This window comes from Halorubrum tibetense (assembly GCF_055396225.1).
In genome coordinates this window covers 1,002,676-1,056,077 of record NZ_AP043742.1, presented here as the reverse complement: position 1 = coordinate 1,056,077, position 53,402 = coordinate 1,002,676, and the positions used below count along the sequence as shown (strand labels likewise).

Genomic DNA, 53,402 nt, shown 5'->3' with positions numbered 1-53,402 from the left:
GCGGTCGGTGCGCGTATTCTCTCGAAGACGGCGGCTGCCGGGTTGATGACGTTCTTCGTGTTTCTCGGCGGGATAACGGTCGGGCGAAACGTAATGGACACGCTCGCCGGAGATATCATTACGATTCCGATCACGCTCGAAGCCGGCGTTGGCGTGCTGTTTTTCATCGGCCTCGGCATCCTCATCGCGAACGTCTTCGGCGTGCCGGTCCCGACGTCGATGACGACGGTCGCGTCCATCGCCGGGCTCGGGCTCGCGACTGGAACGCTGAATTACGGAACGATAGGCTCCATCGTCTCGTGGTGGATCGTCACGCCGATAATCGGCTTCTGGGTCGGTGCAGTGATCGGACGGTACGTGTATCCGGAGCTCAACCGGCGATTCGCGATCGCGGTCTCCGACGGACCGCTTCTCACTCTCGATCGAAGCGGTCGGGTTCCCCGCCTCACATACGGACCGAACACGGACCGACGGGAGCTCGTGAGCACGGTGGTCGTGTTGATGATCGGCTGTTACATGGCATTTAGTGCGGGTGCGAGCAACGTCCCGAACGCAGTCGCACCGCTCGTAAGCAGCAACGCGATCGGCGAGGTGAACGCGGTCGCCCTCGCGACGGTCGCGATAGGGGTCGGTGGGTTCACGATAGCTCGTCGGACCATGGAATCGGTGGGGACCGAGCTGAGCGATATCCCGCTTTTGGCCGCGCTCATCGTGATGACGACTGCCGCCACGATCACGACCGCGCTCTCGTACGCGGGGATCCCGATCAGCCTCGTGATGGCGATGGTGATGACCATCGTCGGGCTCGGATGGGGTCGGGCCACCCGACCCGTTACAGCCCGGGACGTGGTGACGGGTCAGACGGAGACGCCGATCGCGACCGGTGCCATCACTGCGGATGACGGCGATACCGCGAGACCCATCGGCCAGCCGGAATCGAAAAAGGCGCTGAACACCGGAAACCTGTTCAATCCACGAGCGATCCTGAAGTACGTCTCGATGTGGATCATCGGTCCGTCGGTGGCGTTGCTCCTCTCGTACGTGTTCTTCATCGTCGTCCCGTTCGTCGGATGATCCTCGTCGCCGGCGGCACCGGGTCGATATCCTTAGAGACGATCGGGACGCCACGGACCACCGATCACCCGGTTTCATCATTGCCCGGTGCGTAGGTAACTCATGATATCTCGCGTACTCGTTCCGATGGACGACTCGGAGATGGCGGAGCGTGCGCTCCGATACGCGCTCGATGCACACCCAGACGCCGAGATCACTGTGCTCCACGTCGTCGGCGAGCCGTCGTTGATGATGGGTGATGCGACCGGGATCGCTCTCGCCGACGATCCCCAAGCAGCCGCACGAGAGAACGCGAGTGGCCTGTTAGAAAGGGCAGATGAGATAGCCGCCGAGTACGACGTCGAGATCGAGACGGTCGTCAGGATCGGTCACCCCGCTCGGGCAGTGATAAACATGACCGAGGGGTTCGACGCGGTCGTCATCGGAAGCCACGGCGGCAGCCTCGCCGACCGGCTGCTCGTCGGGAACATCGCGGAGAAGATCGTTCGGCGGTCGGCAGCGCCGGTAACCGTCGTCAGATGACATCCTCTCCGCCGTGAGCCTCGACGCGGTTTATGACGTGGAGTGTCGGATTCACGCCCGCCCTAAAGGGGCGAGACTCTCCCGTTAACTCAGGTAGCGTATTGCCGCGCCTTCATGGGTGATACCGGTTCCCGCCTGATAGCGGTCTCGTGTGATCTGATATGTGATACGTGACGGCTGTCGCCGGCGCTATGAGAGGATATCCACGTTGTACCCTTCGGCTTCGAGCTCTTCGACGATACCGGCGGCGTGTTCGGCGTCGTCGGTTTCGAGCTCGAGCTCGAGCTCGGCCGCGTTGACGGCGACATCTCGGGAAGTGCGGTCGTGGTGGACGGCGTACACGTTCGCGCCGGTGCGCGCGACGATACTGGAGACGCGCTCCAGTTCGCCCGGGCGGTCCTTCAAATTGATCGTGATCTTGAGGTAGCGGCCCATCTGGACGAGCCCGCGGCGGATCACGGTGCCGAGCCGGTTGAGGTCGATGTTCCCGCCACACAGCGCGGCGACGATCGTCTCGTCGTCGTCGTACTCGAACGCTTCCGAGAGGACGGCCGCGAGCGCGACCGCGCCCGCGCCCTCGACGAGCGTCTTCGAGCGTTCAAGCAGGAGCGTGAGTGCTAAGGCGATCTCGCGGTCGTCGACCACGACGACCTCGTCGACGTACTCACGCATGATCGCGAACGGCTTCTCGCCGACCGACCGGGTCGCGATCCCGTCGGCGATCGTGTCGACGCTGTCGATCTCCTGCCGTTCGCCCGTTCGCAACGACTCCGGCGCGCTTGCCGCCCCCTCCGCCTGCACGCCGACGACGCGGACGTCGTCGAGCTGCTCTTTGATCGCGACGGCGACGCCGGAGATCAGCCCGCCACCGCCGATCGGGACGACGACGGTGTCGAGGTCGGGGCAATCGTCGACTATCTCCAGTCCGAGCGTGCCCTGGCCGGCCATCACCGCCGTGTCGTCGAACGCGTGGACGTACGTCAGGCCCAGTTCGCGCTCGAGCTCGTGGGCGTACGCCTGCGCCTCGTCGTAGTCGGTCCCCTCTAACCGCACGTTCGCGCCGTACCCGCGGGTGGCTTTCACCTTCGAGACGGGCGCGAACTTCGGCATGACGACCGTCGCGTCGACCCCCGCGCGCTCGGCGGCCAGCGCGACCCCCTGTGCGTGGTTCCCTGCGCTCGCCGTAACGACCCCGGCCTCGCGGTCGGTCTCGGACAGCGTCGCGATCCGGTTGGTCGCGCCGCGGATCTTGAACGCCCCGGTGCGCTGAAAGTTCTCCAGTTTGAGATGAACGTCGGCGCCGGTCATTTCCGAGAACGTCCGCGACCGTTCCAAGGGCGTGTGGCGGGCGACCTTGTCGACCCGTTCGCGGGCATCACGGATCGCCGATAGCGTGAGCATACGGCGTTCTGTCGCCGCCGGCGGCTAATCGGTTCCGGTCGTCCGCGGGCGGCTCCCGGTCGTGCCCGGTCCGGCCGGTGATGGCTTGGATAGTGGCCAGTGGTGATGGCCCGGATAACGGTCAGTGGTGATACTCCGAGGGGTGACCGCTGGCGGCGGCCGCCGCTCGGTGGTCGGGGTCCGGTAAACGGAAATGGGGGAATGCACGCGTGTGACGTGCAACTGATCGAAGCGCGGGGTCATACAAAAAGGTGAGGCAGGCGGAGTGAAAGTGAAACCGCAAGACTGGAGCGGTATCACCTTCGCGTCATCGGCCCGTCTGACGACTCGCGCGGGCCTCGTCGCTCAGACCCCGCCCCGCTCGTCGATCCGGACGGCCACGTCCCGCTCCGACAGGTACGAGCTCACCCGGTCACGGAAGGGGCCCCGCCCGGGCCACGCGGCGTCGGCGGCGAGTCGGTCCGGATCGCCGACGTACACCGCCGCCGTGTCCGGGTATCCGTCGGGGGCTTCGAGGGGAACGGCGACCCGAACGTACAGTCCGTCGTCGACGCCTTCGTACGCGTCGAGCGCGCCGACCTCGTCGGTGCGGAGGAGGCGGCCGGCGGTCTCGCCGCCCGGTGCGAGCGTGGGGTACCGCCCCTCGACGAGCTGGAGGCCGGCGAGCGTCGCGGGGCCGACGAAGACGAACGAGTCGAGCAGCTCGCCGACCCGTTCCGGTGCGGTGAGTGTCCCGTACACGAAGACGTCCATACCCCGGCTGGGTCGCTCTCGCGTTTCAACCTTCGGTCGAGTTCGACGGGGGCGACACACCTGCCAGCGTCGGTGACTCGCTCCCGCCGACCGTCACCGGCGGGGCCGGCCGCCTCCGACATCTAAAAACCGGCGACGCCCCTCGGCGGGGACGCATGGACTTCCCGCGGCTCCGGCGCGTCTGGAAACGCGTGTTCTCGCTCGCGTGGCCGGTGATGGCGGAGCAGACGTTCCGCACCGCGATGCGGACGACGGACATCATCGTCACTGCGCTGTTCTCGCCGGCGGCCGTCGTCGCTATCGGGCTCGCGGACCTCTACGCCCGGTTCCCGCTTCGGATCGGATTGGGACTCGGCGGCGGCGCGATCGCGCTCTCCTCACAGGACACCGGCGCGGGCGCAACCGAAACGCGGGACGAGGCGGTCACGCAGGCGATCCTCATCGGCGCGCTCACGGGGATCCCGTTCGTCCTCTTCGGGCTCTTCCTGGGCGAGGCCGCGATCGACGTGTTCGGAACGCTGGTCGGGCAGGAAACCCCCGCCGAGGTGGTCGTGCTCGGCTCGACGTATCTCGCGATCGTCTTCGCCACGGCCCCCGCGCGACACGTCGCGCTCGTCGGCGCGCGAGCGCTTCAGGGCACCGGAGACACCCGGACCCCGATGTACGTCAACGTCGCCGCCAACTCCGTCAACATCGCCGGATCCGTCGTGTTGGGGCTGGGGCTGTTCGGCTTCCCGCGACTGGAGATCGTCGGCGTCGGGCTGGCGACCGCTGCCGCCAACGTGCTCACCGCGGGGCTGTTGTGCGCCGCCATCTGGGGGTCGTGGACCGACGCGAACTTCGCCCGCCCGCGCGACCTCACTATCGCCCGCCAGCTCCTGCGGGTGAGTGCTCCACGAGTGGTCGAGGGGTTCGGATCGGAGGCCGCGGAGTTCCCCTTCAACGCCCTCCTGTTGGGCTTCGGCGAGGCCGTCAACGCCGGGTTCCAGATCGGGCGCCGGGTGTACCAGCAGGTCACCGGCCCCCTCTCGCGCGGCTACAACGTCGCCGCCTCCGTACTCGTCGGGCAGGCGCTGGGTGCGGGAGACCCCGCGGAGGCGCGCTACAACGGCTGGGCGGTGGCGGGGCTCGGCGTCGTCACGGTCGGGACGATCGGTCTCGCGCTAGTCGTGCTCGCACCCGATGTCGTCGCGCTGTTCACCGACGACCCGGAGACCGCGAGCTACGCCGTCGACTTCGCGCGCGTCTACGGGTTCGCGGGTGCCGCGCTCGTCTGCTTCTCCGCGCTGTCAGGGTCGCTTCAGGGCGCGAGCGAGACGCGGATCCCACTCGTCGCGCGGGTGACGGGGATGTTCGGCTTCTTCCTCGGCGTCTCCTGGTTGGTGAGCCGCACGCTGGCGTTCGGTCCCGAGGGAGCGTACATCGGCGTGTTCCTCGCGTACTGCTGGATGGCACTCGTCGTCGCGGTCGGCTTCAACTACACCGGCTGGGCACCCCGCGCGGCGGAGATGATGGAGGCGCGCGGCAGCACCGACGACGCCGAGACGGTCACCGACGGGACGAACGACTAATAAGGCGTGGTAACACTGGGCGAGGAAGAGGGATATCCACGCGACAGACCACCAGCTCGGCGGACGAGAACGATCGAGTGGAGCGGACGCGTGCGGCCGATCAGGTCGCGCGGCGTTCCTTCGCTTTCGGGCGGAGCTTGGTGTAGCCGCACTTGCGGCAGCGGTCGGCGTCCGGGGAGTTGCGGGCGTTACAGCGCATACAGATCGCGCGGTCGAGGTTGCGGCGTTCCGCGGCGTCGAAACTGGCCATACTACCGTTCAGCGCGCGGGCGCTGTAAAAGGTTGCGAGACGTGACGGGGCGGCGGACCGCACCGCGGCACGACGGACGGACCGAGTCGCACCCCGGCCGGCGGAACGAGGACGGGTTACGCGCCGGCCTCGGAGAGCGCGGCCGTGATGTCTTCCTTCTGTGTGACGCCGACGAACCGGTCGACGACGCCGTCGTCGTTCTCGACGATCAGCGTCGGCAGCGATCGGACCTGGTACTGATTGGCGACGTCCTGCTCCTCGTCGACGTCGACCTTCTGCAGCTCGAAGGCGTCGCCGAGCTCCTCCTGGACTTCCTCCAGTATCGGGTCCTGCGTTTTACACGGGCCGCACCAGTCGGCGTAGAAATCCAGCAGTCGAACAGTCATGGTTCGGCGACGACTAGCAGGGGCTCGCCGATAAGGGTTTCTCACCCGGCGACGGGCGGGGAACACTCGCCGAAAACGGCTCCCGGAGCCGAAACGCTTACAGCCGATGGTGTGGTTCGCTACGGTATGAGCAGTGGCAGCAACTCCGGCGGACTGATGTCCAGTGCGGGGCTGGTTCGGTACTTCGACGCACAGGACCGGAACGCGATCACGATGGACCCCAAGACGGTCCTCGCGTTCTGTGTCCTCTTCGGCGTCTTCGTTCAGATCCTTTCGTTGACCGTCGCGTAGGGCTCCCCCTCTCCCACGCGGTCGGCGTACGTTTCCACGCCCCAACAGCGTCGCCGCCGGGAACGCGTCCTTTTTGCCCGTCCCCGCCGGATCGACGGTATGCACGCAGGCGTCATCGCCGTCCAGGGCGACGTGGCCGAACACGCCGCGGCCGTCGAGCGGGCGGCAGCCGCACACGACGAGCCCGCGGAGGTCGTCAGGGTCCGGGACTCCGGTATCGTTCCCGACTGTGACGTCCTCCTCATGCCGGGCGGCGAGTCCACGACCATCTCGCGGCTGATCCATCAGGAGGGGATCGCCGCGGAGATCCGCGAGCACGTCGCGGCCGGCAAACCCGTCCTGGCTACCTGTGCCGGACTCATCGTCTGTTCGCGGGACGCGAAGGACGACCGCGTCGACCCGCTCGGCGTCGTCGACGTCACCGTCGACCGTAACGCATTCGGCCGACAGAAGGACTCCTTCGAGGCGGACGTGCCGATCGCGGGGCTCGACGAGCCGTTCCACGCCGTCTTCATCCGCGCCCCCGCTATCGACGCCGTCGGTGACGGTGTCGAGACGCTGGCGACGGTCGACGGTCGCCCGGTCGCGGTGCGTGACGGTCCCGTCGTGGCGACCGCGTTCCACCCGGAGCTCACTCACGACTCGCGGATCCACGACCTCGCCTTCTTCCCGGATCGGGAGGTGGTCGCGTGAGCGATCCGACGGGGGGCGGTACGGACGCGGAGAACGCCGATACGGCCGAGAGCGATGTCGCCGATGCTGATGCCGATACGGCCGACACCGGTGCCGCCGCTCACGGCGGTCCGTCGGACCCCGTCCTCGACGAGCTGTTCGCGACCATCGAGTCGCGTAAAGCGGAGCTCCCGGAAGGGTCGTACACGGCCTCCTTGTTCACCCACGAGAAAGGTGAAAACGCGGTGTTAGAGAAGGTCGGCGAGGAGGCGACGGAGACGATACTCGCGGCGAAAGACGACGACCTCGACGAGCTCACGTCCGAGAGCGCGGACCTCGTCTACCACCTGTTGGTGTTGCTGGCGATGAAGGACCGCGACCTCGACGACCTCCGTGCGGAGCTCCGCGACCGGTTCTGAGGCGGTTCGCGGCGACGGTCGCTCCCCGAGTGGGGGCCGCGCGAGGGGCTCTACGGCCCCGCGGACGCTTACGCGAACAGGTCTCGCGCGTCGGCGACGGCGTCGACGAGCGCGTCGACCTCCTCGACGGTGTTGTAGACATAAAAGGAGGCGCGCGCCGAGGCGGCCACGCCCATCTTCTCGTGGAGCGGCTGCGTACAGTGGTCGCCGGCGCGGATCGCGACGCCGTAGTCGTTGAGGATGCTGGAGAGGTCGTGTGCGTGGACGCCGTCGACGTTGAACGCGACGAGGCCGCCGCGCTCGTCGGCCGGCGGGCCGTATATCTCCACGCCGCCGAGCGCCTCCAGCTCCTCGTAGGCGTACTCGGCGAGCAAGCGCTCGTGGGCCTCGATCCGGTCGCGCCCGACCTCCTCGACGTACTCGACGGCGGCCGCGAGCCCGATCCCCTCCGCGATCGAGGGCGTACCGGCCTCGAACTTCCACGGGAGGTCCTCCCACGTCGAGTCCTCGAAGGTGACTCGCCGGATCATGTCGCCGCCGTAGAGGTAGGGGCTCATGGCGTCGAGTACGGCCTCGCGGCCGTAGAGGACGCCGATGCCGGTCGGACCGGCCATCTTGTGCCCCGAGAACGCGAGGAAGTCGACGTCGAGATCCGCGACGTCGACCGGCCGATTCGGCACCGACTGGGCCGCGTCCGCGAAGATCAGCGAGTCATGGTCGTGGGCCAAGTCTGCCAGCTCGCGGATCGGGTTGATCGTCCCGAGCGTGTTCGAGACGTGGACGACGGACACCATCTCGGTGTCGTCGTCGATCTTCGTCGCGGCGTCCGCCATGTCGAGGCGTCCGTCTTCGGTCACCTCGATGAACCGGACCTCCGCGCCGGTTCGCTTGCCGATCTGCTGCCAGGTGACGAGCGACGCGTGGTGTTCCATCTCGGAGAGCACGACGTTGTCGCCCGGCCCGAGTTCTTCGAGCCCCCACGCGTACGCCACGAGGTTCATCGCTTCCGTCGTGTTCTTCGTGAAGACGATCTCCTCGCGGCCCGACGCGCCGATGAACTCGGCGACCGTGTCGTGGGCCTTCTCGTAGGCGACGCTCGCCTCCTGGCTCAGCTGGTGGATCCCGCGGTGGACGTTGGAGTTGTACGTCCGGTAGTAGTCGCTCATCGCCTCGACCACGGGCTCGGGCGTATGCGTGGTCGCCGCGTTGTCGAGGTAGACGAGCGGGGTGTCGTCGCCCGGTCCCTCACCCGGAGTCTCCGGGTCGCCGCCGACCGACCGCTGGAGGATCGGGAAGTCGTCGCGGATCGCCTCGACGTCGAACGGGTACTGTTCCTGGACTCCCATTACCTCGAATAGGGCCCCGAGTACTAACAGGGCTTCGGTCCGGTACGTGTTGCCCGTATCGCGGAGACGCTATCGGCGATCTTCGTGATCGGTGGGCTACTCGAAGCCGATCGATTCTGGAAAGTCACGAATCGCTCAGTACAGATCGCCCAGTGATCGATAGCGGGCGTGGGTATGGCAATACGGGTGATCGGTTGTTTATAAGGAAAGAAGTGGTGTTGCTGGCGGCTGTTTATAAGTAGTTGAGTATGGATCGGCGGTGATGAACACGTCCAAAGCCCCAGTCGCGAGGACGCCGCACGCTCGCTGTCGTTCGAAAATCGGAGATTTTCGTGATGACGAAAGAGCTTCGCTCTTTCGAACCACGCTCCTCAGTCACTCACTTCGTTCGTTCCTTGCGGTGTCGCCGGCGGCAGAGCCGCCGGCTGCCCGTGGCGCGTAGCGCCACGCTGCTTACGTCGCCTGCGGCGTCCTCGCGACTGCCCCTTTGAGTCCCGCCCTGCCCCGCAACCGCACCTCACGCCTCCCCAGCCTCGTCGGCCGCCCTCCGCGTTGCTCCGGGCGACCGACTCCCTCGCACCGTCGGTTCGCGCCTTTATAAGGCGCGAACTGGGGCGCGCCACCGCCTTACTTATTTATAAGCAATTGTCGCATCACTCTCGAGCAGTTATATACTATCTCGCACAGCCGTATTGCGATACCCTCCCGTTATCACTCACCAAGCACGCCCAGTCTGACAGCTAATTCATCGCAGCTCGGTTGGAACAAATAGGGCTAGTCTACTACATTCATCCTCTCTATTCAGCACGATTTTAAAACCTATGAGCACATGCGGATTTCACCAGAACTCAGTCAGTTAGATATCCTCGGTGGCGCGGTGATCACCGCGGAAGCCCCACGCCGTCTCTGATCACCCCGCTCTCACGCCTCCTCGGCCGGACGTGTATTTATAACCCGTCTGTCCGGTCTCCTTCGCGGGCACACCACCGTGACTCGGGGATGTCGATATCTCATGCTATTTATATATGCTGCCGACGGCCTCCCGCGTTCGATCGGGACCGTTGCCTTCGCTCCGGGCCGACGCCCGAACTAATGCCCTTTTGAACGCGGGGGACCTCCCCTCGGGTATGACCGAAACCCTCACCCTCGCGACCCGCGGCTCGGATCTGGCCCTTACACAGGCCGAGACCGTCCGCGAGGCGTTGTCGACTCGGAAACGCGAGGTCGAGATCCGCCGCGTCGAGACGCGCGGCGACCAGATCCCGGACGAGCTCATCCATCGACTCGGGCGCACGGGGGCGTTCGTCCGCGCGCTCGACGAGGAGGTGCTCGCCGGCGACGCCGACCTCGCGGTCCACTCGCTGAAGGACGTGCCCACGGAGGGGATGGACGACATGGTCGTCGCGGGCGTCCCCGAACGCGCGCCCTCGGGCGATGTCGTCGTCAACCCGGACGGCCTCGGGCTCGCCGACCTCCCGTCGGGGGCCGTCGTCGGCACGGGGTCGCTCCGCCGAACCGCCCAGATCGCGGCCGCCCGGCCGGATCTCACCGTGAAGCCGATCCGCGGTAACGTCGACACCCGGATCGAGAAGCTGCTCGCGCCCGGCCTCCAGGCGGAACACGAACGCCGGCTGATCGCCTCCGGGGAGGCGGCGGCGCTGACCGCCGAGGCAGGTGGCGAAGGGTCGGATACGAAGACGGCCGATACCGGTGACGACGCGGACGCCAATGCCGACGGCGACGACGACACCGAGGCCGACGAGGCGTCGTTCGAGCGGAGCGTCGAGGAGTGGTTCGACTCGCTCTCGGAGCTCGAACGCTCGGCGATGGAGCGTTCCGTCGATGTCGAGTACGACGCTCTCGTGATGGCGGAGGCCGGCCTCCGCCGGTCGGGGCTGTACGACGACGCGCGGACGACGCGGCTCCCGCGCGAGGAGTTCGTCCCCGCGGCCGGCCAGGGGGCCCTCGCCGTCACCGCGACCGACCCGGACGTGATCGAGGCGGTGCGATCGGCGGTCGACCACCCCCGAACCCGGGTCGCGGCGACCGTCGAGCGGACGGTGCTCGCCGAACTCAACGGCGGGTGTATCGCGCCCATCGGCGTCTCCGCGCTCGTCCGGGGCGAGCACGTCCACACCCGCGTTCGCGTGCTCTCCACTGACGGGGTTGAGGAGGTGAGCGGCACCCGTGACCTGCCGATCCGATCGCACGCCGGCGCGGCGGAATCGTTCGCGGCCGACCTCGCCGACCGCGGCGCGGCCGACCTCATCGAGCGGGCGCGGGCGTCGGTCGAGACCGCCACCACGGGCGCCGACACGGGGGGCGACGCCGATGAGTGAGGGGGCGGACGACGGGTTCGACGACCCGCCGACGCGAACGCGCGACGACGACGACGTCGGCAAGGTGTATCTCGTCGGGTCCGGGCCTGGCGACCCGGGCCTCATGACGGTGAAGGCGGCGCGGCTGGTCGAGTCGGCGGACGTCGTGTTACACGACAAGCTCCCCGGTCCGGAGATCCTCGGGGAGATCCCGGCGGAGAAACGCGAGGACGTCGGGAAGCGTGCGGGCGGCGAGTGGACGCCACAGGAGTACACGAACCGGCGGCTGGTCGAGCTGGCGAGCGAGGGGAAGACGGTCGTCCGACTCAAGGGCGGCGACCCGTTCGTCTTCGGCCGCGGCGGCGAGGAAGCGGAACACCTGGCCGACGCCGGGATCCCCTTCGAGGTCGTCCCGGGCGTCACCTCCGCGATCGCCGGCCCCGCGGTCGCCGGGATCCCCGTCACGCACCGGGATCACACTTCTTCCGTCTCGTTCGTCACCGGCCACGAGGACCCGACGAAAGACGAGTCTGCCGTCGACTGGGGCGCGCTCGCGGCGACCGGCGGGACCATCGTCGTCCTGATGGGCGTCGGGAAGCTGCCGGGGTACACCGCCGCGCTCCGCGAGGCGGGACTCGACGGCGACACTCCGGTCGCGCTGGTCGAACGCGCGACGTGGCCCGACATGGCGGTCGCGACGGGTACGCTCGATACGATCGTCGACGTCCGCGACCGGGCCGGGATCGAACCCCCCGCGATCACCGTTATCGGCGACGTGGCGGGGACCCGCGACCGGGTGGTGGCGTTTCTGGAGAACGCGGGTTCCGCGCCGGTCGAACGGGCCGGAACGACCGCCTCCCCCGAGGCGGAGACCGGGAGCGAAACCGACGAAGAACGGGGGGGTGAGGACGCGTGAGCGACGGACCCCGTGTCGCCGTCTTTCGCCCCGACGACGACCGAATCGACCGGGCCGTGACGCTGCTCGCGTCGCTCGGCGCGGACCCCGTCGCCGACCCAATGCTCGCCGTCGAGCCGACTGGCGCGACTCCCGTGGCGGGGGAGTCGCTCGACGCCGCATACGTCGTCTTCACGAGCAAGACCGGTGTCGAGCTCGCCGCGGATGTGGGATGGACGCCCGGCGAGGCCGCTCTCGTCGCCATCGGGCCGTCGACCGCCGCCGCGGCTCGGGAGGTCGGGTGGTCGGTCGACATCGTCCCCGAGGAGTACACCTCCGCGGGTCTCGTGGCGACCCTCCGCGACAGTGTCGACGGCGAGGTGATCGAGGTCGCACGTTCTGACCACGGCAGCGACGTGCTCCTCGACGGGCTCCGCGACGCGGGCGCTCGCGTGACGGAGACGGTGCTCTACCGGCTCTCGCGCCCCGACGACGCCGGCGAGTCGGCGTCGCTCGCGGCCGCGGGCGAGCTCGACGCGCTCGCGTTCACCTCGTCGCTAACCGTCGAGCACTTCCTCGAAGCGGCCGCCGACCGCGGAGTTCGCGAGGCGGCACTCGCCGGCACGAACGCCGCCGTTGTCGGTGCGATCGGCCCGCCGACGGCCGCGACTGCCGAGGAGCTCGGGATCGACGTCGACGTGATCCCGGACGACGCCGACTTCGAATCGCTCGCCGAGGCGGTCGTCGACGCCGCCGTTGGCGGGGTCGAGGTCGACGAGTCCACCTCCGGGACGTGACGGACGCGCACCCCTCCGATAACCTCGATCCGAACCGACAGCTCTCGATATCGATATTCGACAACGCGACGAACACGCTACCGTTCGGGTTAGCGGGGTGAAACCTCCTCTCTCCGCTTCCGTTGTTGCTACCGTCGATCCGTCCAAAATATCAAAAAGAATAATTTGATGTGTGGGTTTATTACTCGATACATGTGAGTAGGTGTCATGGAACCGAGCGAGCGCTGGTCGCTCCGAACCGACGGCGGCGTGTTGATCGTCGATTTCCCGCACGGGACGGGGATTAGCCCCGCCGCCGCCGACGCACTGCTCGATCGGTGGCGATCCGCCGTCGCCGACCACGCGGTCGACGCAGTCGTGATCGCCGTCCGGACGACCCGCCCCTGCTCCGACGCCGGGCGGCGGGCGCTCCGCGAGGCGGCACAGCTCGCTGTCGCCCGTGATGTCGGTCGGTTCGCCGTCGTCGGCGAACGCTCGAAGCGCCGCTATCTCAAGCGGACGATCGATGTCGACGGCGTCGAGACGGAAGCGTTCAACGACGAGACCGCCGCGATACAGTGGGCGACGTGCCGCGCGGAGGGCCGGCCCTCGGTCGGAGTAAACTGAGTGATTCCACGGGTGAACACCTGCCCGTGCCCGCGTTTTAGCCGATCGTCGCTTCGATCCCAGCCTCGTCTATGACCCGTTTCGCGTGGCGTGTCGCCCGCCCGCGGACGGCGTCGGCGTCGATCCCGACGTGCTCGCCGTCGTCGTACCGCACCTCGCCGCTGACCATCGTGAAGACGACGTCGTCGCCGTGAGCGGCGTACACGAGGTGCGAGAGCGGGTCGTGGATCGGGGTCGCGCGCGTCTTCTCGGTCGTGAGACCGATCAGGTCGGCTTCGTACCCGGGTTCGAGGCGACCGATCCGGTCGAACCCGGCCGCACGAGCGCCGTTGACCGTCGCCATTTCGAGGACCGTCGGCGCGGGGAGCCGGGTCGGGTCGAGCGCGTCTACTTTCCCGAGGAGGCTCGCCTGCCGCATCTCCGTGAACGGGTCGAGCGTGTTGTTACACGGCGGACCGTCGTTGCCGAGCGCGACGGTGATCCCGCGGTCGAGGTAGTCGTGGACGGGGGCGATCCCCGAGGCGAGCTTCATGTTCGATGAGGGACAGTGGGTAACGACGGTGTCCGTCTCCGCGAGCACTTCGCGCTCGCTCTCGTCCGTGTGGACGCAGTGAGCGAGCGTCACGTCCGGGCCGGTGAGTCCGACTTCGTCGAGCCAGTGGACGTTCCGCTTCCCGGTGTCGGCCTCGACGGTCGCGATCTCGCCCTTGTTCTCGCTGGCGTGGGTGTGGATCGTGACGCCGTCGTGGGCGTCCGCGATCTCCCGGCAGCCGCGGAGACACGCTTCCGTACAGGTGACGGCGAACCGCGGTGTGACTGCGTAGCGGATCCGCCCGTCGGCCGCGCCGTGGTACTCGCCGATCAGCGACTCCGTTTCGGCCAAGCCGGCGTCGGTGGGCTCTCGGAGGCCGTCGGGCGACTCCTTGTCCATCAGCACTTTCCCGAGGCGGCCGCGGATCCCCGTCTCGATCGCCGCCTCGAACGCCTCCGCCGCGTGGTTGACAGAGAGGTGATCGACCACCGTCGTCGTCCCCGATTCCAGACATTCGAGGTAGCCGAGCTCGGCGGCCGCCCGGGTGGCTTCCGCGTCCATCGCCGCCTCCATTGGCAACACGGCCTCGAACAGCCAGTCGAGCAGCTCGGCGTCGTCGGCGATCCCCCGACCGAGCGACTGGACCGAGTGGACGTGGCCGCCGACGAGCCCTGGCGCGACCAAGTCGAACGCGCGGCGCTCGTGGTCGGGGTAGGTCTCATGGAGGGCGTCCGCCTCGCCGACTGCGACGATCTCCCCGTCCGCGACGACGACTGCGCCGTCGTCGATCACGGTATCCGGGTCGGCGATGACGGTTCCGGTGATCAGCATATCCGTCCGTTTCTAACGGTCGACACTCAAGAGTCTTGCCGAACGGACGAGCGGACTGCGGGGACCGAGCGGACCACGGAGACCGAGCGGACCGCGGGGACCGAGCGGACCACGGAGACCGAGCGGACTGCGGGGACCGAGCGGACCGCGGGGACCGAGCGGACCGCGGGGACCGAGCGGACCACGGAGACCGAGCGGACCGCGACGGTGGAGGGTCGTTGAACGGGTAGCGCGTCGGGGGCGTTCACCGCCGACCCGACGGTAACCGCTTATAAGTCGAGTTCGGATTCGAGATCCGTCGGCTCCTCGTTCGTACGCGCTTCCCCACGGCGGTCGATCTCGTCGGCTACGCCTTCGGTCTCAAGTAGCCGGTCCAGCCGTCGCTCGAACTCCTCGTCGCCGATCTCGCCGGACGCGTACCGGTCGCGAAGGGTCGCGACCGGGTTCTCGTCGGTCGTCGCGTCGGCCGGCTCGGACGTCGATTCGATCAGCGGGAAGTCCTCGCCGAGAAGCGCCGCGACCGGGAGCACGATGAAGAAGCCGACGACGAAGGTCACGGGAACCGCTGTCCCCAAGCCCAACACCGCGAGCAGCGCCGTCACGCCGAATGTGAGGACGCCGAGGAGCCCGAGAAACCGCAGCTTCCCGAACGTCGGGAGGGCGTTCGACATGGCGTCGGATCTCCCGCGATCGGATAAAAACGTATCGCCGTCCGGGGCGCGGTCGGCTCGCTCCTATCGACGCCTATTCCCGTCGCCCACCCGCACCGATCGGTATGTTGCGGTACGTGACGACGAACCCGGGGAAGGTCCGCGAAGCCGAGCAGTACCTCGCCGACGGCTCCGTCGAGCAGCTCGACTTCGACTACACGGAGATCCAGTCGCCCGAGCTCGGCCCGATCGCGGCACGCGGCGCGCGCGAGGCGTATCGGGAGGCGGGCGGTCCCGTCCTCGTCGACGACGCGGGGCTGTTCATCGAAGGCCTCGACGGCTTCCCGGGCCCGTACTCCTCGTACGTCCAGGAAACGCTCGGAATCGAGCGGGTCCGCGAGCTCGCCCGTCCTCTCGAGAACGCCCGCGCTGCCTTCCGCTGTACCCTCGCGTACTGCGACGGCGAGGGATTCGCGGCGAGCCCCGACCCCGTCGACCGCGCGGACCGCGGGACGGCCGCGGCTGCGGGGCCTGACGACTCCGCATCGGACGCCGGGAGAACGGGGACTAACGCCGATGGAACGAACGCCGACGCCGCGGGAACGGAGCCCGCCGGTGAGACCGACCCCCTCCCGGTCAAGCTCTTCGAGGGGTACGTCCCCGGCCGGATCGTCGACCGCCGCGGCTCCGGCGGCTTCGGCTACGACCCGATCTTCGAGCACGCTGGCGAGACGTTCGCCGAGATGGACACCGAGCGGAAGAACGCCGTCTCGCACCGGGGTCGGGCGCTCGCGAAGTTCGCGGAGTGGTACGCCGAGCGCTGACCCGGGACGCCCGGATAGGGATCCTGACCGCTCGCCGGTCCTGTGCGCTTGCCGGCCCCGCGACTTACCAGTCCCGCGCCTCCCGGTCCGGCCCGGGATACTCGCCGCCGACGGCCTCCGGGTGGAGCCGTTCCGGGGAGAACACGGCAGCGAACGCCCGCGGTTCGCGAACGCTCACCGGCATCCGGTCGCGTAGTCCGGCGGCGGCCCCCGGGCCGGTCAAGGCGGGATCCATGCTTATCACCTGCATCGCGCCGCCGTGGTACGCCGACGCCAGCGCCGGATGGTCGCCGGCGGGGTGAGTCACCGGCTCACACCACGTCGCCAACTTCGCCCGCCAGTCGGCCGCGAGGGACGGATCCGCAACCGACGCGACAACCGCCTCGACGTCATCGAGTAGCGGATCGCTGGCGACGAGCGTCGTCCACGAGTGCTCCCGCAACACATCGAGTGCGTCGCGGGCCGCTCCGCCGACGAGCAGGTCGGCCGCCAGTACGTCGGCGTCGGCGACGACCCGCGCGGGGCTCGGCTCGACGTCTCTACTCATGGGTCCTCGCCTCCGTCCGTGTCATCCGCTTCCCGATCACGCCGCTCCGCGAGCGCGGTGACGACGGCACTCTCGTCGACGTCGTACCCGGCCGCCCGCTCGAACAGCTCCTCGAAGGTCATACCGGACCGATCGTCGCCGCCTATATCGGTGTGTCGGCCAGGTGGGGCGACCTGTCAACTGACTATCTACCGAAATACGGGCGTCTGACGCGAATATAAGTCGCTCCGGTCGGTCGATCCCGGTAGGCGCGCGGCCCGGACCGGCTCCGGTTCGGCGCGCCGTTCCCCCGGTTTTCGCGTGTCGATCGACCCGCCCGTGTGAGCCATGGCGTCCCCGAGCGGATCCGCGGAACCGCCCGTTTTTATCACTTCGACCGTAGTGTGAGGTATGAGATCGCGAGACGAGCCGTTCCTCGATCGGATCCGACAACCCGAGTACACCGGCGAGAACCGGTGTCTCCCGTGTACTGCCCTCAACGTCGCTATCGCGTTCCTCGCGACGGCTCTCGTCGCCCCGCTCGGCCCCGTGGCCGTCGCGGCCGTGTTCTTCGGGTCGATGGGCTCGATCTACTTCCGTGGCTACCTGATCCCCGGCACGCCACGGCTCACGAAACGCTACCTCCCGGACCCGGTCCTCGAACGGTTCGGCAAGGCGCCTGCCGGCCCCCGCGACGGCTGGGAGGTAGCCGACGATCCGGCCGTGGTCGAGACGGGCGATACGGGAAGCGGACGTGACGCTGACGCCGGCGATGGGACTATCGACGCCGATGAGACCGCTACCGACGAAACCGCCGACGGCAACGATGAGGTCATCGCTGGTGACGATGAGACGGCTGCCGACGAAACCGCCGACGGCAACGATGAAACCGACGACGAACCCGAGTTCGAGACGGTCGAACGCATCCAAAACCGTCGCGAGAACGCGGTCGACCCGCTCGAGTTCCTCCTCGACAGCGGGGCGGTCGTCCGGACCGACGGGATCGAGGAGCTCGCGTTCGACGAGGCGTTCGCCGACCGAGTGGCGGAACACGTCGAGCGGCTCGACCGCGAGTCGGTCACGCCCGAGATACTCGCCGAGCTGTTCGACGTCGACCCCGCCGCGATCGAGTTCAAGGACCGGTCGTATCCGGCGGTCACGGTCCGCCGTCGCGTCCGGAAGTGGCCCGGAGACGGCGCGTACCTCGCGGACGTCGCCTCCCACCTCGCGCTCTCGGAGCGCACGGACCGATGGAAGGATGTCCCCGTCGAGCAACGGCTCTCGATCCTCCAGTCGCTGCGATCGTTTCACACGGCGTGTCCGGTGTGTGACGGGTCGCTCGCGGCGACCGCGGACACGGTCGAGTCCTGCTGTCTCGCACACGAGGTCGTCGCCATCCGGTGTGACGACTGCGGCGAGCACGTCCTCGAACTGAATCCGGAGGAGGTCGAGACTGCCGGCCCCGACACGGGTATTACGCCCTGAGGCGAGCGACCCGTCCCCGCGTCCGGCTCCTCCTTCTCACTCCCCGTTTCGTGACCCGATCTCGACCCGCGGGTCGAGCGAGCCGTACGCGACGTCTTGGACGAGGTTGCCGAGGACACCGACGCCGATCACGACGACCGTTCCGCCGAGCAACACCGGAAGGTCGCGCTCGTTGACCGCCTCGAGCAACAGCAGTCCGAAGCCGTCGATGCCGAACAACACCTCGATGACGAACGCCGCGAGGACGAGGAGCCCGAGCGCCTCCGTGAACAGCATCGAGACGAACGGGATCGCGGCGTTTCGGACGACGTGAGTGGCCATCCGGAGGCTGGATCCGCCCTTCGCACGGACGAGGGTGACGAAGTCGGCCACCGCATACTCCCGCGAGTGTGCCCGCGCGTAGCTCACGTACCCGCCCAAAAGCGTCGTGAACGCTAATAGGACCGGCAGCGCGTGGTCGTACAGGAAGGCCGGGCGGTCGATGACCCCCCCGACGGACAGCGAGAGGACCATCCCGCCGATCCAGAAGTTCGGCAGCGCGAACAGCAGGTACGCTCCCGTCACGCTCCCGTTCGCGACCCGACTCTCCGGGCGAAGTGCCGCGTACAGTCCGATCGCGACGCCGGCGAGGATGGCCAGCAACACGGCTGGCACCACGTACCCGGCTGTTCGGAGCGCAGCGTCGGTCACGAGCGGGAAGACGGGCTCCCCGCTCGCCTGTGAGACGCCCCAGTCGAAGGTGGCCATGTTCGCCATCCAGCCGAGGTACACCTCGTGGAGCGGGCCGTCGAGCCCGCGTGCGGCGAAGTACTCGTTCCTGATCGCGTCCAACGCCTCCGGATCGTTTTCGCCGGCGAACCGGGCCGCGCCGATCTGGCCTTGAAGCACCCAGTCCTCGGTGAGCGTGAACAGCGCGAATACGGACGTGAGAACGACCCATGCGGTGGCGAGCCCGAGGAGGCCGCGCTTCGCGAGGAGACGCAGGAGGCTCATCCGTGGTCGACCGCGGGACGGCCGCGAGTGGAGGGCGTTCGGCTGGACCGTGATGTCATGTGATCGGGACGGTCGTCTCCCGACCGTATAAAACTGATCCAGCGATCCGGTTCATCGGTCCACGACTGTCCACCGATCGCGCTCAGTATCTCTATTCATTTCGCGGGATGGGCGATTGTATGAACGCTGTGGTAGTGTGGATGAGTATCTTTAACACGGTAAAGGAGGAACGACTATCAGTCCCCCTCCAATGTCATCGGCCGACGAGTCCCCGCGATTCGAAGATATCGACTGGGACAGACACGAAAATACTCGACGATACCTGACCGCAGAACGCGCGGCACTGCTCGCCGGTCTCGTCGCCGTCGTGACTCTCCGAGCGTCGGAAGCCGTCGCGAGTGTACCCACCCTCCTCGCCGTCTGGCGGCTCGAACGCATCGACTGGGTGTTCCTCCTCGCCGCGGTCGTCGTCATCTCCTATGGGGTGGTTCCGCTGCTTCGGGTCGCGCGGGACCGCCTCTCGGTCGCGGCGCTCACGCGGTATCCGGCGGCGACGGTCGCCGCGGTATTCGTGCTCGTGCTCGCCGTTGTCGGCCTCGTCGGACCGCTTTTGACCGGCTACGCCCCGCTCCGATTTCAACACGCGTTCCACGCCCCGGTCGGCTTCGCGAGCTCCGTGCCGCCCAGCGAGTGTCTCGGCGCCGAAACGGGCGAGCCCTTCGAACGGCTCTGTCACGGCTCCTGGGAGTATCCCCTCGGGACGAACGAGCGAGGCCACCCCTTGGGATTCCTCCTGATCGAGGGCGCGCGCGTCGCCGTGTACGTCAGCGTCATCTCGCTGGCGTTCATCGTCCCGATCGCCGCAGCCGTCGGCGTCGTCGCCGGGATCCGCGGCGGGCTCGTCGACGATATCCTGAGCTCGTACGTCGACGTCCAGCTGTGTCTCCCGGCTATCCTCGTCTACTTCATCGGATATGCGTACTGGGGGCCCTCACTGTTGTTGTTGCTCGCCACGTTCGGCGTGTTGAGCTGGGGCGGGATCGCCCGGCTGGTCCGCAGCGAGGTGATCCGCAGGCGGGAGGACGGATACGTCCTCGTCGCGCGGAGCCTCGGCGCGTCCGAGTCGTACATCGCCCGCAAACACGTCCTCCCGAACAGCACGAACACGCTCGTTCCCGCGGCGTTCCAGCTGTTGGCCCTGTTCGTCCTCATCGAGGCGGGGGTCGCGTTCCTCGGCTTCCACCAGCTGGAAACGTACTCGTGGGGGTCGACGATCAGCGAGTCGATCAACGCCGAGGTCGCGGGACAGCTCCAGAACCGGGCGGACGTGCCTGCGTATCAGATCTGGTGGGTGTCGGCGCTTCCGGCCGCCGCCCTGACGGCGACCCTGATCGCGTTCAAAACGCTCGGTGACTGCGTCCGCGATGCCCTCGACCCGCGGGGTGAACGATGACCGCCGGGAACGCCCATGACGACGCGCTGTTGTCGGTCCGCGACCTCCGGACCCACATCGACACGGGTGACGGTCGCCTCCACGCCGTCGACGGAGTCAGCTTCGACGTCGCCGCAGGGGAGACGGTGTGTCTCGTCGGCGAGTCGGGCAGCGGGAAGAGCGTCACCTGTGAGTCGATCACCGGTCTCGTCCCCTCCCCGCCGGTCAACGTCGTCGGCGGCTCGGCGACGTTCGACGGTGAGTCGCTCCTCGGCCGCTCGGACCGGGAGCTTCGCGCCGTCAGGGGAACCCGGATCGCTCACGTCTTCCAGAACCCCCAGCGGGCGCTTGACCCCGTGTACACCGTCGGCGAACAGGTCGCCGAACCCGTGGCGATACACGGCACCCAGAACGGCGAGACGCCCCGTGATCGAGCGGTCGACCTCCTCCGGCGTGTCGGTATCCCGCGCGCGAGCGAGCGAGCCGACGACTATCCACACGAGTTCTCCGGCGGGATGCAACAGCGGGTCGCGATCGCCATCGCGCTCGCGGCCGACCCCGACCTCGTCATCGCGGACGAGCCGACGACGGCGGTCGATGTCACCGTTCAGGCGCGGCTCATCGACCTGTTCCGGGAGCTGACCGACGACGAGACCGCGCTCCTTCTCGTCACGCACGACCTCCGCGTCACCGCGTCGCTCGCGGACCGCGTGCTCGTCATGTACGGCGGAACGATCCTCGAACGCGGCCCGGTCGGTGACGTGTTCTCGATGCCGGCACACCCGTACACGCAGGCGCTGTTTGGCAGCTACGGGGAGCGTCAGGAGTCGACCGACCCCCGACCGGCGCGGGGTGACGTTCCGACGGACGGCTGTCGGTTCCGCGGCGAGTGCCCGCACGCGGTCGACGCCTGTACCGGCGGCGATCAGCCGGCGTTTCACCCCGTCGAGGACGACCCGGCACACGCCGCATCGTGTGTCCACTACGCGCCCGACGGCGACTCGTCGTCGATCCGTGCTGCTGCGGCCGCGTCGTCGCCAACGGGATCGGAGTCGCCGTCGGACGCCTCGCTGTCACCGGATCCGACACGCTCTGACGACTCCCGCCCGGGGGTGGACACGGATGAGTGACGACCCGTTGTTGGCCGTCCGCGACCTGGAGACCCACTACCCGATCACGAAGGGGTGGCTCCGCCGCGAGGTCGGCCGGGTCCGTGCGGTTGACGGGATATCCTTCGATCTCGCCCGCGGCGAAACGCTCGGGTTGGTCGGCGAGTCCGGTAGCGGTAAGACGACGGCCGCCCACTCGATACTGGGTATCGAGACCCCGACGGGTGGGGAGATACGCTTCGACGGGACGCCGATCGAGGAGCGCTCCGGCGAGTCGCTACGCGCGTTCCGAAGACGGGTTCAGCTCGTCGTTCAGGACCCGAACGACGCGTTGAACCCGCGGATGCCGGTCGGGGAAGCGGTCGCCGAGCCGCTCACGGTTCACGGGTTCGACGACGCGGAGCGTCGACGCGCGATCGCCGAGGACCTGCTCGAACGGGTGGGGCTCTCGGCGGCGGACCACGGCCGCTATCCTCACGAGTTCTCCGGCGGAGAGAAACAGCGGATCTCGATCGCCCGGGCACTGATCGTGAACCCCGATCTCATCGTGGCGGACGAGCCGACCAGCGCGCTCGACGCTCGCGTCCGGGCCGACGTGCTCGACCTCCTCGCCGACATCCGCCGCGAGTTCGATGTCGCGGTGTTGTTCATCAGCCACGACCTCGACGTCGTCCGTCGGTTCTGCGACCGGGTCGCGGTGATGTACCTCGGGGAGATCGTCGAACGCGGTCCGACCGACGCGGTGTTCCGTGACCCCGATCATCCGTACACCCAGGTGCTCCGGTCGTCCGTCCCGTCGCTCGATCCGACGGATCGGCGGCTCGGCAGACCGCTCACGGAGACGGTCCCGGAGCCGAGCGACCCGCCATCAGGCTGCCGGTTCCACCCGCGGTGTCCGGCCGTGATATCGCCGGACTCCATCGACCTTCCGCGGGAGACGTGGCGGTCTGTCGCGGCGTTTCGGTTCACGGTCCAGACCGGCGAGCTCCCGCCTGCGGTCGCACCCGGCCGGGATGCCGATGGATCGATATCGGCTGACACCGTCCGGGAGACCTTCGACCTTCCCGACGCCGTTTCGGACGACACGCTCGACGAGACGATCGACCGAGCTGCCGCCGCGATCGCCGACGGGAACGTCGAACAAGCGGGTACTATCCTGGAGGCCGGCGTGCCGACGCCGTGTGAGTCGACGACGCCCGAGGCGGTCTCGCGTGGCGACGGTCGAAGCGTTCAGTGTCTCCGCTTCGACCCGTCCGTCGATGCCGACCAGATCGCTGACGATGGCTCTCGCCTCGGCGACGACTGACGGGGGTTCGACCCGGTCGGCGTCGATCGGCTGTGTTATCGAATGATACGCACGGTCGTCTCGTCGGCCAATCCCTTTGCCGCCGAGTCGGTCGTGTTCACCGACGCACCGATGGTGTACTCCCCGGGCTCCGCCGGCTCCCAGTCGGTATCGGTCACACGGAACATCTGGTCCCACCGCTTGTGGAACCGCTTGTGTTCCCCGCGGTCGAACTCGAACCGACCGGTCTCGTCCGGCGGGTCGCGCAGCGGCACGGCGGATGCCTCCACGTCGCCGTCGACGTTCCACGTCCAGAGCACCGGGGACGCCGTGGTGAGCGACACCGGAAACGGGACGTGGTTGCGTATCGTGACCGTGAACGGGATCGATTCGCCGACCCCGTACTCCGACTCGGGCGTCGTCACGTCGACGGACACGAACCGGTGTCTGACGCCGTGCGGGACGAGGAGATCACTGAGCGTCGAGGAGGGGACCGAGCGCAGCGCCTGGAGCTTCGTCTCCCGTTTGATCTCGTTCGGCGCGCCCGGATCGTCGTCGTCACGGTGGATCGCGCCCGAGTCGTATATCCGTCGCATCGGCCGTCGTACGTGGTCGAGAAAAATAAAACGACGGACACGGTCGTCCGAGCGGGTTCGGCCGGTACCAGCGGTCGTTAGTCGTCCGCGTTCCCGCGGTCCGCGCTGGCTCCCGTGGTCGGTGCCGCGCCGCGGAACGTGTCCGTCGTCTCGTCGAACCGGTCGTCGTACCGGATACACGCGATGTCGTGTTCCGGTCCGGTCGCGTAGAACTCGGGGTGATGCTCCGAACACGGCGACGTGAACGCCTCGTCGAGCCGTTCGGCGGCCGCCTCGATCCGATCGTTGTGGAGCGCGTCGATCGCCTCCGTGATCACCGTTTCGGCCTCGGGGTCCCCCAGCGTCTCCGGGAGGTCGAACTCCGTACGGACCATCTCGTCGAACACGCTCCGTGCGGCCTCGGTCGCCTCCGTCCGGCTCCCGTCTGTCTCCCCTTCCAGCTCCGCGGTCACGGACTCCACCGTGTCCGCCTGTTGTGTCCGCAGCTTGAAATCCATGACCGAGCGCCACACCTCTTGTGTGAGGTCGTAGTCGGCGTCGCGGATCACTTTCGGACACCGCGTGTGGAACCGGCAGCCGGACGGCGGATTGAGCGGTGACGGCACCGTCCCGGTGAGGAATATCTGGTCTCCCTCCCACAACGGGTCGGGCTCGGGTATTGCCGAAAGCAACGCCTCCGAGTACGGGTGATACGGCGGTTCGAACACGTCCCGCGTCGGTCCGATCTCGGCGATCTCGCCGAGGTACATGACCGCGATCCGGTCGGAGATGTGCTCGACGACGCTGAGGTCGTGGGCGATGAAGATATACGACAGCCCGAACTCCTCTTGGAGGTCCTCCAACAGGTTGAGGATCTGTGCCTGGACGCTCACGTCCAGCGCCGACACCGGCTCGTCACAGACGATCACTTCTGGGTCGACCGCGAGCGCCCGGGCGATACCGATCCGCTGCCGCTGGCCGCCGGAGAACTCGTGTGGGTACCGGTTCGCGTGGCTCGCGTTCAACCCCACCGTCTCCAACAGCTCGTAGATTCGTTCCTTTCGCTCCTCGCCGGTGGCGATCCCGTGGATGTCGAGCGGCTCGCCGATGATGTCGCCCACGGTGAGTCGCGGGTTCAGACTCGAGAACGGGTCCTGGAAGATGTACTGGATGTCCTTTCTGACGTCGCGCAGCTCCGAGCTCGAGAACTCGGTCAGGTCCTCGCCTTTGAAGTACACCGAGCCGCCGGTCGGCTCGATGAGTCGGAGCATGCTCCGACCGAGCGACGTCTTCCCGCAGCCGGACTCGCCGACCACGCCCAGCGTCTCGCCCTCGTGCAGCTCGAGGTCGACGCCGTCGACCGCCTTTACCCACTGTGATCGGCCGAAGAGTTTGTCGATGAACCCACCGGTCGAGTCGTAGTACTTCTCGAGCCCGTCGACTTCGAGGATCGGCTCCCCGCGATCACTCACGGGAACCACCCTCCACGTACTGCCGAACCGTCTCGTCCACCGGCCCGTCTACCTCGACCGTGTAATCGAGACCTCTGGAGAGTCCCTCGGTGTACTCGACACAGGCGGCCGCACGTTCCGTCTCGATCCCGGCCTCGCGGTCGGTTTCGAGGTCGACAAGCGGCGGCTCCGTCCGGGTACACTTCTCCTCGGCGAACGGACACCGGGGATGGAAGCTACATCCCGAGGGCAGCTCGACGAGGTCCGGCATCGTCCCCGGGATCGTTTGGAGGCGGTCGCGCGGGTCTCCCACCCGTGGGATCGAGCTCATCAGCCCGACCGTGTACGGGTGTTTCGGGTCGTAGTACAGGTCCTCGACCGGCGCCTTCTCGACCGGCTTCCCGGCGTACATGACCATCACGCGGTCACACACCTGCGCGATCACGCCGAGGTCGTGGGTGATGAGCTGGATCGCGACATCGAAGTCGTCCGCGAGCTCGCTGAGCTCGTCGAGGATCTGTGCCTCGATGGTGACGTCGAGCGCCGTCGTCGGCTCGTCGGCGACGATGAGATCGGGATCACACGACAGGGCCATCGCGATGATCGCCCGCTGTTGCATCCCGCCGGAGAACTCGTGGGGGTAGTCGGAGAACCGTTCTTCGGCCTCCGGGATCCCTACCCGGTCGAGCAGCTGTATCGTCCGGTCCCGTGCCTCCGCCGAGCCGTAATCCATGTGGTGTTCGATCGCCTCGGCGATCTGTTCACCGACGGTGTACACCGGATTCAACGCGGTCTGGGCGTCTTGGAAGATCATCGCGATCTCGTTGCCCCGGATCGACCGGACCTCCTCTTCGGACATCTCGAGGAGGTTCTCGCCCTTGAATCGGATCTCGCCGCTCTCGATCCGGCCGGGACTCTCGATGAGTCGGAGCACGGACAGCGCGGTCACGCTCTTTCCGGCCCCGCTTTCCCCGACTACGCCGAACTTCTCGCCGCTGTCGATCCGATACGAGAGCCCGTCGACGGCGGTGACCACGCCCTCCTGCGTGTAGAACCGGACTGTCAGGTCCTCCACTTCGAGGAGAGCCATCAGTCGTCACCCCCGCGGCCGACACCCGTCTCCTGTGCGTCCAACGCGTCGTTGATACCGTCACCGATCATGTTCATCGCCATCACGAACGTGAAGATCGCCGCACCGGGGTACACCGTCGCCCACCAGGGGATCTGTCCGCCCGGCCCCTGGATCAGCGTCTCGCGTGTCTCGTCGAGCATCGTCCCCCACTCGGCGGTGCTCGGGTCCATCCCGAGCCCTAGGAAGCCGAGTGCGGCGACGCCGATCACGACGCTGCCGATGTTGAGCGACGCCAACACGATGAGTGGCGGCATCGCGTTCGGCGCGATGTGTCTGAACACGACCGATCGGTCGCGCGCGCCGAGCGCTTTGGCCGCCATCACGTACTCGTTCTCCTTGATTTTCAGCACTTCACCGCGGACGAGCCGACCGTAGCCGGCCCAGCCGAAGAGGCTGAACGCCAGCACGAGCTGCCAGTAGCCGCCGCCGAGGATGGCGACGATGATGAGCGCCAGGATCAGGCCGGGGAACGCGAAGATGGTGTCGACGATCCGCATCATCACTTCGTCGACGTTCCCGCCGTAGTAGCCGGAGATGGCGCCGTAGATCAGCCCGAACGACGCCGTCAGTCCGACGACGATGAAGCCGATCGAGATGCTGTATCGGCCGCCGACGAGGATCCGGGAGAACAGGTCACGCCCGGAGCCATCGATACCCATCGGATACTGCCAAGACGGCGGGTCGTAGATTCCGACGTTCGGGTCGACCGTGAAGTAGATGATCGTAGTCGGGTCGTACGGCGCCAGTGAGAACGGCTGGACGACGTAGCCGCCGATCTCGATCGGCCGTGCGAAGATCGCGATCAGCGACATCAGGACCACGACAACGAGCGCGCCCATCGCCGAGCGGTTACGGACGAACCGCTGGAGGCCGCGTCGCCATCGGCTCATCGTCTCACCGCTCGTCTCACCTGTCCAATCGGAGAGGGGTTCCCGGTTTCGGACGCGATCCGCGTCGAACCCGGAGATCCGGATCCGACCTCGTTCGTCGGTAGGGTTGTCGGTGTCAGTCATATCTGATCCTCGGGTCGAGTGCGGCGTACAGGATGTCCGCGATGAGGTTCGCGACGATGACGAAGAAGCCGGTGAACAGCGTGATCGCCATCACGACGTTGATCTCACGTTGGTTGATCGCTTGGATGAACTCGAAGCCCAGCCCCGGCCAGTTGAACACGGTCTCGACGACGACGGAGCCCGCCACGATCCCTGCAGTCAGGGTCGCGGCGAGCGTCACGACGGAGATGAGCGAGTTCCGGAGCACGTGTTTGAACACGACCGTTCGCTCGGGAAGCCCCTTCGCGCGGGCGGCAGTGACGTACTCCTTGTTCAGCTCCTCCGCCATTGACGTCCGCATCACCCGCATGATACTCGCGGCCGACGCCGTCCCGATCGTGACCCCCGGTAAGATGAGATACCAGAGCATCTCGGGGTGATACAGCGGGAGCCGCGACGGTGGTAACACCGGGAACAGGCCGACGTATAGCGAGAATATCAGGATCAACATCAGCCCGAGCCAGAAGTTCGGGATCGAGATGCCGGACAGTGCGATGAAGCGGCTTACCGTGTCACCGAGGCGGTCCTTGTTGACCGCCGCGTAGATCCCTGTCGGGATCGCAACGACGAGCGCGAACACCCAGCCGAAGATACCGAGCGCGATCGTCTCAGGGAGACGCCGCCAGACGATACCCGAGACGTCACGTCCCGTGCGGAGTTCCTGTCCGAAGTCACCGACCATCACGTTCGTGATCCACGTGAAGTACTGCTCGTAGACGGGGCCCGAAAGCCCCCACCGCTCCCGGAGCTGTGCTTCTTCTGCCGCGGAGACGTCCGGGTTCAACGCGACCAGCTGCGAAATCGGATCGCCGGGGGTCAGATGGAACAGCCCGAACGTGATCACGGACACGCCGAACAGGATCGGGATCACCGATAGTACGCGTTTCAGTATGAAACGTTGGAGGCTCATCGTCGCTGGGTCACCGTGGTGGGGTCATTGGTAAATGGTGGGTGGGTTGGCTGTCTGTTCGGTCGGGAAGAGAGCGTTCCGCCGACCGCGGTTCGGCGGCTGGCTTACTCCGCGTGGTCGTCCGCGACTTCCTGGAGCAGCTCCTCCGCCCGTTCGGGGTCGTACTCGTTCGTCGGCCGGATCTCGTCTTCGAGCGCGTCGTGATCGACGGTCCCGGAGCCGTGTGCCAGCTCGGGAAGGTCCGTCCAGGCGGGGCGGCCCCAGCCGTTCAACACGTTGTCGACGATCTGCTGGCGCGGAACGAGGTGGTTGATCGCTTGCCGGACGCGGCGGTCGTCGAACGGTTCGACGTCAACCGGGTACTGGATGTACTCGTACCCGCCGGTTTCGACGCCGTGGACGAGGTACCCGTCGTCGGCGTCGAAGTCGTCGAGCGTCCCGCTGGCGAGGCCGTACGTGATGTCGATCTCGTCGTTCTGGAGTGCGCCCGAGCGCGTCGCGTCGTCGGGAACGATCTCCAGCTCGAAGCGGTCGACGACGGGGCCATCCGGGAAGTCGGCCGAGCCGTCGAACCAGGAGAACGCCTCCTCGACGCCCTTCTGTTCGACCCAGTAGTCGTCGAACTTCTCGACCTCGTAGAACTGCTCGTCCTCGAACTCGTCGAACTCGTACGGACCCGTCCCGATCGGGATGTTCCCTTCGCGCGGATCGAGGTTCCCCTTCTCGATCTCGTCGAGTTGGGTGGAGTTGAGAATGAGGAGCCCGGGCAGCTCGCGGTCGCCCTCGGCGTCCGGAACCTGTGCGTACATGTCGACCGTGTACTCGTCGACTTCGGTCACGGCCAGCACCGAGTCGTACGTCTGCGGCGCGAGCTGGGAGCCCTCGGCGTACTCGTACGTTGCCACGACGTCCTCGGCGGTGAGTTCGTCGCCGTTGTGGAACTCGACGCCCTCGTGCAGCTCGTAGCGGAAGTGCATCCCGTAGGTGCCGTCCTCGGCCGCCTCACGAGCGTCCTCGTGGGTGAGGATGTCGACTTCGCCGTCCTCGGCTTCGCCCGTGATGATAGCGTATTCGTCGCCGGCGGGCACACCGTCCTCGGTCGCCTCGACGGTCCGCATGTACTCGTCGTACACGGAGCGGTCGATGTCTTGGACGTCGAGCAGCTCGAAGTCGCGGGCGAGCCACGGGTAGATGTTCCCCTGGGAGTCGGTCGCGGTGAGCGCCTCGAAGAGGAACCCCTGTGCCATCGTCGAGGTCGTGTCGCTGCTGTGTGGCGGGTCGAACGAGTCGACGTTCGCGCCGAGGCCACCGCGGAGCGTGCCTCCCTCCTGGAGGTCGGAGATGTCAGCGTCGAAGTCCGCCGCGGAGTCGCGGTCGAGCCACATGACCTGCTCGTCCTGCGGGGCGTACATGTTGTAGCTGAAGAGCCCCTCGTTGAAGGGCCACATGTTGAACCCGTGAACGTCCGTGCTGGCGACGGCCGTCGCGAGGTCGAAGTGCGTGATGGAGCTGTACGCTTCCTCGGCGAGCGTTCGCCAGATCTCGTCGTAGCGCTCCGCGCGCAGCTGCGGATCCTCCGCGACGTCGGCACCGTATCGAGCCGTGTCGAGGAGCTCGTCGAGATCGGAGTCGGAGATGCCCGTGAGGTTACAACACGCGCCGATGTTCGCGGTGTTGTGGAGCGCGTCACAGAAGCTGTGCGGGTTGAACGTCCCCGACAGCCCGATACAGGGAACGATGTTCTCGCCGTCGGGATATCGGGATCGAGGACGCGGCCGACGTACGTGTTCCACTCGTACGTCTCGACCTCCGTCTCGAAGTAGCCGGTCTGCTCCATCGATTCGGCGATGAGCTCGACCAGCTGGACGCGGTCGTCGTTGTCCGCGTTGACTTCGAGCTGGACTTCGAGCGGGAACAGTCCGTCTTCGTCACCTGGACCTTGGGGGCCTTCACCCTCTTGATCACCACATCCGGCCAGCCCGGCAGCGCCGGCCGCGCCGATGGTGGTGAGGACCCTACGTCGATTTATCGTCCGGCTATCGCCGGAGCCTTCGTGCCGACTTGGCATACCATGTTACTTCTACCGATCACTATAATATGTTACGAATACTGTCTCGTACGGTTGTCACGCCCTGAAACTGACGATTTCTCCAAACACCTCTGAAAAACTGCTGAAATTATCTTATATATACCCTCTGTGGAGAGTAATAATTGCATCTATCGGATCCGGACTGCATATGATTTCTTCTATCGACTCGGACGGCGTCGGTAGAACGGTCGTACTGAGCTGCTGTTCTCCGGATCACTCAACGTGATCATTAGCGGGAAAGGGAGAGCCTAGGCCGGGATTTGAACCCGGGCTCTCGTCCTTACCAAGGACGCGCTTTACCGCTAAGCTACCCAGGCGCAGTCGTTCGTTGTCCGGAACCGACTTTAGGGGTTTCGATCCGGCTTCGGTCCCGGACCCGTCGGGCGGTGCCGTCGTGTTCAGCGGTCGGTCGCGCTGACGGCCCGATCGGAGATATCCGCGATCCGGTCGGCGGTCGTCTCGGGGAGTGCGCGTCCGGGTGGCGGGAACTCGCCGTCGTAGTCGGCGGCGAGCTCGCGGGCGTACTCGAGCAGCTCCGCGGGAGGGTCCCCGCCGACGGCCGTCGTCCCGGCGACGACGGCGAGCTCGAGAGCATCGACTTCGAGACTCCTATCGAGGGCGACCGCCGCTTCGGGAGCGATACCCTCCCGGTTACGCTGTGTCTGGTCCCGGCCGAACGCTCGGACGACCTCGACCGCCGCGCCGGCGGCACCGGTGTGTGACAAAAGCGAGAAGCCACGGGAGACGAGCACCTCGGCGGCGAGCACGTCCATATCCGCGTCGATGTCGGCTTCGGCGGTCGCCGCCGACTCCCAGGGCTCCTCGTGGGACAGGCGGCGCGTGAGCCGGAGCCCCTCGTAGATGAGCTGGACGCCGGCGGCCCGGTCGACGACGTCGTCGGGGTCTACGTCCGGGTCGAGCGCGCGCGCCGTCACGAGCGACAACACCCCGGGCGTCACCGCCGCGTCCGCGAGCAGGTCGTCGAGGGTCTCCCGGAGGTAGTCGGGCTCGATGTCCGCGAGCGCTTCGAGCGCGGCGTCACGCGCCCGCACGACGTCGTCCATTACTATCGCTTCGTTCGACAGGGAAGGGCAAAGACCTTTGGAAACCGCCCCCACCGGAGTCCATGGTTCGGAGTCACGGGGACGGCTCGGTCCGCGTCCTCACGCTGGATCGTCCCGAGAAACGGAACGCGCTCCGCCCGAACGACCTCTCCGAGCTGGCGGCGGCGGTCGAGGCGGCGACGGAGCCGGTCATCTACCTTCACGGTGCCGGATCGGCGTTCTGTGCCGGGGCCGACCTCGACGCCGTTTCCACGCTCGACGACCCCGCCGCGTTCGCCCGTTTGGGACAGCGGGTCGCGTCGACCCTTGCGAGCACGGACGCGGTCGTCGTCTGTGGCGTCGACGGCGCTGCTCGCGGTGGCGGCGTCGAGCTCGCGCTCGCGGCCGACGTCCGCGTCGCCACCCCCGACGCGACGTTCGCCGAACCGGGGGTCAGGTTCGGCCTGTTCGGTGCGTGGGGCGGAACCGTCCGGCTCCCGCGGGTGATGGGCGAGGGGAACGCCCTCGAGTTCGCCCTCTCGGGTCGCGTCCTCGACGCGGATGACGCGCTCCGAACCGGACTCGTCTCTCGCGTGAGTGCGGACCCCGAAGCCGTCGCCGCCGATATCGGGGCGGGAACGCCGGACGCGCTTCGCGTCGTAAAAACGCGGATCCGCGACCGCCGTGACGACGAGACCCAAGAGGCGGCCGAAGCGGCGGCGTTCGCGGACCTCGTCGAGGCACACGCGGATGCGATCCGACGATCGCGGTCGACGACCACGGAGGCGGCCGATGAGGTCGCCGACCGACGCGACGGCGGTGGCGACTCCGACACTCCTGAGTGAGCATACGCCGACGGCCCGCGGTTCGCTCGCGCCGATGTGACAGATTTAAATATCCGACGCGTTCACCTCGAATCGCGACGCACGCACCGGTAGTGTAGTGGTATCACGCAACCTTGCCATGGTTGCAACCCGAGTTCAAATCTCGGCCGGTGCACTCCTTTCAGTCGTTTCCCGGCCTGCCTCCCGCTCGCCGCGCTCGCGGGAGTCTCGGCCGTGCGCTATCGTTTCCGAAAGCGGACCGTTTAACCGTGGGAGGCGGGTTCCAACGAACGAATGGTGGAGATCCTTCTGGTCGTCGGGCTCGTCGTCGCGGCGTTCGTCGGATACAATATCGGCGGCGCGACGACCGGACCGGCGTTCGGTCCCGCCGTCGGCGCGGGCGTGATTTCGAAGGCAGGAGCGGCCGCGCTGATGTCCGTGTTCTTCTTCATCGGTGCCGGGACGCTCGGTCGGCGAGTCGTGGACACGCTCGGGGAAGACCTCATCACCCAGCCCGGGGTGTTCACGCTGGAATCGAGCATCGTCGTGCTGTTCTTCATCGGCGGCGCGCTGTTCGTCGGCAACTACTTCGGTGTCCCGGCGTCGACATCCATGACGGCGGTGGGCGCGATCGCCGGACTGGGAGTCGCGACGAGCAGCCTCGATCTGGCAGTGATGGGTTCGATCGCCATCTGGTGGCTCGTCGCGCCGATCATCGGCTTCTGGGTCTCCGGGGTCGTCGGCCGGTACTTCTACCCGCGGATCAATCGGTGGGTCGCGATCGACGGCACGGAGGGGCCGCTCTTGGAGTTCGATCGGTCCGGGCTCCTTCCCCGGCCCTCGCTCGGCCCGAACACGACCCGCCGCGAGGTCGTCGGCGCGGTGGTCGTCGTCGCGATCGGGTGTTTGATGGCGTTCTCCTCGGGCACCTCGAACATCGCGAACGCCATCGCCCCTCTCGTCGGGGCGGGTGTGGTCGAGATGAACCCCATGATCGTTCTCGGGAGCGCCGCCGTCGCGGTTGGCGCGTTCACCATCGCTCGCCGGACGCTCGACACTCTCGGGAACGATATCACGGACCTCCCGTTGACAGCCGCCATCGTCGTCGCCGTCGTCTCCTCCGGGATCGTCATCGGGCTCTCCGCGATCGGGATCCCCGCCTCGTTCGTCATCATCGCGACGATGTCTATCGTCGGGCTGGGGTGGGGGCGTGCCACCCGAACGGCGACGGTCTCCGAGGGGATCCGGGGCGAGGCGGAGACTAACGTCGCGGTCAGCGCGCTGGCTGCCGACGAGCCGGGCGACGAGGTCGTCGGGATCGGCGAGGAGGATCCCGACGATATCCCGGCAGCTACCGATCTGTTCGACCCTACGACCACCGCGCGAGTGGTCGTGTTACAGAACGTCGTCCCGCTGCTTTCGACTATCGGCGCGTTCGTGACCTTTTATCTCCTGTTTGGCTTTGTCTGGTGACGACGGGCCGACCGACGCCGAGTCCCCCTACCGCCCGAAGCGACGCTGTCGGTCCTGAAAGTCGAGGACTGCACGGAGGTAGTCGCGCCTCCGAAAATCCCGCCAGTTCACGTCCGTGAAGTAGAGTTCGGCGTACACCGACTGCCAGATCGCGAAGTCGGAGAGTCGCTCCGCACCGGTTTTGACGACGAGATCGGGCTCCGTCGGGAACACGAGCCGGTCGGCGATCTCGGCCTCGTCGATACCCTCCGGGTCGAGCTCGCCGTCGGCGACGTCCGTCGCGAGGTCACGGACTGCGGCGGCGAACTCGGCTTTCCCGCCGAGGCCGACGTTCACGCGGATCGGGGCCTCCGCGGGCTCCGTGTCGTCCGGGCCACGGACCGACATCGAGCGTGGGGCGTCGAGGCGGCGCAGCTCGCGGATCAGCGACGGGACGACCGCCTCGTCGAGCACAGACACCGAGACGGTCACGCGGTCCGCGCCGTACCCGAACGCCCACGTGAGCGCCGACCGCAACGTGTCGAACGCGCCGTCGGCCAGCAGGTCCCGCTCGGTGATGACGATCGCCACGTGCGCCGGGGGGTCGCCGTCGTGTAGCCGGTGGCGAACGGCGAGGTACGTGTCGTACAAACCCACGCCCGTCGCTCCACCGTCGAGATACATAAGTGACCGGTGGTCGTGTTCGCCCTCACGACGAGGGGTTTAATCCGCCATCGGTCGTATCGGGGGTGATGACCGACAGCTACCGTGGGGTGTTCGGCGCGATCCCCTACGCGATCCGGAACACCGACTCGTGGGCGATGCGGGTGTACGGCGTCGTCGGAGCGGTCGCGGCGGCGTTCATAACGCTCGTCGTCACCCTCGGGCTCGTGGTCTGGATGGGCGAAACCGCGGAGGTACAAAGCGGGACGTTCCTCTTTTCGCGCTCGTTGTACGTGATCGCCGGGTTCGCCGCCGTCGCGCCGCTTCTCGCCCCCTTGCTGTTCGTCGCGCGACGACATCGCCGTGACGATCGCGTCGCCGCCGGCTACGACCGGTGGCTCGCGGCCGCCGGGTTCGTTTTCCTCGTCTCGCTGTACCTCGGGATGGTGATCTCCGCACCTGCGGACCTGCGTGACCCGACGGACTCCGTCGTCGTTTCCGCGCTGTACGCGCTTCCACCGCGCGCTGGCTTCGCCCCCCCGATCGCCGGGGCCGGACTCGTGTTCCTGACGCACTTCCGGCTTCGGGACGCTGGGGACGCCGGAGAGGACGGGGAGGCTCCCGGAGCGTCGGACGACGAACGAGCCGGTGACCACCCCGGCAACAACGGAGAAGCCAACGAGAGCGACTGACCCGACAGCGACGATGTCGGGCCCTTGTTCCGCCTCGAAACCGGGAAATGACTCGACACCGTAGCGTCCATCGATGACCAACGAGAAGGAGAGCACGTTCCTCGTGACTCACGTCGAGTCCGACTCGGCCGTTCTCAAGGACGTTCATGACGGACAGGTACACACGCTGGGGTCGAACCCCGGACTCGCCGTCGACGACGCGGTCGAGGCGACGGTCGCGCCCGACCCGCCGCTGGAGGTGACGTATCAGGTGATCGAGGTCGACGAACGGCGCTCGCTGTCGATCGACCGGAGTGACGAGCCGCCGACCGTTCAGGAGCGCGAGCTCGCCGCGGACCTGCAACCCGGGGAGCTGGCGCGAGAGCCTCGGGCCGGGGTCGGCGAGATACACGTGCTGTGTCCGCCGGAGGGCGGGACGGAGGACGCGGTCGATGACGTGTTGGAGGACCGTGAGGGGACGTTGTCACGGGCGGCTCGGCTCGGCGTGAACCGGGTCGAGATCCGGTCGGAGCCCCGCGTACTCAGCGTCCGGTACCTTCCGTGACGAGGCGTGAGTCAGTGACGGATCGTCTGTCGGAGGCGTGTTTCATGCGTTCGGCCCCGCCGCGCTCTGGACACACCACCCGCCGTCGACCTCGCCGTCGTGGGTCTCGTACGCCACCTCCGTCCCTGCCGCTACGACCGCCGTCTCGGCTGGTTCGCCGTCGACGGTTATCGCTACGACCCGAAACGGGACGTCGGGGCTGTCGCCGCAGCACCCGACGTCGACGAACTCCTCGCGGACGTCCCCGACAGAGACGGTTCCGAGCACGCGACGGAAGTACCCCCGGTAGCGGTCGGTGTCTATTTGATCGCGGCCCCATCCGCTGAGCCCGTCCGGGTACGAGAGCACGACGCTGTCGGCCATCGGTTCACTCATACGGGCCCTTACGCGGCTGCCGGCAAAACCGATTTCGGCGCGACAGGCCGTCGGTCCTCCGAGATCGCATAACTCCCGGGAGGGGTCCGAGTGCATCGATTTCTTTCAGTCCCGGATATACAAAGGCTTATTCGGACCGAATAACGAACCCGTGTCATGGGAGCGATCGAGGTACCGGAGGTCGACTACACCGACTACTCCAACCGGCAGCTCGTGTTGGTTCCGTTGGCGGTGCTCGCCCTGGCGCTTCTGATCATCGGCGGGTGGTACTTCGTCACCGGCGCGCCGGCGAATCTCGGGCTGGAGTTCACCGGCGGCGTGGAGCTACGGATCGCCGACGACGGCGAGGGAGATCTCGGCGAACGGATCGACGCGGCGTTCGAACAGGAACCGGATTCCGTCCGGTCGATCCCGGCCGATGACGTGGTCGTGGTGACGTTCCAGGCGTCGGAGGACGACCCGGAGGGATTCGCGGGTGAGTTGGAGGATCAAGCGAACGACGCCGGACTGACGCTCGACGCCATCGACCAGGTGTCGGCGAGCTTCGCCGCCGACACCGCTCAGACCGCGATCTTCGGTGTCGGACTCGCGTTCCTCGGGATGAGCGTGCTCGTGTTCGCGCTGTTCCGGACGTTCATCCCGTCCGTCGCGGTCGTCGCCTCCGCGTTCTCGGACATCGTGATCCCCATCGCCGCGATGAACCTGCTGGGGATCGAGATGACGCTCGGGACGGTGGCGGCCCTCCTCATGATCATCGGATACAGCGTCGACTCGGACATCCTGTTGAACAACTCCGTGTTGCGTCGGACGGGCGACTTCTACGAGTCCGTCAGTCGGGCGATGCGGACCGGGGTGACGATGACCGTCACCTCGATGGCCGCCATGATCGTCATGGCGATCGTCGCGACGCTGTTCGGGATCGACCTCCTGCGTGACATCGGGATCATCCTCGCGATCGGGCTCGCGGCGGACATGATGAACACGTATCTGATGAACGTGACGTTACTTCGCTGGTACAAGTTCCAGGGGGTGAAACGCTGATGCTTCAACCGATCAAGGACAACTGGCGAATACTGCTGCTCGTGGTCGTCGTGATCGGCGCGTCCGTCGCGCTGTTCGTGCCGGCGTTCGGTCCGGACACCGCACCGGGCGAGGACGGCGCGGACGCCCGACAGGGGATCACGAACCTCCAGTACGGGCTGGATCTCGCCGGTGGAACCCGGATCCGCGCGCCGTTGATCGGCTACACCGCGACGAACGTCGAGTTCGCCGGCGAGAACACGGTCCAAGTCGCGAGCGATGTCGCCGCGGAGTTGGAGGGGGTATCCACACGCGACGTGACGGCCGAGCGACAGACCGAGGACGGCGGCGAGGTCGAGGTGACCGACAGCGACGTCTCCGAGGAACAGTTCCGCGCCGCGATGGACGCCTCCGGCTACGCGTACGGCGGGATCCGCAGCGGCGTCACGGAACAGACCCGCAACGCCGCCGAGGAGGTCATCCAGAACAAGGTCAACGAGTTCGGGCTTCAGGGGGGGAGCGTCCAACAGGTCCAGTCGATCACTGGCGAGTACTTCATCCTCATCGAGGTGCCCGGCGAGGACCGCCAGTACGTGATCGATCTGTTAGAGGAGCGCGGGACCGTCCAGATCGACATCGGCTATCCCGACGAGGAGGCGGAGGACGGCCTCGCGATAGAAGAGGAAGTGCTGATCCAGGACGACTTCATCAACATCGGGACCGCGAGTCGAAGCGAGGAGAGTGACGGCGCGTACGTCTCCGTCTCCGTGATCAACGAGGCCGCCGAGGGCGAGCGGTCGCCCGCGCACCGCTTCCAGGACGCCGTCGTCGACCGCGGGGTAGCGACCAACGCCGGTGGCGCGACGTGTACGTACATGCAGGAGCCGGTCGGCGAGTCGGTCGACTCCTGTCTGCTGCTCGTCGTCGACGGCGAGGTCGTCAACGCGTTCGGCATGCGGGATGACCTCGCGGAGAGCATGGTCTCCGGATCGTGGGCCGACACCGGCAACTTCCGGCTGACGACCACGTCCTACGCCGACGCCCAAGAGATCTCGATCAACCTACGCGCCGGTGCGCTCCCCGCCGAGCTCGACATCGCCGGGCAGGGGACCTCCTCGACCATCTCGGCCGCACAGGGTGAGAACTTCCGGCTCTACTCGATGATCACCGGCGTGTTCGCCATCTTCGCTGTGGCGGGAATGGTGTTCCTGCGGTACCGCGAGCCGAAGGTCGCCCTCCCGATGATCCTCACCGCGCTGGCGGAGGTGTACGCGCTGCTCGGCTTCGCGGCGCTCATCGGCTATCCGCTGGAGCTCGCGGTGATCGCCGGGTTCATCGCCGTGGTCGGGACCGGGGTCGACGACCTCGTGATCATCGCCGACGAGGTGATGAGCGAGGGCGACGTCAACTCCCGGAAGGTGTTCGACTCACGGTTCAGACGGGCGTTCTGGGTGATCGGCGCGGCCGCCGCGACGACGATCATCGCGATGTCACCGTTGATGGTGCTTTCCCTGGGTGATCTCTCCGGGTTCGCCATCTTCACCGTCCTCGGCGTGCTGGTCGGCGTGTTCATCACTCGCCCGGCGTACGGCGATATCCTCCGGCGGCTGCTGACGGTCCGGTAGCTCCGCCGGGTTCCAGGCGGCGATCGCCGACCCGCGTCTTTAACTCCCGACGGACGCGACCCGACGGTATGCTCGTCGTCGTCTCCGACACACACAGCACCGACGATCACCGGCTTCGTGGACGGACTCGCGAGGCGGTCCACGAGGCGGAGACGGTCGTCCATGCGGGGGATTTCTATCGGGAACCCGTCCTCAACGCGTTCGAGTCGGCCACGAACCGGCTCCGTGCGGTGTTCGGCAACAACGACGGGGCTGCGATCCGCGAGCGACTCCCCGAGATCCGCACCGTCGAGTACGCGGGCGTTCGGTTCGCGGTGACACACCGTCACCGCAGCGGCGACACCGGCCTCGTCATGCTCGGTCGAGGGCGGGATGCGGACGCCGTGATCTGCGGTCACAGCCACCGGCCACGCTTCGACGACTCGACCGGCCTGCCGATACTGAACCCCGGAAGCCACGCACAGCCGCGCGGAAACCGGCCCGCACACGCCGAACTCGATCCGAACGACGGGGGACTCGACGGGCGGTTAGTCTCCCCCGACGGCGACGTCTTCGAGACGTTCCGTATCGAGCCGTAGCGAGTGCACCCCCGATGCTCGAACCGGAGCGACGCGTGTCCGTCCTCGTCGGTTCGAGACGAGAACGCGAGGGCGACCCCCGATCCGGCCGAGTGAAGGGGTGAGGAAGGAGTGGAGGTCGGATGCGAAGCGACCGAAAGCGGGGGGTCGACGGGATGTCGATCCGCGAACGCGATCCGGTGAGACCGCCCGAACGGGTGTGGGTCCCGGCGTGCGGCGTCGGTGGCGGGCCGAAGCGGGGGTCGCAACGACCACTCGTGCCGGAGACGTATTATAGGTGTTCGAGGCACAAACGTCCGTTTTAGTCACGCACGAGTATGGCGGTCGGATCGGGATACTCCCGCGCGTGAACGCTGTCGAAACGCCTAACTCGATGCCGACGGATCTCGGAGTATGACCTCGGTCGATCTGCTCCCGATCCTCGTTTTAACGGTTCTACTCGGCCTGTTCTTCTTCGGATTCCTCCTCGTGCGCCGGACTCTGATGGGGCTCCGCGAGGGGTACGAGGACGGCCAGGAGTAACGATGGTCGTCGTTACGACCCTGACGTTCCTCGTTGCCGGCGTTGCCAGCCTGTTCATGGCGTGGTCGATCGGCGCGGGATCGTCCGGTTCGACCCCGTTCGCGCCGGCGGTCGGTGCCAACGCCATCTCGGTGATGCGAGCCGGGCTCGTCGTCGGCGTGCTCGGGTTCCTCGGTGCGGTGTTACAGGGCGCGAACGTCACGGAAGCGGTCGGGACGGAGCTGATCGGAGGTGTCACGCTCACGGCCGGGGCGGCGATCGTCGCGCTGCTCACAGCGGCGGTGCTCGTTGCCATCGGCGTGTTCGCGGGGTATCCGATCGCGACGGCGTTCACCGTCACCGGCGCGGTCGTCGGCGTCGGCCTCGCGCTCGGCGGCGACCCGGCATGGGGGAAGTACGCCGAGATCCTCACGCTGTGGGTGCTTACCCCGTTCGTCGGCGGCGGCGTCGCCTACGCGGTCGCCCGCGCCCTCATCGGCGACCGGTTCCCCGAGCGTGCGCTCACGGCGGGACTCGCCGGTCTCGTCGGCGTTATCCTCGCGAACGTCGGGTTCGCGCTCCTCGGGCCGGCCGGCGAACAGGCCTCCATCGCGGCCACGGTCGGTATCGGTCTCGGGCTCCCGGACGGAACCGGGACCCCGCTCGTCTCGGTCGCCATCGCCGTGCTCGTCGCCGGGACTGTGTACCTCGACATCGGGCGGGACCGGGCGGGCGCACAGCGTCGATTCCTGCTCGCGATGGGCGGGCTGGTCGCGTTCTCCGCGGGGGGATCGCAGGTCGGGCTCGCGATCGGACCCCTCGTCCCGATCTTCGGCGATGTCGACGTGCCGCTGTGGGCGCTGCTGGTCGGCGGCGGCCTCGGCTTGCTCGCCGGGTCGTGGACCGGCGCGCCGCGGATGATCAAGGCGATCGCACAGGACTACGCGTCCATGGGTCCGCGCCGGTCGATCGCCGCGCTCATCCCCTCGTTCGCGATCGCGCAGGCGGCCGTGGCGTTCGGGATCCCGGTGTCGTTCAACGAGATCATCGTCTCGGCGATCGTCGGTGCCGGCTACGCCGCCGGCGACGCCGGTGTGAGCCGGTCGAAGATGGGGTACACGGTGCTCGCGTGGGTCGCGTCGCTCGTCGGGTCGTTGGTGCTCGGCTTCGGCGTCTACTCGGCAGTTCGGTTGGTGTTCTGATCCGCGATCCAGTCGACGGTCCGGCAGGAGAGCCGCCCGCGACGACGGCCTTACTCGTCGGAATACGTCGGTAGCCGCCCCGACCGCGCGCTTCCGTCGATGAACGGCAGCTCCGCCCGGGTCGCTTCGATCTCGGTCCCGTCGACACGGACCCCGACCGTGTCCGTGGCGTCGTCGAAGCCGACGAGCGCGAGCGCGAGCGGGTCGCCGGAGTCCGGGCCGACCGCCGCGCGCGTCACCGACCCGATGGCCTCGTCGCCGTCGAAGACGGCCGCGCCGGTCGCCGGCAGTCGCTCCGCCACCGCGCCCGGCTCCGCGTCTCGGTCGAGCCGTGACAGCTCCTCGCGGAGGCCGTCGAGACGGAGCCCGACGAGCCGGCGGCTCGGTCGACCCTGGTTCTCGACGCGGGAGACGACCTCCTGGCCGACGTAACACCCTTTCTCGAAGTCGAGCGCGTTTCGGATCCCGAGGACGTTCGGGACGACCCCTTCGAGCTCGTACTCGAACAGGGGGGTCCCCGCCTCTAGGCTCAACGCGTCCCACGTCCGGTAGCCGAACGGGGCCGCGTTGAGCCCGCGGTTGATCAGGGTGTCGAACAGCTCGGGGGCGTCGGCGGCCGCACAGACGACCTCGTACCCCTCCTCGCCGAGCGGCGCGTCGGTCGCGATCACCGTGACGCCGGCATCGACCATCGACCCGCGGACGAACGTCAGCGGCTCCTCCGGCGCGCCGGCCCCGTTCAGCACCGAGGCTACTTTCTCCGTCGATTTCGGGCCATGAACGCCGAACACGCCGAGATCGGCCGAGATGTCCTCGATGGCAACGTCTTGGATGAACGTCTTGCTCGCCCAGTCCTCCCGGACCGGTTCCGCTCGTTCGGGGGGGAGGAAGACGAGCAGCCGTTCGTCTGCGTTGTACACGTACATGTCCGTCTCGATCCCGCCTTGCGGATCGAGCAACAGGGCGTACACGCCGCGGCCGTCCGTGTCGGGGACGCGATTGGTGACGGCGTTATCGACGAATTCGACGCGGTCCGCGCCGGTGACGGCGAGCACGCCGTACCCCATTTCGATGGTTCCGACGACGTTCCGGACCGCCTTCCCGACGCGCTCCGGCCTCCCGTAGTGGTCGACGACCCTCCGGTCGCTTCGGTCGCGGTAGCTCGCGCCGTGATCGACGTGGGCGTCGGAGACGAGCGTCATGTCCGGACCGAGGCGGGGGAACGGCAAAAGGTCGCGGGTGTCGGTCTCGGTCGGGACTGGCGGGTCGACGACCTTCCCGACGCTACAACCCGAGTCGGTCGCGGATCGCGTCGACGATGCCGCCGGTCGGCTCCTCGTCGTCCGCTTCGGGGTCGGGAACCACCCGGTCGTGCGGGTACACCCGAACCCTGTCGCCGCTCTCGACGGTGATCAGCGAGTCGGCCTTCAGCGCCGAGAGGGCGTCCTCTATCGCGTCGATGTCGGCGTCGACCGCGGCGCGGAGCTCCAACACGGTCATCCCCTCGTCACCGCGGTCGACGAGCGCGTCCAGCACCGCGACCTCGACGTCCGGACGGTCGCGATACTCCGGCTTTGCGGCCATATCCATGGCTTCGTCGGGGTGGGGTTTACGTCTACCGGCAGTCGCGGGCGTCCGGCGTTGCCCGGTGATCCGAGGTCACCGGATCAGTCGCGAACAGGTCCCACAGAGGTTCTCCTCTTTGACGTCGACTTCGCGGACGGTCGGCGAGAACGACATCACACACTTGCTGTTGTCGCAGTGTTCGAGCCCGAGCGTATGGCCGATCTCGTGAACGACCTCCTTGCGAACGCGGTCGGAGAACACGTCGATCGCCGGCTTCGTCGACACGCCGCCGTCCGAGGAGGTTCGAAGTCGGTGCGTAGAGATAACGGAGCCGCTTCCGTTGAGGTACGCCAGCCCGAACACGTAGTTTCGTCGGCGGTAATAGAGGTCGCGCGGCGTGATCCCGATGTTCTTCTCTCCGCTCCCGACGCGTCCGACGACCTCGATGAGGTCTTCCGCGCGGTACTGGTCTCGTCCCGCGTCGTACGCGCTCTCCGGCACTGCCTGGTCGTCGTGGACCGTGACGTCGCAGTCGTATACCAACCGGAGCGCGGCGGAAGCCTCCCGCTTCACGCGCGGAGTGACTTCCCCGACGGGGACGATGTCCACGAGCATGGAACCGCTTTTGACCGCGGCGGTCATAAACCCCGCGACGTGGTATCCCCTTCGCGTCGTGCGCTCGTCGACGAACTCGGCCGATACGACCGACTGCTGGAGATCGGGATCGGGACACGCCCCGGTGTCGCCCGGGCGCTTGCCGACCGCGGGCGAGACGTGGTCGCGATCGATGTCGCCGACGTCGCCGATGCCGCCGACGGTCACTCCTCCGAGTCGCCCGGGTCGCTCCGGTTCTATCGGGCCGACATCGTCGCGCTCGCCGCGGCCCCCGACCCCCCGTCGGCGCTCGCCGACGCCATCGCTGATGGGGTGACGACCGATCCCACGGGGTTCGACGCGGTGTACGCGCTCAACCTCCCCGCGGAGCTCCAGCGGCCGACGGTCACGCTCGCTCGCGCGCTCGGGGCGACGTGCCTGTTCACCACGCTCGGGTTCGAACAGCCGGTCGTCGCCGTGGAGCCGAAGTCGCTGGCGGGATCGACCGTGTTCGTCGTCCGGCCGCCGGACGGGGACGTACAGCCGACGGACCACGACGTGTCGCCGCCGTAGAGGCCGGTCGTCGCTGCGGGGACCGATCGCCGCCGTCGTCGGGAGAATTATCGTTCCGAGATCCGAACGTTCATGGCCTCCGCCGGCTGGCGTACGGGTATGCAGGTCGACGCAGTCGTCCTCGACATCGACGGGGTGTTGGTCGACGTCGCGGACTCGTATCGACGGGCGATCATCGAGGCGGTCGACCGGGTGTGCGGGAAGAGCATCGACCGCGAGGCCGTCCAGTCGTTCAAGAACGCCGGCGGGTTCAACGACGACTGGGAGCTGACCGACGCGGCCGCGCTGTTCGTGTTGGCCCGGCGCGAAGGGCTCCGGATGGACGTCGAGGAGTTCACGGACCGAATCGCCGCGGACGACGACGGCGGGATCGAGGCGGCCAAACGCGTCGTCGCCGAGCTCCCGAGCGTGGCGCAGGCGCGGGTCCGCGACCAGTGGGACACCGATCGCCTCCGCGACACCTTTCAGGCCCTGTACCTCGGCGAGGAGCTGTACCGCGAGCTCGAGGGCGGCGATCCGCCGGTGTCCGCCCCGGGGTACATCACCGACGAGGCGACGCTCGTCGACCCCGACACGATCGATCACCTCACCGACCGCTTCGCGGTGGGCGTCTTGACCGGTCGTCCGGCGGCAGAGGCCGAGATCGCCTTGGAACGCGTCGGTCTCGACATCCCCGACGCTCACCGCATCACGATGGACGACCCCGAGGCCGGCAAGCCCGACCCGGAGGGGTTGATCGCGCTCGCCGACCGGCTGGACGCCGAGCGGGTCGCGTTCGCCGGCGACACCCTCGATGACGTCCGGACAGCGCGACATGCCGATCGAACCGACGACGACCGAGTGTACTACGGGATCGGCGTCCTCACCGGCGGACTGACGGGCGAGGACGGTCGTCGCGCGTTCAGCGCGGACGGGGCCGATGCGGTGCTCGACGACGTGAACGGACTGGTCGACCTCCTCGAAGCCGTCGACCCCTGAGATCGGGTGCTGCCCCTGCTTCCGACGAAAGTTTATAAGTAACTCCCGCAGGTCGAACCTCACACGCCGAAACCAGACGTTTGAGGGGCCGCCCGCTGGTTATCACGACCGATACTCGCGCACGAACCTTCATATATACTTGCCACCTCTCTTAAACTAACCAGCAGCCGAGCGATCGGGGGATCGGTTCGGGTCGACGGCGGCCCCGCTCCCGCTACCGTTCGCCGGCATGAGACTGGCGCACATCAATGAATTATCACAACATCTTCGGCAACGACGACCGCGCAGTGAGTCCCGTTATAGGCGTCATTCTCATGGTCGCCATCACGGTCATCCTCGCGGCGGTCATCGGGACGTTCGTCCTCGGACTCGGCGACTCGCTGGGCGACAACCAGCCGACCGCACAGCTGAGCGTCGATGTCGGTGAGGACGGTACTGACGGCACGATAACCGTCGAACACAACGGCGGCGACGCCATCGCGAGCGGTGACCTCCGTATCGTCGTCTCGGACGCCACGAACAGCACTCAGGCGACCGGACAGTTCGACGAGCGGTTCAGTGTCGGCGACACGGAGTCGGGGACGTTCGATATCAATCACGATGAGGGGGCGAGCAGCGACATCCGCGTCCGGATCATTCACACGCCGAGCGACTCGATCCTCCTCGACCGGACGTTTGAGGTCGATGGGATCGACTCCGTTGATGGGGATATCGACTCGTTCACCTTCGACTAACGGGGTTCTTTTCGATTCACAGTGAGTCGATTACTTATATACTGAGTTCGGGCGTCCTCGTCGGATACTTATATATTACCGACGACGCTGGAGGAACGTAGCCGAAGCTCTACACACCGCAACCGCACCTCACGCCTCCCCAGCCTCGTCGTCGTCGGCCTCGCTCCGCTCGGCCGCCGCCGACTCCCTCGTGCGGACGGTTCGCGCCCTCCGGGCGCTCACCGGCGCACGCCACCCCACGAGTTGGTATAAATACCCGTCAGCGTCGCTCCCGATCACTTCTATCCCATCTCGCCACAGCCCGTGTGCGATATCCACGCCCGAAATCGCTTATAAATAGCGACGCCGGTCGCCTATCGGGTTCGAGAGTGGGCCTTGCCGGATTTGAACCGGCGATCACTCCGTTATGAGCGGAGGGCTTTGAGCCAGACTAAGCTAAAGGCCCGCCACGACCCCGGATAAACGAGGGACGTTCTTTAGCCTACCGCATTCCCCGGGGCCGTCCGCCGGACGCAGTGGCGCCTGCCGACGGTCGTCGTACTGGATCGCGGTCAGGAACGATGCGTCCGTGACTATGGCGACGTAAGAGGAGGCGCCGAAGCCAGGACTCGAACCTGGGACCGCCTCGTTAACAGCGAGGCGCTCTACCAACTGAGCTACTTCGGCTCGTTTCGCAGTACTCGACTGGTTTTGATAGGGCTTTCGTTTCCGCCCGACTTCGGAAGGTCCGTCGTTTCAGCCCGGAGTGGCCCCCCGACCGACACGCTTTCGGCCGGACCGCGAGAACGCCGACCATGGCCGAACTCGACGCCGTGCTGTCGCGCGTCCGCGAACGCGTCCTCCCCGACCCCGAGGAACGCGACCGGTTGCGGGCGACCGCCGCCACGCTCACCGACCGGACCCGCGAGGCGATCGACGAGCTCCCGGTAGAGGCAGACGTGGTTCAGGTGGGGTCGACGGCCCGCGGGACGTGGGTCTCCGGCGACCGCGACATCGACCTGTTCGTCCGGTTCCCTGCCGACCTCGACCGCGCGGAGTTGGAGGAGTACGGCCTCGCGGTCGGTCACGCGGTCCTCCCGGACGGCCACGAGGAATACGCCGAACACCCGTACGTGAAAGGGGTGTACGACGGGTTCGACGTCGACCTCGTCCCCTGTCACGACGTCGACGCCGCGAGCGATCTGGTCTCCGCGGTCGACCGCACGCCGTTCCACGACGCGTACCTCACCGAGCGGCTCGACGACGAGCTCGCGGCCGACGTGGTCCTCGCGAAGGCGTTCCTCAAGGGGATCGGCGCGTACGGGAGCGACCTCCGGACCGAGGGGTTCTCCGGCTATCTGACGGAGCTGCTCGTCGCGGAGCTCGGCGGGTTCGTCCCCCTCGTCGAGTCCGCGCGCAGCTGGCACCCTCCGATGGAGTTCGACCCCGAGGGGCACGCCGAGCGGACGTTCGACGACGCCCTCGTCGTCGTCGATCCGACCGATCCGACTCGGAACGTGGCGGCGGTGCTGTCGGCCGCGAACCTCGCGCGGTTCCAACACTACGCCCGCGACCTGCTCGCGAACCCCCGCGAGTCGCTGTTCCGCCCGCCGGAGTACGAGCCGCTCACCGCCGCCGAAGTGCGCGATCACCTCGATCGGCGAGCGGCGGTTCCCGTGGCGGTCGTCTTCGACGCCCCCGATCTGGTCGACGACCAGCTGTGGCCCCAGCTCCGCCGATCGCTCGACGGGGTCGTCCGCGGGCTGAACGACCGCGGGTTCGACGTCCTGCGCGAACAGGCGATGGTCGACGACGAGGGCGACCGAGCGGCGCTGTACGCCGAAGTCGAGACGGCGACTCGCCCGGCGGTGGTCCGCCACGAGGGGCCGCCGGTCGCCGTCCGGAAACACGCCGCGGACTTCTACGAGTCGTACGCGGACGACGTCGACCCCGACACGTACGGCCCGTTTATCGACGGCGACCGATACGTCGTCGAGCGGGAGCGCGAGTTCACCACGGTTCGCGGCTACCTCGAGAGCGACGCGGCGGCCGACGTCGCGCTCGGCGCGCGGGTCGAACCCGCGTTCGCGGGGCGCGACGTGCTCGTCGGCGACGCCGTCGCGACGCTCGCCGACGGGTTCGGAACCGCACTCCGCCGGTTCTACGAGCCACACCCGTGACTCCGTCCGCTAACGCCCCTCTCACGTCCGCCAGCCCTCTCACGTCCGCCAGCCCTCTCACGTCCGCCAGTCCTCTCACACCTGCCACCCCGGTCGTCGGCCGGGCCGCCGTGCTGGCTACCGGCCCGGGTCGCGGTCAGTCCACGTACCGGGCGAACAGGTAGTAGACGACGGCGAGGACGGCGGCGAGAACGATCCCGAGCCCGGTGAAGGCGGCCGCGAGCCGGGGAAACACCATCCAGAACGCGATGTAAAACGAGAAGGCGAACGCGAACAGCGCGGCGATCACTACCCCACGCGTCGGGTTCTGAACCGCGGCGACGAACACCCGTTGCGGGAGCGACAGGTCGGCGAAGTCGACCTCGCCGACCGCGTCCGGATCGGGGGTCGGAGCCGCTTCCTCGCGGGCGTCGTCGGACTCCCCGATCACCGATCGCTTCCCGTCCGAGTCGTCGCCGTCGTCAGTCACGCTCGCGAGTACGGTCCGTATCCGCCTGTATCTATCGTTCGACGTACGATCCTGCGCCCACCGTCGTCCCCGACCACACCGGAGGTCAGCTGATGGCGAGACCGAGACTCGACCCGGCGAGGAGCGCGGCGACCGCAGCGACGACGCTACCGACGGCGAACCGCGTCGCGACGACGGGTTCTCCGCGCTCCGCGGTCATCACGGTCTCGACGGCGAACGAGGAGAACGTCGTGAACGCGCCACAGAACCCGACACCGACCGCGAGTCCGACGACGGAGTCGACCGGCGCGGCGATCACTGCACCGAGCGCGAAGCTCCCGGCCGTGTTGACGACGACGAGCGACCACCGGCTCTGAATCCTTAACGCGACCGCGTGGCGAGCCACCGCGCCCAGTGCTCCGCCGAGACCGACAGCCATCGCGGCGACGAGCGACCCCGTCACCGTCGCCTCCCGACGGTCAGTCCGGCGACCGCCGCAGCGAACCCCGCTCCGTAGCTGACGAGGACGTATCCCGTCCCCGCTATCGTACCGAATGTGATCGCGTCGGCGGCGAACGCGCTGTACGTCGTGAACGAGGAGATGAAGCCGGTTGCGACGAACAGCCGGACTCGGACGGTCAGCGTCCGTGTCACGGCAACCCCGAGCAGGAAACACCCGATGACGTTCACGAGGAGGGTCCCGATCCCAGTCACGTCGCCGCTCGCGACGTCGACGGCGTACCGTGTTACGGCCCCGAGGAACCCGCCGACTGCGACAATCCCGGCCCCGACGACCGTCCGTTCCATGTCCGACCGGTCGCCGTCGCCGGTGTTGTGCGTTCCGATCGTTCCGGCGGGTCGTGAGCCGATCGGAGCCGCTCAGTCGGCGTCGATGTCGACGCCGCTGGCCGCCGGGCTCCCGCCGCCGTGTGGCGTTCGTCGCCGCCGTATCCGGAGGGTGTGTGCCGTCTCCGTCGCGTCGTCGACGACGAGCGCCTCGCCGGTCCCCGTCGGTAGTTTGGCGGCGAGGTCGCCGGCGAGGTACGTCGCCTCCGCGTCCGCGAGCCGCTCGACGTCCGGCGCGGCGGTGAGCCGATGCGCCACGAGGAGGTCGGACTGCGAGACGGCTACGCTCGGGAGCGCCCCGGGCCGCTGGGTGGCACAGACCACTGACACCCCGGGAGCTCGCCCGCGAGTCAGAAGCGTCCGGAGCGCGGGGTCGGCCACGCCGCCGAAGAAGGCGTGTGCCTCGTCGATCAGGAGCCACGGTAGCCGCGCCGTCTCGCCGTCGATACGCGCGTCGTAGAGGCCGCGAGCGACCGCCCTGACGACCGCGGCCGCCGGCGCTTCGGGCACGCCGGCGAGGTCGATCACCGTCGGCTTCCCGTCCCGGGCGAACGACGCTACCGGCGGTGCCTCGGCGTCGAACACCCCCCACGAGTCCGCCAGCCGGAGATGGTTCCCGACCGCCCGCCGTGTCGCCGCGGGTGCGTCGGCTTCGGTTACCGAGTGTCGGAGCCCGTCGATCGACGGTGACTCCCCGTCGTCGCGTCCGTCGACCGCGTCGGCGACGACCTGCCACAGCAGGCTTCCGGGGCCGCTCGTGGGGTCGAGACCGACGAGATCCGGCCAGACCGCGGGCGGGATCGCTTCGGGTCGAACGCGCGGTTCCATCACTCGCCCGCCGACTGCCGTCAGTCCGCCGAACACGCCCATCGGGTCGACGACGACCGGGGCCACCCCGGGGCTGTCGGCGAGCCCCTCGGCCAGGACGCCGAGCGTGTACGACTTCCCCGTTCCGCGCTTGCCGAACACCACCGCGGCGTGCGGGTTCTCCACGTCCAGTCCGACGGCGGCCCCCTCGCTCCCGTCACGCGCGAGGAACGCCCCGAGGTGGACGGTCGGGGGACCCGTCGATCCGGACCCGTCCGCGGCTTCCGCTTCCCCAGTGCCGCCGTCGACGGGTCTCCCGCCGCCGCTCTCGTCGCCCCCGCCGGCCGAGTCCTCGCGTCCGATCACGTCCATACGCGGTCTGACCGCGGTATCGTATATAACTCGTCGTTCGCTACTCAGGCTTGGGAGCATACGGCTGCCATCGAACCGACCGAACCCATCGACGTCGTGGCCGACCGTTTATATACGATACCGCGGCCAGGCGGTCGTATGTTCGATACGACATCCGACGCGTCACGGTCCGACCGTTCCTTCCTCGCCGACAGCCGCGCGATCGAGGGGTTGCCGGTCAGACTGGTGATCGCGCTCGTCGTCGGCGTCGCGAGTCTCAGCGTGATGATGGGAATGATCGGGAGTATCGACGGGCTCGTCGCGACCGAGCTCGACGCGCAGCCGCAACCGGAGGTGACGACGCCCGGGAGCCAGGCCATCGATGTCGCCGTCGTCGACCCCGACGGGACGCGCGTCTCCGACGCCACCGTCATCGTCCGCAGCGGCTCCGCGCGGATCGACGGCGTCGCGACGGCGAGAACCGACGGTGACGGGATCGCGACGGTCGATATCGACCCCGAGCTCGGTCCGAACCAGTCGGACGGGACGCTCTCGATCGAGATCAAGCCGCCGGCGGGAAGCGACTACGTCGATGAACGCGAGAACACGTCGGTGCTGGTCGTTGAGGATTAGATCCGGTCGTCCCAGTCGATCCACTCCTGCTCCCAGCCGGTCCGCGCGAACTGTCCCTGTCGCTCGATCTCCGCGTCCTCGCGCCGACTGCGGTTGCGTTCGACCCCGGCCTGTTCACCGTCGACGAGCATCGGATCGAGCCGAACCGGGCCGGCCTCCTCGACGGTACCGAACCCGTCCGGCGCGGGGTCCGCCTCGTCGACGACTTCCCCATCCGCGGGCTCGATGGCGGCGATGGTCTGTTCGACCGTCCCGCGCGGATACACGATCCGGCCGCCGTCAACGAGCTGGTCGCGCAGCGCCCGCGGCGGGGTGACGACCGCCGCTTCCACGAGGATCCGGTCGTACGGCGCGTACTCGGGGAGCCCCCTAGCACCGTCCCGACGGTCGACCAGCACGGCGTCGTAACCGGCCTCGGCGAGGTTCGAGCGCGCCGTGGTGACTGCCCCCCTGTCGATGTCGACCGCGTGGACATGGCGTGGGCCGGCGATCTCCGCGAGCGTCGCGGCGGTGTAGCCGATCCCCGCCCCGACGACGAGGACGTCGTCGCCCTCCGCGGCGTCGATCGCCGTCAGCAGTCGCGCCACGGTCGCCGGGGCGAGCGCTCGCGACCGTTCCTCCTCGCTCGCACGGTTCGCGTACGGGGCGTCCTCGACGAACGTCTCCCGCGGAACCGATTGGAGCGCCGCCAGCACGGACCCGCCGAGCGGCTCGCCGATCTGATGTTCGAGCCCCTCGATCATGTCCGCGCGGAGCGCCGCTTCGTCCATACCCCACTTGGGTCGTCGGAGGGCTAAAACTGCACGCTCTTCCGTCCCGTCTGACTGCCGTCCCGACACCGGGGCCACCGTATCGAGACGGGCGTCATTGCATCGGAACGAACCGAACCCCGCCACGGTCCTCGCGTTCGACGCCGTCGGCCGTCACCCGCAGGCGAACGAGCCGCTGTCCCGCTCCGTCCGCCACGGGGCCGACGACACGTCCCCCGACTCGGACCCGATCGACGATCGGATCCGGGATGCCGTCCGGGGCCGCACACGTGAGATACGCGGCGTCAAACGGGGCCTCGTCCTCGAACGCCTGCCGGCCGTCTCCGGCCCGAACCGTCACCTCGTAGCCGAGTCGACGCAATCGCTCGCGAGCCGACTCGGCAAGCGCCGGGACGTACTCGACGCTGTACACGTTGCCCGGCCCGACGATCTCGGCGACGACGGCCGCGTGGTAGCCACAGCCCGTCCCGACTTCGAACACCCGGTCGCCGGGTCCGACTTCGAGCAAGTCGATCATCACCGCCACCATGTGCGGCGCGCTGACCGTCTGGTCGTGTCCGATCGGCAACGGCCGGTCGTCGTACGCCCGCGACCGGAGCCGTGCTGGTACGAACTCGTGGCGCGGGACCGACCCGATGGCGGCGAGGGTTCGCTCGCTGACGTCGAGCCGATCGCGGAGCCGGTCGACCAGGGCCCCCCGCTCGCTCGCGCGGTCGTCGCTCATACGTCCGCTTACGACCACCACAGTTGAGAAGCTGGTGGCGGAGATAACAAGCCGATCTCGCGCGAAGACGGTCCCGCGTGAAGCCAGTCTCACGTGAAGGCGACCTCAGCTGAAGGCGATCTCTCGTGAAACGGCGGCGGTGTGATTCGAGGGTGGGGGGTAAGCCGCGGACGAAAGCGACTACTCGACGTCGATCCGGTGCGTGTCGTCCTCGTCGTGAACCCGCTTCGGGAGCGTCACGGTGAGGACGCCGTTCTTGTACGTCGCCGTCGCGTCCGACTCGTGTACGTCGGCTCCGAGGTCTACGGACCGGGTCACCGACTGGTGTCGGCGCTCGCGTCGGAGGTACCGTCCCTCCTCGCCGTACTCGTCGGCGTCCCCGTGTTCCGCCCCATCGCCGTGTCCCTCGCGTTCGGTCTCACGCTCGGCACGGATCGTCACCCGATCCCCGTCCACTCGGACATCTATCGAGTCGCGGTCGAAGCCGGGGAGGTCGGCCATCACGACGAACTCGTCGTCGTACTCCGCGACGTCGACGTCCGCGTGCCCGAGGCTGCGTCCCGCCCCGCCGAAGGGGGTTCGGCCGAAGAACTGCTCTATCTCGTCGAACGGGTTCGATCTGTTCATGAGTATCACCCATATAATAGGTCGCTGAGGTAGTAAACCCCGCTTGAGCCGTGTTCGCTCGTGGTATGCGACTACGAGGTGACGCGCTCGAAGCGGAGGCCCGACACGTTCGGGACCGGACACGGCGCGGTCGACGCCGCCGTCCGCTCACTCCACGTCGATCCGGTGGCCGCTCGACGCCGACTCGGTCCGCTTCGGGAGGCTGACCGTGAGCACACCGTCATCGTAGCTGGCCGTCGTTCCGTCCGCCTCAACCGCGACCGGGAGCGGGATCCGGCGCGAGACGGAGCCGTACCGGCGCTCACGGCGGTGGTACCGCGGTGTTCCGGACTCGGGGGCCTCCTCGCTTGCGTCCGCCTCGTCCGCGTCCGTCCCGGTCTCGTGGATCTCCTCCCTGGTCGCACCGATCGTGAGCGCGTCCTCGTGGAGCTCGACGTCGATCGCGTCGGGGTCGAAGCCGGGGAGGTCGGCGATCACCTGCAGCCCGTCGGCCGTTTCGACGACGTCAACGGTGGTGCCCGGAGAACGGGGGCGCTCGAGTCCCGCTCCCAGTTTCTCCAGCTCTTGGTCCATCCGTTCGAACAGGTTCTCGATCTCGCCGAAGGGATCGCGTCGTGTCATACGGGTCAGGATTCGACCTCGAGCGACTTCAACGTACGGACGGGCGGTCGAGGCCCGGTTCCCGGGCCAGCGGAGGTCCCGTCCCTCGGATCCGGGCTAGAGGAACGGCCGCCAGTAGTACGGGCTGATGAACCCCTCGATCACCGCGGCGATCGCGAGGAGGATCCCGACGCCCATCAGCACCCAGAACGCGTTCTCGAGGACGTCGGCGAACCCCTCACGGCTTACCCGTCCGCGGAGCGTTCGCCAGCCGACGACGCCGAGGTGGACGCCCA

Annotated in this window: 58 protein-coding genes, 4 tRNA genes and 2 pseudogenes (2 of these 64 only partly in view); 30 read left to right on the top strand and 34 right to left on the bottom strand. The window is 67.7% G+C overall.

The genetic code is table 11. The features are described 5' to 3' along the window. Positions 1 to 1,074, top strand: the 3' portion of a protein-coding gene (locus ACZ5TV_RS05400; RefSeq protein ID WP_379781929.1) for an inorganic phosphate transporter. It extends 96 nt beyond the left edge of the window; 1,074 of the gene's 1,170 nt are visible here — the last part of the coding sequence; the start codon falls outside the window, past its left edge; the stop codon is at positions 1,072 to 1,074. A 102-nt stretch (positions 1,075 to 1,176) separates the two neighbouring features. After that, a complete protein-coding gene (locus ACZ5TV_RS05395) occupies positions 1,177 to 1,596 on the top strand; it encodes a universal stress protein (protein WP_379781931.1) in 420 nt (139 codons plus the stop codon). A 189-nt stretch (positions 1,597 to 1,785) separates the two neighbouring features. Here the strand turns inward: ACZ5TV_RS05395 and ilvA are convergent, their stop codons facing one another. Further along, positions 1,786 to 2,997: a threonine ammonia-lyase gene (gene ilvA / locus ACZ5TV_RS05390; protein WP_379781933.1), complete on the bottom strand. Its 1,212-nt coding sequence runs from the start codon at positions 2,995 to 2,997 to the stop codon at positions 1,786 to 1,788. Between the two features lie 345 nt (positions 2,998 to 3,342). Continuing rightward, a complete protein-coding gene (locus ACZ5TV_RS05385) occupies positions 3,343 to 3,750 on the bottom strand; it encodes a gamma-glutamylcyclotransferase family protein (protein WP_464384200.1) in 408 nt (135 codons plus the stop codon). A 155-nt stretch (positions 3,751 to 3,905) separates the two neighbouring features. On the opposite strand from ACZ5TV_RS05385, the gene ACZ5TV_RS05380 reads away from it, so the two are divergent. Continuing rightward, positions 3,906 to 5,321: an MATE family efflux transporter gene (locus ACZ5TV_RS05380; RefSeq protein WP_379782003.1), complete on the top strand. Its 1,416-nt coding sequence runs from the start codon at positions 3,906 to 3,908 to the stop codon at positions 5,319 to 5,321. A gap of 100 nt (positions 5,322 to 5,421) precedes the next feature. On the opposite strand, the gene ACZ5TV_RS05375 is transcribed toward ACZ5TV_RS05380, so the two are convergent. Beyond that, complete coding sequence (locus ACZ5TV_RS05375; protein ID WP_379782001.1) at positions 5,422 to 5,571, bottom strand: 50S ribosomal protein L40e; 150 nt, start codon at positions 5,569 to 5,571, stop codon at positions 5,422 to 5,424. A 116-nt stretch (positions 5,572 to 5,687) separates the two neighbouring features. After that, positions 5,688 to 5,957, bottom strand: a complete 270-nt coding sequence (gene trxA / locus ACZ5TV_RS05370; RefSeq protein ID WP_379781998.1) for a thioredoxin — start codon at positions 5,955 to 5,957, stop codon at positions 5,688 to 5,690. Positions 5,958 to 6,083: 126 nt separating this feature from the next. Between trxA and ACZ5TV_RS05365 the strand changes: the two genes are divergently transcribed. The 3 genes from ACZ5TV_RS05365 to hisE all read left to right on the top strand — a co-directional run bounded on the left by ACZ5TV_RS05365 (position 6,084) and on the right by hisE (position 7,339). Next, a complete protein-coding gene (locus ACZ5TV_RS05365; protein WP_209485343.1) occupies positions 6,084 to 6,248 on the top strand; it encodes a preprotein translocase subunit Sec61beta in 165 nt (54 codons plus the stop codon). Positions 6,249 to 6,347: 99 nt separating this feature from the next. Then, the gene (pdxT, locus tag ACZ5TV_RS05360) at positions 6,348 to 6,941 is read left to right on the top strand and encodes a pyridoxal 5'-phosphate synthase glutaminase subunit PdxT (RefSeq protein ID WP_379781996.1); all 594 of its coding nucleotides are present in this window, start codon (positions 6,348 to 6,350) and stop codon (positions 6,939 to 6,941) included. Further along, positions 6,938 to 7,339 (top strand): phosphoribosyl-ATP diphosphatase, encoded by a 402-nt coding sequence (hisE, locus tag ACZ5TV_RS05355; RefSeq protein ID WP_379781993.1) that lies wholly within the window; start codon positions 6,938 to 6,940, stop codon positions 7,337 to 7,339. Before pdxT ends, hisE begins: the two co-directional genes overlap by 4 nt. A 68-nt stretch (positions 7,340 to 7,407) precedes the next feature. Here hisE and ACZ5TV_RS05350 read toward each other — a convergent pair whose 3' ends face one another. Continuing rightward, positions 7,408 to 8,685, bottom strand: coding sequence for an aminotransferase class V-fold PLP-dependent enzyme (locus ACZ5TV_RS05350; protein ID WP_379781991.1), 1,278 nt, complete (start codon positions 8,683 to 8,685; stop codon positions 7,408 to 7,410). 1,127 nt (positions 8,686 to 9,812) lie between these two features. On the opposite strand from ACZ5TV_RS05350, the gene hemC reads away from it, so the two are divergent. From hemC to ACZ5TV_RS05330, 4 genes are all read left to right on the top strand, one after another. Then, positions 9,813 to 11,024, top strand: coding sequence for a hydroxymethylbilane synthase (gene hemC / locus ACZ5TV_RS05345; protein WP_464384199.1), 1,212 nt, complete (start codon positions 9,813 to 9,815; stop codon positions 11,022 to 11,024). Beyond that, positions 11,017 to 11,919, top strand: coding sequence for a uroporphyrinogen-III C-methyltransferase (cobA, locus tag ACZ5TV_RS05340; protein WP_379783735.1), 903 nt, complete (start codon positions 11,017 to 11,019; stop codon positions 11,917 to 11,919). The genes hemC and cobA overlap by 8 nt, the downstream gene beginning before the upstream one ends. Beyond that, positions 11,916 to 12,695, top strand: coding sequence for a uroporphyrinogen-III synthase (locus ACZ5TV_RS05335; protein ID WP_464384198.1), 780 nt, complete (start codon positions 11,916 to 11,918; stop codon positions 12,693 to 12,695). Before cobA ends, ACZ5TV_RS05335 begins: the two co-directional genes overlap by 4 nt. Before the next feature lie 207 nt (positions 12,696 to 12,902). After that, positions 12,903 to 13,301, top strand: a complete 399-nt coding sequence (locus tag ACZ5TV_RS05330; protein WP_379782925.1) for a hypothetical protein — start codon at positions 12,903 to 12,905, stop codon at positions 13,299 to 13,301. Positions 13,302 to 13,338: 37 nt separating this feature from the next. On the opposite strand, the gene ACZ5TV_RS05325 is transcribed toward ACZ5TV_RS05330, so the two are convergent. Together ACZ5TV_RS05325 and ACZ5TV_RS05320 are read right to left on the bottom strand one after the other, a co-directional pair. Beyond that, complete coding sequence (locus ACZ5TV_RS05325) at positions 13,339 to 14,664, bottom strand: 5'-deoxyadenosine deaminase (RefSeq protein WP_379782927.1); 1,326 nt, start codon at positions 14,662 to 14,664, stop codon at positions 13,339 to 13,341. Between the two features lie 269 nt (positions 14,665 to 14,933). Further along, positions 14,934 to 15,335: an SHOCT domain-containing protein gene (locus tag ACZ5TV_RS05320; RefSeq protein ID WP_379782929.1), complete on the bottom strand. Its 402-nt coding sequence runs from the start codon at positions 15,333 to 15,335 to the stop codon at positions 14,934 to 14,936. A gap of 104 nt (positions 15,336 to 15,439) precedes the next feature. On the opposite strand from ACZ5TV_RS05320, the gene ACZ5TV_RS05315 reads away from it, so the two are divergent. Continuing rightward, the gene (locus ACZ5TV_RS05315) at positions 15,440 to 16,138 is read left to right on the top strand and encodes a non-canonical purine NTP pyrophosphatase (protein WP_464384197.1); all 699 of its coding nucleotides are present in this window, start codon (positions 15,440 to 15,442) and stop codon (positions 16,136 to 16,138) included. Positions 16,139 to 16,202: 64 nt separating this feature from the next. Here the strand turns inward: ACZ5TV_RS05315 and ACZ5TV_RS05310 are convergent. Both ACZ5TV_RS05310 and ACZ5TV_RS05305 read right to left on the bottom strand, forming a co-directional pair. After that, a pseudogene (locus ACZ5TV_RS05310) lies at positions 16,203 to 16,670 on the bottom strand (DUF7384 family protein); the annotation flags it as partial. Between the two features lie 11 nt (positions 16,671 to 16,681). Further along, on the bottom strand, positions 16,682 to 16,807 hold the full coding sequence (locus tag ACZ5TV_RS05305; protein ID WP_379779814.1) for a hypothetical protein: 126 nt from the start codon (positions 16,805 to 16,807) through the stop codon (positions 16,682 to 16,684). 268 nt (positions 16,808 to 17,075) lie between these two features. Here ACZ5TV_RS05305 and ACZ5TV_RS05300 point away from each other — a divergent pair, with 268 nt between their 5' ends. Beyond that, a complete protein-coding gene (locus ACZ5TV_RS05300) occupies positions 17,076 to 18,149 on the top strand; it encodes a DUF8054 domain-containing protein (RefSeq protein WP_379779815.1) in 1,074 nt (357 codons plus the stop codon). Positions 18,150 to 18,185: 36 nt separating this feature from the next. On the opposite strand, the gene ACZ5TV_RS05295 is transcribed toward ACZ5TV_RS05300, so the two are convergent. Further along, the gene (locus ACZ5TV_RS05295) at positions 18,186 to 19,142 is read right to left on the bottom strand and encodes an ABC transporter permease (RefSeq protein WP_379779816.1); all 957 of its coding nucleotides are present in this window, start codon (positions 19,140 to 19,142) and stop codon (positions 18,186 to 18,188) included. Positions 19,143 to 19,392: 250 nt separating this feature from the next. On the opposite strand from ACZ5TV_RS05295, the gene ACZ5TV_RS05290 reads away from it, so the two are divergent. The 3 genes from ACZ5TV_RS05290 to ACZ5TV_RS05280 are packed head-to-tail and all read left to right on the top strand — an operon-like array spanning position 19,393 to position 22,989. After that, positions 19,393 to 20,595, top strand: a complete 1,203-nt coding sequence (locus ACZ5TV_RS05290; protein ID WP_379779818.1) for an ABC transporter permease — start codon at positions 19,393 to 19,395, stop codon at positions 20,593 to 20,595. Next, on the top strand, positions 20,592 to 21,704 hold the full coding sequence (locus ACZ5TV_RS05285; RefSeq protein WP_379779820.1) for an ABC transporter ATP-binding protein: 1,113 nt from the start codon (positions 20,592 to 20,594) through the stop codon (positions 21,702 to 21,704). The genes ACZ5TV_RS05290 and ACZ5TV_RS05285 overlap by 4 nt, the downstream gene beginning before the upstream one ends. Then, positions 21,697 to 22,989, top strand: a complete 1,293-nt coding sequence (locus tag ACZ5TV_RS05280; protein ID WP_379779822.1) for an ABC transporter ATP-binding protein — start codon at positions 21,697 to 21,699, stop codon at positions 22,987 to 22,989. Before ACZ5TV_RS05285 ends, ACZ5TV_RS05280 begins: the two co-directional genes overlap by 8 nt. A 35-nt stretch (positions 22,990 to 23,024) precedes the next feature. Here the strand turns inward: ACZ5TV_RS05280 and ACZ5TV_RS05275 are convergent, their stop codons facing one another. The 8 genes and pseudogenes from ACZ5TV_RS05275 to ACZ5TV_RS05240 all read right to left on the bottom strand — a co-directional run bounded on the left by ACZ5TV_RS05275 (position 23,025) and on the right by ACZ5TV_RS05240 (position 31,241). Further along, positions 23,025 to 23,564: a hypothetical protein gene (locus ACZ5TV_RS05275; RefSeq protein WP_379779824.1), complete on the bottom strand. Its 540-nt coding sequence runs from the start codon at positions 23,562 to 23,564 to the stop codon at positions 23,025 to 23,027. A gap of 77 nt (positions 23,565 to 23,641) precedes the next feature. Continuing rightward, positions 23,642 to 25,015, bottom strand: a complete 1,374-nt coding sequence (locus tag ACZ5TV_RS05270; protein ID WP_379779826.1) for an ABC transporter ATP-binding protein — start codon at positions 25,013 to 25,015, stop codon at positions 23,642 to 23,644. Further along, positions 25,008 to 26,084: an ABC transporter ATP-binding protein gene (locus tag ACZ5TV_RS05265; protein WP_379779828.1), complete on the bottom strand. Its 1,077-nt coding sequence runs from the start codon at positions 26,082 to 26,084 to the stop codon at positions 25,008 to 25,010. Before ACZ5TV_RS05265 ends, ACZ5TV_RS05270 begins: the two co-directional genes overlap by 8 nt. Continuing rightward, positions 26,084 to 27,139 (bottom strand): ABC transporter permease, encoded by a 1,056-nt coding sequence (locus ACZ5TV_RS05260; RefSeq protein ID WP_379779830.1) that lies wholly within the window; start codon positions 27,137 to 27,139, stop codon positions 26,084 to 26,086. Before ACZ5TV_RS05260 ends, ACZ5TV_RS05265 begins: the two co-directional genes overlap by 1 nt. Further along, positions 27,132 to 28,088 carry an ABC transporter permease gene (locus ACZ5TV_RS05255; RefSeq protein ID WP_379779832.1) on the bottom strand — a complete coding sequence of 319 codons (957 nt, stop codon included), beginning with the start codon at positions 28,086 to 28,088 and terminating at the stop codon, positions 27,132 to 27,134. The genes ACZ5TV_RS05260 and ACZ5TV_RS05255 overlap by 8 nt, the downstream gene beginning before the upstream one ends. A gap of 104 nt (positions 28,089 to 28,192) precedes the next feature. Further along, a pseudogene (locus ACZ5TV_RS05250) lies at positions 28,193 to 29,949 on the bottom strand (ABC transporter substrate-binding protein). Positions 29,950 to 30,422: 473 nt separating this feature from the next. Next, positions 30,423 to 30,494, bottom strand: a tRNA-Thr gene (locus ACZ5TV_RS05245). A gap of 81 nt (positions 30,495 to 30,575) precedes the next feature. Then, positions 30,576 to 31,241: a DUF7114 family protein gene (locus tag ACZ5TV_RS05240; RefSeq protein WP_379779834.1), complete on the bottom strand. Its 666-nt coding sequence runs from the start codon at positions 31,239 to 31,241 to the stop codon at positions 30,576 to 30,578. 62 nt (positions 31,242 to 31,303) lie between these two features. Here ACZ5TV_RS05240 and ACZ5TV_RS05235 point away from each other — a divergent pair, with 62 nt between their 5' ends. The 3 genes from ACZ5TV_RS05235 to ACZ5TV_RS05225 all read left to right on the top strand — a co-directional run bounded on the left by ACZ5TV_RS05235 (position 31,304) and on the right by ACZ5TV_RS05225 (position 33,517). After that, positions 31,304 to 32,065 carry an enoyl-CoA hydratase/isomerase family protein gene (locus ACZ5TV_RS05235; RefSeq protein WP_464384196.1) on the top strand — a complete coding sequence of 254 codons (762 nt, stop codon included), beginning with the start codon at positions 31,304 to 31,306 and terminating at the stop codon, positions 32,063 to 32,065. Between the two features lie 83 nt (positions 32,066 to 32,148). After that, a tRNA-Gly gene (locus tag ACZ5TV_RS05230) sits at positions 32,149 to 32,219 on the top strand. A 119-nt stretch (positions 32,220 to 32,338) separates the two neighbouring features. Then, the gene (locus ACZ5TV_RS05225) at positions 32,339 to 33,517 is read left to right on the top strand and encodes an inorganic phosphate transporter (protein WP_379782721.1); all 1,179 of its coding nucleotides are present in this window, start codon (positions 32,339 to 32,341) and stop codon (positions 33,515 to 33,517) included. Between the two features lie 27 nt (positions 33,518 to 33,544). On the opposite strand, the gene ACZ5TV_RS05220 is transcribed toward ACZ5TV_RS05225, so the two are convergent. Then, on the bottom strand, positions 33,545 to 34,153 hold the full coding sequence (locus tag ACZ5TV_RS05220) for an undecaprenyl diphosphate synthase family protein (protein WP_464384195.1): 609 nt from the start codon (positions 34,151 to 34,153) through the stop codon (positions 33,545 to 33,547). A 95-nt stretch (positions 34,154 to 34,248) separates the two neighbouring features. Between ACZ5TV_RS05220 and ACZ5TV_RS05215 the strand changes: the two genes are divergently transcribed. Then, positions 34,249 to 34,851 (top strand): hypothetical protein, encoded by a 603-nt coding sequence (locus ACZ5TV_RS05215; RefSeq protein ID WP_379781805.1) that lies wholly within the window; start codon positions 34,249 to 34,251, stop codon positions 34,849 to 34,851. Positions 34,852 to 34,924: 73 nt separating this feature from the next. Further along, positions 34,925 to 35,395 (top strand): DUF5812 family protein, encoded by a 471-nt coding sequence (locus ACZ5TV_RS05210; RefSeq protein ID WP_379781803.1) that lies wholly within the window; start codon positions 34,925 to 34,927, stop codon positions 35,393 to 35,395. Between the two features lie 42 nt (positions 35,396 to 35,437). On the opposite strand, the gene ACZ5TV_RS05205 is transcribed toward ACZ5TV_RS05210, so the two are convergent. Continuing rightward, complete coding sequence (locus tag ACZ5TV_RS05205) at positions 35,438 to 35,770, bottom strand: hypothetical protein (RefSeq protein WP_379781801.1); 333 nt, start codon at positions 35,768 to 35,770, stop codon at positions 35,438 to 35,440. A gap of 156 nt (positions 35,771 to 35,926) precedes the next feature. Here ACZ5TV_RS05205 and secF point away from each other — a divergent pair, with 156 nt between their 5' ends. The 5 genes from secF (at position 35,927) to ACZ5TV_RS05180 (ending at position 40,696) form a co-directional block, all read left to right on the top strand. Then, entirely contained in the window at positions 35,927 to 36,811 is an 885-nt protein-coding gene (gene secF, locus ACZ5TV_RS05200; protein ID WP_379781799.1) for a protein translocase subunit SecF, read from the top strand. After that, positions 36,811 to 38,415, top strand: a complete 1,605-nt coding sequence (locus tag ACZ5TV_RS05195) for a preprotein translocase subunit SecD (protein WP_379781797.1) — start codon at positions 36,811 to 36,813, stop codon at positions 38,413 to 38,415. The genes secF and ACZ5TV_RS05195 overlap by 1 nt, the downstream gene beginning before the upstream one ends. A gap of 68 nt (positions 38,416 to 38,483) precedes the next feature. Further along, on the top strand, positions 38,484 to 38,993 hold the full coding sequence (locus ACZ5TV_RS05190; protein WP_379781795.1) for a metallophosphoesterase: 510 nt from the start codon (positions 38,484 to 38,486) through the stop codon (positions 38,991 to 38,993). A 393-nt stretch (positions 38,994 to 39,386) separates the two neighbouring features. Further along, a complete protein-coding gene (locus ACZ5TV_RS05185) occupies positions 39,387 to 39,515 on the top strand; it encodes a DUF7859 family protein (protein WP_379781793.1) in 129 nt (42 codons plus the stop codon). A 2-nt stretch (positions 39,516 to 39,517) separates the two neighbouring features. Then, positions 39,518 to 40,696: an anion permease gene (locus ACZ5TV_RS05180; protein ID WP_464384194.1), complete on the top strand. Its 1,179-nt coding sequence runs from the start codon at positions 39,518 to 39,520 to the stop codon at positions 40,694 to 40,696. A gap of 50 nt (positions 40,697 to 40,746) precedes the next feature. Here the strand turns inward: ACZ5TV_RS05180 and ygfZ are convergent, their stop codons facing one another. The 3 genes from ygfZ to ACZ5TV_RS05165 form a co-directional block, all read right to left on the bottom strand. Next, positions 40,747 to 41,898, bottom strand: coding sequence for a CAF17-like 4Fe-4S cluster assembly/insertion protein YgfZ (ygfZ, locus tag ACZ5TV_RS05175; protein WP_464384193.1), 1,152 nt, complete (start codon positions 41,896 to 41,898; stop codon positions 40,747 to 40,749). 82 nt (positions 41,899 to 41,980) lie between these two features. Beyond that, positions 41,981 to 42,280, bottom strand: coding sequence for a DUF6432 family protein (locus ACZ5TV_RS05170; protein ID WP_379783434.1), 300 nt, complete (start codon positions 42,278 to 42,280; stop codon positions 41,981 to 41,983). A gap of 75 nt (positions 42,281 to 42,355) precedes the next feature. Further along, positions 42,356 to 42,877 (bottom strand): archaemetzincin family Zn-dependent metalloprotease, encoded by a 522-nt coding sequence (locus ACZ5TV_RS05165; RefSeq protein WP_379783436.1) that lies wholly within the window; start codon positions 42,875 to 42,877, stop codon positions 42,356 to 42,358. 39 nt (positions 42,878 to 42,916) lie between these two features. On the opposite strand from ACZ5TV_RS05165, the gene ACZ5TV_RS05160 reads away from it, so the two are divergent. The 3 genes from ACZ5TV_RS05160 (at position 42,917) to ACZ5TV_RS05150 (ending at position 45,141) form a co-directional block, all read left to right on the top strand. Then, the gene (locus ACZ5TV_RS05160) at positions 42,917 to 43,429 is read left to right on the top strand and encodes a UPF0146 family protein (protein ID WP_464384192.1); all 513 of its coding nucleotides are present in this window, start codon (positions 42,917 to 42,919) and stop codon (positions 43,427 to 43,429) included. A 99-nt stretch (positions 43,430 to 43,528) separates the two neighbouring features. Continuing rightward, positions 43,529 to 44,407 (top strand): TIGR01548 family HAD-type hydrolase, encoded by an 879-nt coding sequence (locus ACZ5TV_RS05155; RefSeq protein ID WP_379783409.1) that lies wholly within the window; start codon positions 43,529 to 43,531, stop codon positions 44,405 to 44,407. 248 nt (positions 44,408 to 44,655) lie between these two features. Continuing rightward, complete coding sequence (locus tag ACZ5TV_RS05150) at positions 44,656 to 45,141, top strand: type IV pilin domain-containing protein (protein ID WP_417448544.1); 486 nt, start codon at positions 44,656 to 44,658, stop codon at positions 45,139 to 45,141. A 369-nt stretch (positions 45,142 to 45,510) separates the two neighbouring features. On the opposite strand, the gene ACZ5TV_RS05145 is transcribed toward ACZ5TV_RS05150, so the two are convergent. Both ACZ5TV_RS05145 and ACZ5TV_RS05140 read right to left on the bottom strand, forming a co-directional pair. Then, positions 45,511 to 45,586 (bottom strand) — tRNA-Ile (locus ACZ5TV_RS05145). 148 nt (positions 45,587 to 45,734) lie between these two features. After that, positions 45,735 to 45,807 (bottom strand) — tRNA-Asn (locus tag ACZ5TV_RS05140). A 128-nt stretch (positions 45,808 to 45,935) separates the two neighbouring features. Between ACZ5TV_RS05140 and cca the strand changes: the two genes are divergently transcribed. Then, positions 45,936 to 47,300, top strand: coding sequence for a CCA tRNA nucleotidyltransferase (gene cca, locus ACZ5TV_RS05135; RefSeq protein WP_464384191.1), 1,365 nt, complete (start codon positions 45,936 to 45,938; stop codon positions 47,298 to 47,300). A 136-nt stretch (positions 47,301 to 47,436) separates the two neighbouring features. Here the strand turns inward: cca and ACZ5TV_RS05130 are convergent, their stop codons facing one another. From ACZ5TV_RS05130 to ACZ5TV_RS05115, 4 genes are all read right to left on the bottom strand, one after another. Next, positions 47,437 to 47,769 (bottom strand): hypothetical protein, encoded by a 333-nt coding sequence (locus tag ACZ5TV_RS05130; protein ID WP_379783679.1) that lies wholly within the window; start codon positions 47,767 to 47,769, stop codon positions 47,437 to 47,439. 85 nt (positions 47,770 to 47,854) lie between these two features. After that, positions 47,855 to 48,211 carry a fluoride efflux transporter FluC gene (locus ACZ5TV_RS05125; protein ID WP_379783677.1) on the bottom strand — a complete coding sequence of 119 codons (357 nt, stop codon included), beginning with the start codon at positions 48,209 to 48,211 and terminating at the stop codon, positions 47,855 to 47,857. Next, the gene (locus ACZ5TV_RS05120) at positions 48,208 to 48,555 is read right to left on the bottom strand and encodes a fluoride efflux transporter FluC (protein WP_379783675.1); all 348 of its coding nucleotides are present in this window, start codon (positions 48,553 to 48,555) and stop codon (positions 48,208 to 48,210) included. The genes ACZ5TV_RS05125 and ACZ5TV_RS05120 overlap by 4 nt, the downstream gene beginning before the upstream one ends. Before the next feature lie 72 nt (positions 48,556 to 48,627). Continuing rightward, complete coding sequence (locus tag ACZ5TV_RS05115; RefSeq protein ID WP_464384190.1) at positions 48,628 to 49,773, bottom strand: ATP-binding protein; 1,146 nt, start codon at positions 49,771 to 49,773, stop codon at positions 48,628 to 48,630. A 138-nt stretch (positions 49,774 to 49,911) separates the two neighbouring features. Between ACZ5TV_RS05115 and ACZ5TV_RS05110 the strand changes: the two genes are divergently transcribed. After that, on the top strand, positions 49,912 to 50,385 hold the full coding sequence (locus ACZ5TV_RS05110) for a DUF7382 domain-containing protein (protein WP_379781599.1): 474 nt from the start codon (positions 49,912 to 49,914) through the stop codon (positions 50,383 to 50,385). Here ACZ5TV_RS05110 and ACZ5TV_RS05105 read toward each other — a convergent pair. The 5 genes from ACZ5TV_RS05105 to ACZ5TV_RS05085 all read right to left on the bottom strand — a co-directional run. Further along, positions 50,382 to 51,155, bottom strand: coding sequence for a protein-L-isoaspartate O-methyltransferase family protein (locus ACZ5TV_RS05105; RefSeq protein ID WP_379781597.1), 774 nt, complete (start codon positions 51,153 to 51,155; stop codon positions 50,382 to 50,384). The two genes, ACZ5TV_RS05110 and ACZ5TV_RS05105, sit on opposite strands and share 4 nt — an antisense overlap. Positions 51,156 to 51,249: 94 nt before the next feature. Next, a complete protein-coding gene (gene pcm / locus ACZ5TV_RS05100; RefSeq protein ID WP_379781595.1) occupies positions 51,250 to 51,879 on the bottom strand; it encodes a protein-L-isoaspartate O-methyltransferase in 630 nt (209 codons plus the stop codon). A gap of 180 nt (positions 51,880 to 52,059) precedes the next feature. After that, the gene (locus ACZ5TV_RS05095) at positions 52,060 to 52,506 is read right to left on the bottom strand and encodes an Hsp20/alpha crystallin family protein (RefSeq protein WP_379781593.1); all 447 of its coding nucleotides are present in this window, start codon (positions 52,504 to 52,506) and stop codon (positions 52,060 to 52,062) included. Positions 52,507 to 52,653: 147 nt separating this feature from the next. Beyond that, positions 52,654 to 53,127 carry an Hsp20/alpha crystallin family protein gene (locus tag ACZ5TV_RS05090; protein WP_379781591.1) on the bottom strand — a complete coding sequence of 158 codons (474 nt, stop codon included), beginning with the start codon at positions 53,125 to 53,127 and terminating at the stop codon, positions 52,654 to 52,656. 96 nt (positions 53,128 to 53,223) lie between these two features. Beyond that, positions 53,224 to 53,402 carry the 3' end of a stage II sporulation protein M gene (locus ACZ5TV_RS05085; RefSeq protein WP_379781589.1) on the bottom strand. Its footprint extends 1,330 nt past the window's final position, so 179 of the gene's 1,509 nt are visible here — the last part of the coding sequence; the start codon falls outside the window, past its right edge — the gene reads right to left on this strand; the stop codon is at positions 53,224 to 53,226.

Excerpts from the sequence above, each read along its gene's own strand:
- ACZ5TV_RS05395 (WP_379781931.1), top strand. The coding sequence starts at position 1,177 with ATGATATCTCGCGTACTCGTTCCGATGGACGACTCGGAGATGGCGGAG.
- ilvA (WP_379781933.1), bottom strand. The coding sequence starts at position 2,997 with ATGCTCACGCTATCGGCGATCCGTGATGCCCGCGAACGGGTCGACAAG.
- ACZ5TV_RS05385 (WP_464384200.1), bottom strand. The coding sequence starts at position 3,750 with ATGGACGTCTTCGTGTACGGGACACTCACCGCACCGGAACGGGTCGGC.
- ACZ5TV_RS05380 (WP_379782003.1), top strand. The coding sequence starts at position 3,906 with ATGGACTTCCCGCGGCTCCGGCGCGTCTGGAAACGCGTGTTCTCGCTC.
- ACZ5TV_RS05375 (WP_379782001.1), bottom strand. The coding sequence starts at position 5,571 with ATGGCCAGTTTCGACGCCGCGGAACGCCGCAACCTCGACCGCGCGATC.
- trxA (WP_379781998.1), bottom strand. The coding sequence starts at position 5,957 with ATGACTGTTCGACTGCTGGATTTCTACGCCGACTGGTGCGGCCCGTGT.
- ACZ5TV_RS05365 (WP_209485343.1), top strand. The coding sequence starts at position 6,084 with ATGAGCAGTGGCAGCAACTCCGGCGGACTGATGTCCAGTGCGGGGCTG.
- pdxT (WP_379781996.1), top strand. The coding sequence starts at position 6,348 with ATGCACGCAGGCGTCATCGCCGTCCAGGGCGACGTGGCCGAACACGCC.
- ACZ5TV_RS05350 (WP_379781991.1), bottom strand. The coding sequence starts at position 8,685 with ATGGGAGTCCAGGAACAGTACCCGTTCGACGTCGAGGCGATCCGCGAC.
- hemC (WP_464384199.1), top strand. The coding sequence starts at position 9,813 with ATGACCGAAACCCTCACCCTCGCGACCCGCGGCTCGGATCTGGCCCTT.
- cobA (WP_379783735.1), top strand. The coding sequence starts at position 11,017 with ATGAGTGAGGGGGCGGACGACGGGTTCGACGACCCGCCGACGCGAACG.
- ACZ5TV_RS05330 (WP_379782925.1), top strand. The coding sequence starts at position 12,903 with ATGGAACCGAGCGAGCGCTGGTCGCTCCGAACCGACGGCGGCGTGTTG.
- ACZ5TV_RS05325 (WP_379782927.1), bottom strand. The coding sequence starts at position 14,664 with ATGCTGATCACCGGAACCGTCATCGCCGACCCGGATACCGTGATCGAC.
- ACZ5TV_RS05320 (WP_379782929.1), bottom strand. The coding sequence starts at position 15,335 with ATGTCGAACGCCCTCCCGACGTTCGGGAAGCTGCGGTTTCTCGGGCTC.
- ACZ5TV_RS05315 (WP_464384197.1), top strand. The coding sequence starts at position 15,440 with ATGTTGCGGTACGTGACGACGAACCCGGGGAAGGTCCGCGAAGCCGAG.
- ACZ5TV_RS05305 (WP_379779814.1), bottom strand. The coding sequence starts at position 16,807 with ATGACCTTCGAGGAGCTGTTCGAGCGGGCGGCCGGGTACGACGTCGAC.
- ACZ5TV_RS05300 (WP_379779815.1), top strand. The coding sequence starts at position 17,076 with ATGAGATCGCGAGACGAGCCGTTCCTCGATCGGATCCGACAACCCGAG.
- ACZ5TV_RS05295 (WP_379779816.1), bottom strand. The coding sequence starts at position 19,142 with ATGAGCCTCCTGCGTCTCCTCGCGAAGCGCGGCCTCCTCGGGCTCGCC.
- ACZ5TV_RS05290 (WP_379779818.1), top strand. The coding sequence starts at position 19,393 with ATGTCATCGGCCGACGAGTCCCCGCGATTCGAAGATATCGACTGGGAC.
- ACZ5TV_RS05285 (WP_379779820.1), top strand. The coding sequence starts at position 20,592 with ATGACCGCCGGGAACGCCCATGACGACGCGCTGTTGTCGGTCCGCGAC.
- ACZ5TV_RS05280 (WP_379779822.1), top strand. The coding sequence starts at position 21,697 with ATGAGTGACGACCCGTTGTTGGCCGTCCGCGACCTGGAGACCCACTAC.
- ACZ5TV_RS05275 (WP_379779824.1), bottom strand. The coding sequence starts at position 23,564 with ATGCGACGGATATACGACTCGGGCGCGATCCACCGTGACGACGACGAT.
- ACZ5TV_RS05265 (WP_379779828.1), bottom strand. The coding sequence starts at position 26,084 with ATGGCTCTCCTCGAAGTGGAGGACCTGACAGTCCGGTTCTACACGCAG.
- ACZ5TV_RS05260 (WP_379779830.1), bottom strand. The coding sequence starts at position 27,139 with ATGACTGACACCGACAACCCTACCGACGAACGAGGTCGGATCCGGATC.
- ACZ5TV_RS05255 (WP_379779832.1), bottom strand. The coding sequence starts at position 28,088 with ATGAGCCTCCAACGTTTCATACTGAAACGCGTACTATCGGTGATCCCG.
- ACZ5TV_RS05240 (WP_379779834.1), bottom strand. The coding sequence starts at position 31,241 with ATGGACGACGTCGTGCGGGCGCGTGACGCCGCGCTCGAAGCGCTCGCG.
- ACZ5TV_RS05235 (WP_464384196.1), top strand. The coding sequence starts at position 31,304 with ATGGTTCGGAGTCACGGGGACGGCTCGGTCCGCGTCCTCACGCTGGAT.
- ACZ5TV_RS05225 (WP_379782721.1), top strand. The coding sequence starts at position 32,339 with ATGGTGGAGATCCTTCTGGTCGTCGGGCTCGTCGTCGCGGCGTTCGTC.
- ACZ5TV_RS05215 (WP_379781805.1), top strand. The coding sequence starts at position 34,249 with ATGACCGACAGCTACCGTGGGGTGTTCGGCGCGATCCCCTACGCGATC.
- ACZ5TV_RS05210 (WP_379781803.1), top strand. The coding sequence starts at position 34,925 with ATGACCAACGAGAAGGAGAGCACGTTCCTCGTGACTCACGTCGAGTCC.
- ACZ5TV_RS05205 (WP_379781801.1), bottom strand. The coding sequence starts at position 35,770 with ATGAGTGAACCGATGGCCGACAGCGTCGTGCTCTCGTACCCGGACGGG.
- secF (WP_379781799.1), top strand. The coding sequence starts at position 35,927 with ATGGGAGCGATCGAGGTACCGGAGGTCGACTACACCGACTACTCCAAC.
- ACZ5TV_RS05195 (WP_379781797.1), top strand. The coding sequence starts at position 36,811 with ATGCTTCAACCGATCAAGGACAACTGGCGAATACTGCTGCTCGTGGTC.
- ACZ5TV_RS05190 (WP_379781795.1), top strand. The coding sequence starts at position 38,484 with ATGCTCGTCGTCGTCTCCGACACACACAGCACCGACGATCACCGGCTT.
- ACZ5TV_RS05185 (WP_379781793.1), top strand. The coding sequence starts at position 39,387 with ATGACCTCGGTCGATCTGCTCCCGATCCTCGTTTTAACGGTTCTACTC.
- ACZ5TV_RS05180 (WP_464384194.1), top strand. The coding sequence starts at position 39,518 with ATGGTCGTCGTTACGACCCTGACGTTCCTCGTTGCCGGCGTTGCCAGC.
- ygfZ (WP_464384193.1), bottom strand. The coding sequence starts at position 41,898 with ATGACGCTCGTCTCCGACGCCCACGTCGATCACGGCGCGAGCTACCGC.
- ACZ5TV_RS05170 (WP_379783434.1), bottom strand. The coding sequence starts at position 42,280 with ATGGCCGCAAAGCCGGAGTATCGCGACCGTCCGGACGTCGAGGTCGCG.
- ACZ5TV_RS05165 (WP_379783436.1), bottom strand. The coding sequence starts at position 42,877 with ATGCTCGTGGACATCGTCCCCGTCGGGGAAGTCACTCCGCGCGTGAAG.
- ACZ5TV_RS05155 (WP_379783409.1), top strand. The coding sequence starts at position 43,529 with ATGCAGGTCGACGCAGTCGTCCTCGACATCGACGGGGTGTTGGTCGAC.
- ACZ5TV_RS05150 (WP_417448544.1), top strand. The coding sequence starts at position 44,656 with ATGAATTATCACAACATCTTCGGCAACGACGACCGCGCAGTGAGTCCC.
- cca (WP_464384191.1), top strand. The coding sequence starts at position 45,936 with ATGGCCGAACTCGACGCCGTGCTGTCGCGCGTCCGCGAACGCGTCCTC.
- ACZ5TV_RS05120 (WP_379783675.1), bottom strand. The coding sequence starts at position 48,555 with ATGGAACGGACGGTCGTCGGGGCCGGGATTGTCGCAGTCGGCGGGTTC.
- ACZ5TV_RS05115 (WP_464384190.1), bottom strand. The coding sequence starts at position 49,773 with ATGGACGTGATCGGACGCGAGGACTCGGCCGGCGGGGGCGACGAGAGC.
- ACZ5TV_RS05110 (WP_379781599.1), top strand. The coding sequence starts at position 49,912 with ATGTTCGATACGACATCCGACGCGTCACGGTCCGACCGTTCCTTCCTC.
- ACZ5TV_RS05105 (WP_379781597.1), bottom strand. The coding sequence starts at position 51,155 with ATGGACGAAGCGGCGCTCCGCGCGGACATGATCGAGGGGCTCGAACAT.
- pcm (WP_379781595.1), bottom strand. The coding sequence starts at position 51,879 with ATGAGCGACGACCGCGCGAGCGAGCGGGGGGCCCTGGTCGACCGGCTC.
- ACZ5TV_RS05095 (WP_379781593.1), bottom strand. The coding sequence starts at position 52,506 with ATGAACAGATCGAACCCGTTCGACGAGATAGAGCAGTTCTTCGGCCGA.
- ACZ5TV_RS05090 (WP_379781591.1), bottom strand. The coding sequence starts at position 53,127 with ATGACACGACGCGATCCCTTCGGCGAGATCGAGAACCTGTTCGAACGG.